The sequence below is a fragment of the bacterium genome (assembly GCA_040755755.1).
Lineage (GTDB): Bacteria > SZUA-182 > SZUA-182 > DTGQ01 > DTGQ01 > DTGQ01.
In genome coordinates this window covers 30,619-81,521 of record JBFLZW010000045.1, presented here as the reverse complement: position 1 = coordinate 81,521, position 50,903 = coordinate 30,619, and the positions used below count along the sequence as shown (strand labels likewise).

Genomic DNA, 50,903 nt, shown 5'->3' with positions numbered 1-50,903 from the left:
CTTAGTCTCCTGAAGGCTTATTATAACAGCACTTACGCTTGATGCTACACCGAGAATCGGCAAAATTGTAAATAACCATTCCATATCAGCTCTCCTGTAAAGCATTTCAGTAGCATGGTATTATTCGGTTGCCTATGATTTTGGTATCCACTCCCAATAGGGTTTTTCGTTTACTACATGGCGATAATACCTTTCTATGCCATGAAATAAAAATATACTGAAAATATCTAATAGACAAAGAAGCTTGCAAAAAGGTACTTGATTATTTTTAATCGCTACTCCAAACATCGAGGCGAATATCATGCCGCTAAAAATAGCGAGACCAAACAAAAGCCTGTTACGCGAAGAAGACCCAATAGATACAGAGTATATTGAAGCACATATCGTCAATGATGTATTGCTTAATTTCTGGGTAAATAATAGCTCAAGCCCAAGAGGAGATAATGGCAGTATCATATGGAAAGCCAGACATAAGATAAATTCTTGCCAATGATCAGGGGGAGCTTGAAATTTCATACGACTCAAGTGTTGAAATTATGGGTGCAGAAAATTTTTGCTTGAGGAAATAGCAGATTGAGCTGTCACCTTCTCTTTACTGCATTCTTTCTATATATTATTTATTATATATTTTTTACTTATTAGATGATAAATAAATTTTTTACTTATCGTCTTTTTTTAACCTTTTATATTATAAACAGGCGAGGGGAATAATGTCAAAGAAAAGTGCAAAAAATTGACAGCAAAACTGAAGATCAAATCGTGTCATAAGCAGGCCGAACAATAATCCGGAGAACATGATAAAATAAGCTTGATCTATTGACGATGGCAGCATATAATTTGATCTCAATTCTATGGTTATGGTAAGGAAACCTACATCCTTGGATGAAAGGATTTATCGATGAAGCCGATGAAGCGGACAACCTTGACGGTTCCCCGTGACCTTATTGATGAGCTGGTCAAGGCAACCGGGGCAAAAAACAAGACTCAGGCAGTCATCCTGGCCATTCAGGATGAGATCAAAAGCCGCAAAAAGGAAAGAATACGGCAAATGGCTGGTCACCTTGAATTCACCCAGGATGCAGATGAAATCCGGCATGGAGATCACCGCCTTGGGTAACCTTGTGCTGGTAGACACGTCTGTTTGGATTGATTATTTCAGGAAGAAAGATCCCTCCCTTTCCCAGGTCGATAATCTCATGGAAGAGGGACGGATTGGGACCTGCCGTCTGGTTATAGCTGAACTGCTTCAGGGTGCAAGAGGCTCAAAAGAGATTGAGATTATTCTGGATATCCCTGATACAATCACAATTTTGTACTTAAATATCCTATTTTGATTGAATCTGTGATTCATTTTCCCAATTATGTACACGGTACATTTTACTTGGAAAATATATTCTTTATCGGCAAAAGTTTTACTCAGTAACCTATTTACCGAAACCTCATACTTTTGATTTCAAAGAGCTATATAATTTTAATCATATTGTTTTAATTTGTCAAACAAATTGATTTCTATTTAAAACTATTGGATTCTATTAAATAAGTTAATGAAAGCTATACCTGGGAAAAAGCCGGTCTCCTGGCCAATCACCTGAGAGGGCAAGGGATCACGATCGGATTGGCGGATTGCTACCTGGCAACTCTGGCCCACCAGAATAAGGTCATGATATTTTCCCGTGATAGCCATTTTCGGGTGATTAAAAGTTTTGCTCAGGTTGATTTGGTAGGCCAGGCATAAGGCACAGTCTGAAGTTGATGAGTGGCAAGGCAATCGGGCTGAATTATAAAGAGAAATAATCAATGGATGAATTGAAGACTTACCTCACGAATCTTCGTAATATCCGGGCTGCAGGTATTCAACGGAGGTTGCGTCCTGGCTTGAATGATGCCTGGGTTTTATAGTCTAGCCAACTGGGAAAAAGGAGATAGACAGCCATTATGAAGGACAGGCAGTGAAGGCAGAATCAGCCGGGAGGCAGCAAATCCGCAAGCTTGCCTTTTTCCTGATACTGGCGCTGCCTGCCATCCTCATCCCTGTCTCCAGCAATCCTGCCCGGAAGATTCCTTCCACTCAACAGCGCCAACCCCTCACCCCAAACCCCCGATCTCCCGTCCATCATCTGGTGGTTCTCCATACCAACGATACTCATGGGCATCCGGTTAAATTCTATCATTATCCTGACCCTGATGTCGGGGGCCTTCCGGCACGGGCTACCCTGGTCAGACGGATCAGGAAAGAGAACAAAAACGTCCTGCTCCTGGACGCGGGCGATTTCAACACCGGCAGGGCCGAGTCAAACTTTTTCAAGGCCAGACCTGACCTGCAAGGGTACAACTTCATCGGCTACGACGCCCTGGTGCTGGGAAACCATGAGTTTGACAATCCTGCCACTGTCTTGCAGGAGCAGATGAAACAGGCCCATTTCCCCTTTCTCTCCGCCAACATCAAGACCAGGAATGGCGGATACCTCGCCCAACCTTATCTTATCAAGGAATTTGCGGGCTTTCGGGTGGCTGTTCTCGGTCTGACCACCAGGGAGGCCAAATTCATCTGCAATCCGGAACATATCAAGGACCTGATCTTTGAGGACGAGGTTCAGGTTGCCAGAAAACTGGTCCCGGAGCTGAGGAAACAGACTGATATCGTTATTGTCCTGGCTCACCTTGGCATCCATGAGTCTTTTCAGAGGGGCTCAAAACGGCTGGCCTCGCAGGTGAGCGGCATCGACCTTATTGTCGATGGCCATTCTCATACCAGGCTGGATGAGCCGATTGTGGTAAAAAATTTTCCCTCAAACCATAACACTCTTATCGTTCAGGCCTGGCAGTGGGGGCTTGTCCTGGGCAGGATTGACCTGTGGATTCGTGACCGGAAGGTTATAGATTACCGATTTGAGGCCATACCGGTAGTTGCCAAAAAAGCGGGTTTCAAAGCAGCCGGAAAAGTGCCCGATGCAACTGCCGCTTCTCTGGTCACCAATAAGGGGGTGGAAGAGGACAAAGAGCTTCTGTCATTACTGCAGCCCTACGTTAAACAACTGGGCTCACTCCTGTCAGAAATCATCGGCCAGGCTGAAGGGGTGTTTCTCAACCGGACCGGGATAGATGAGGAAACCGCCCTGGGGGACCTGGTTGCCGATTCCATGCTGTGGTATACCAAAAAGCTGGGGGCTGATTTTGCCATTCAGAACGGGGGAGGCATCCGGGCTGCCCTTCCTGCAGGCCGGATTGTCAGAGGGACGATCCATGAAATACTCCCCTTTGATAATTCGGTGGTTGTTGTAACCCTGCGGGGTCGCGATGTGCACTCCCTGTTGAGCCATATGGCCACCGAAATCGGACGGGGCGGATTCCCGCAGGTATCCGAGGGAGTAAATCTGATCGTCAATCATCCGGCTGGCACGATGGAACGTGCCCTCCTCAACGGAAAACCGATCGATTCAGGCAAAATATACAAGGTGGCGACCAATTCATATCTGGCTGCTGGCGGGGATGGCTACAGGGTGCTGCGCAAGGCCATTGACAGGTATGATACTTCGGTATTCCAGCGAGATGTCCTGATTGAATACATCAGGCATCTTGGCGGCAGGATCAGGCCAAGGACAGGGAGGCGGATCAGGATTATCAGGGGGAAAGTTCGCCAGGGGAAAGTTCAGCCCCCATCGAAGCTCACCGGGAAGTTGAAATTCCCGGTATCTGCTTCAGAGCCACGTTCAGGGATGCTCCTTCCCGGTGCACCTCCACATACCCTCCGTTGCCCAGCATCCCGGGGTTGACAATCTTTGTCCGTCCGATGCGGTCCTGCGCCCTGGCCTCATGGATATGCCCGGTGAGGCATACCTGCGGCTGATACTTTTCGATGAATTCCCTTACCGCACTGCTTCCCGCGTGCTGGCCGCCGGAAACCCTGTCAACCGCCGTGTTTCGCGGAGGTGCATGGGAGACCAGGATTTTCAGGATGACATCTTCGACCTCCCGGTACCCCTGAAGAATAATGGACAATATCTCTTCCTCATCAAGCTCATTCGGGGTATTGAAGGGAGTCGGGCTCGATCCTCCCACGCCGAATATGCCGATATCCTCTGCAACCATGTACCCCCGGCCGTGAAGGCTTATTCCCTGCTCGACGAGGTAACTTTCCACCTCTTTCCGGTCCATGTTGCCTGCCTGGGCATAGATCCTGGAATTATAGCGCCTTACCTGCTCGATAACTCCCCTGGCCTGGTCAATCCCCCCGCGGTTGGTCAAGTCTCCGGTAATAATTACCAGAGAAGCTCCATCGATACCCTCAATTTTGCCGATATTGGCAGTACGTTCATGAATATCGCCAAAAGCCACAATTCTCATAAATAGTCTCTCTTCTGACTGATATCCCGGATAATCTCTCTCATGACTGATACCCCGGCCATCTTTATCCCTCCTGATTTATGGTAATCTTGCCGGTAATCTGTACGGTCATCTAAGCAGGCTCCTCACAGAAGAGTAAAAAACAGTCAACACACTGGTGATCGCACTTTTTTTGCTTGGCAGTATGCTGACTATTTCCTCCATCAGGGGCAGCCTTTTCTCCGGCAGGGTTTTTAGGCCGGATATCCAGTGCTTCCAAAACGGAGTACAATTTACTTTCCATGCTTGTCTTTTTCACTTGCTTTTCTCACCTCATAAAATTTGAGAGGGATGGACCAATTGATGTAATCGGTATCTTCGTAATTCTCTTGCTAGACGGTGGCCTGGCAGGATTATTACGCTGAATCGGCAGCTCATATCTTCATCTTGCAACGGAAGCCAGGATTCAGTAGAATATGTTCGATTGCTCAAGGAGATGTCTTGTCCTGGCAGAGAGATCTTTGAGAAGAAATTCAATAAGCAATTCGAGGAGAGATTCATGGATATTGTCCTGACTTCGGTTGAAGCCCGGGTGCTCGGCGCATTGATTGAAAAGGAAATGAGCACTCCGGAATATTATCCGCTCACGCTGAATGCCCTTATCAGTGCCTGCAATCAGAAATCAAATCGAGAGCCGGTCATGAACCTCGAAGAAAAAAGCGTTGTCCGGGCCATTGAAGGTTTGCAGCAGAAGCATCTTGTCTGGCAGAGGAATACGGCCGAGGGGCGGGTGCCAAAATATGCCCACGGGATCGGCAGCCGGTTTGAATTTTCTCCCCCGCAGGTGGCGGTGCTCTGTGTTCTTCTGTTGCGGGGGCCGCAGACCCCAGGTGAAATACGGGGACGCACTGCCCGGCTTCACGAGTTCGGGGATCTTTCCGAGGTGGAGGAAACTTTGCAGCAGCTTGCGGAGCACGAAGGCGGGCCATTCGTGGTGAAGCTTCCCCGGCAGGCGGGATGCAGGGAAAGCCGCTATGCTCATCTGCTGTGCGGTGAGGTCAAAGGAGAGCAGGGGGAATGCGGCCAGGGCCTCCCTCCCCCTCAAAGAGCAACCCTTGAGGTCCGCGCCGAAAATGAACGGATCGCCGAACTTGAGCAGCAGGTCGCAGACCTTCGCGCAGAAGTGGATGAGCTTCGAAGACTTTTTAGCGAGTTTACCCGCCAGTTTGAATGAGCAGCAGGTAATCATTCAAGCGCCTTCCTCAATCTGGAGGGTAAAAAACACCGAACGGGAGTGAGAGCACCCGGAGGGTGGAAATACTGAGAGGCAGTAATAAATACGTGATTAAGGGGAGAGACGGATATGTCGAAAAAGGTATTGGTGCCGGTTGCCGACGGCACTGAAGAACTGGAGGCAGTAAGCATCATCGATGTTTTGAGGCGGGCGGGCGCTCTGGTGACCGTGGCCTCGGTTGACGGGCCGCAGATCACTGCCTCACGGGGAGTGAAGCTGGTAGCGGACAAGCTCATCGCAGACTGCCTGGATGAAACGTATGATCTTGTTGTCCTGCCGGGCGGGATGCCGGGAGCGGAGCATCTTCGGGACTCGAATGAATTGGCCGTGATTTTACATCGGCAGCAGCAGCGGGGTGAGCTGTATGCAGCCATTTGTGCCGCTCCGGCAGTCGTTTTGCAGCATCATGGCCTCCTGGATCAGCGGCGGGCGACCTGTCACCCTGACTTTGTCCAATACCTGAAAGACACCAGCGCAGTGGAGTCAAGGGTTGTCGTGGATGGCACGTGTATTACCAGCCGAGGGCCGGGAACCGCCCTTGAATTTGCTTTGAAACTGGTTGAGCAGCTTTTCGGCAGGCAAAAGGCCGGGGAGATTGCCCAGGCAATGGTTGTGATTTGAGAACAAATAAAATAATTTCAGAATTTATTGCCCTTCCATACCGACAAGAAAGGTATGGAAATTTTATCCCAACAACCGGAACAAAGGTTAAGCCGAACAGAATTCGATCAGATTGAGAATTCGCACCGGGAATGCAGCAGATCTTCCATTTACACCTGCCCGGTCTGTAAACAGGAAACTCCATTAGCCCTTACCGATTTTACCAAAAATTGTCTGGCCTCCTCTGCCTCGTCATATTGTGCGGAAGGATCATTCTACCGGCTGCTCTTTGACCGAACAGCCCAGCCGGAGAAAGAAGATTCCCCGGCGGAGAAGCCTGAAAAGCTCAGTCCCCAAAAGGGGAATTCAAAAAAAGAGAAGGGAATTCTTCATAAGGAAGCTTTCCACCTGGATTTTCAGTGCTCCGGATGCCATCAGCCAGTCAGAATAGAATATGTTATTTACCCTTCCGCCCCCTGTCCCGGCTTCCCATACCCTGATTTCCCTCATTCCGGTTCCCCCGCCAGCCCATTTCTCCGGGTGATCCGGGTTCTGGAAATTGTCCTGCCCCTCTTCCCCCCGCATGAGGAATTACTGGACAGACTGAACAGGGTCGTGGATTTTTTCTATTCGCTCTCCATAGGCCAGCCTGCCGAGAGCTTACCCTATCTGTGGCTGGTTGCCGTGACTCTTTTTCCCTATCATCCCCCTTATGATGATCCGGCGGAGGCAGCCAACATATTTTTTCTGGAAAAGCAAAAGCTTGAGTCCATCATTGGCTGGAGTTTTGCCTGGGAATGGATTGATGAAAGCCAGGCTGCCCTGGTACGGGACCAGTTTTCCCTCTGGCTGGCTATGATTATCAAATTTAACCAGCCCACAGAGGAAGCTGTAGTCAGAATGTTAAGGATCGCTGATCTGCTGCAAAACCTGGGACTGGAAAAAAGATATGAGACCCTTGCCCTGGCTTTAGCCCTGACCCTGGAGAACTGCCCGGATGAACAGATACGGTCCCGCGTTCAGGTAATAGCACGGTTGAAAAAAAATTCGAATTGTCCACCGAAAGCCGACCCTTCCTGGGATTCCCTGCTCATGCTGGTTTTGGGTGATGAATCCCGCCGGCATCACCTCTGGCCAATCAATAAAATCCTGAAGGAAAAAAATTACCTCCTGGCAGAGAGAGACCGCAGACTGGCATCTGTGCTTCTTTCCCTGCAGGGGCAAAACCCGCAGGGGTGCGTAGACCGGTTCACGAAAGTAGCTGAAGCATTCAACCAGGCTTTGGCCAGCCGGGAGGAATCGCTGGTCGATCCCGCTTTCTTTCCTGTCAGCGAGCACCCGTTTCAGAAGGTTGTTCTTTCCTTCCTCAATGAATTTTCCCCCGCATTCCCCTTCGATTCCCGCTGCTCTTTGCCAATAGCCCTTCTTTCTGCCCTGCCCTGGGAGGCCGGCGACCTGGCCAGAGAAAGCATCGGGCTGTATACCTATCTTCGCAGTTACCGGAAATTTATCAATCCGACCCTGTCGTTCTGGTTATCCACAAATCTTGTCTTTTCCGCCTGGGAGGGGGGAAACTGTCCATATCTCCTGCTCTTCTGGTTCCTGGCCAGTGTCACCGCCGCCCCCGGGTTCCAATATCAGGAAGAATCAGCCAGCACTGTGCGTCTCCATCGCGTTTGATAGGAGTTGGTCAATGGTATTACCGTAGGGATTACCCCGTCAGCAAAGAGCCTCACCCCAACCTTCTCTCCCTAAAAAAATCAGGCCGGGTAGCTGGATATCGACTAAGAATACGATCTTGAGTAATATAATGAGGAATTCAGGCGAGTCAGAATTCAGGAATCAAGATTAAAAATCATAGAACATGAGGAAATAACCGGAAAATAATATGGCTAAATTCATAAGGAGAGATGTATGAGGAAATATAAATCTTTTACCATGATACTTTTCTCTTTGGTTTTGTGTATCGGCCTCTTGACCGCTACCGCTTGTACCAAGAAGAATGAGACGATCGAACAGCAGGAAGGCAATATGCCATCTGAAGGCAACAGGCCGGTAGGAGTAATCGAACAGGATGCCAATACAATTGGAGAGAAAATCGAATCCACCCTGGCTCAGAAAAAGCAGGAGTATGAGACGGCGATGGAAGCAAGATTAACTGAATATGATAATAAGATGGCTGAGTTAAAAAACAAGGCTGCAAACGCGGCCCAAGATACTAAAGCTGAAATGGATCAGCTCATTGCTGAATTGGCAGTAAAACGGGAAGAAGCGCAAAAGAAATTGGATGAACTGAAAGCGGCAGGCGAGGATTCCTGGGAAAATTTCAAGGCCGGGCTCGATACGGCTGTGGATGACTTACAAAAGTCCTGCGACCAGGCAATCTCCCGGTTTCAGGAGAAATAAAGAGGAAGAGTTTCCATAACCCAATATTATCGCCATTTACCTGATTGTGGTCGGGGTCGGTATCATGGGTCTTGTGCCGGCAAGATAGATTTGGAACGGGGAACGGGGGCTTCTGTGGCCGATTCCCCTTCTCTTATTCCACCCTGATATCAAAATCCTTCTTCAGCAGATCAAGCAGTTCCCACATGTCATGAATGAGATAATCGGGTTCTGTTTTTCCTTTTACTTCGAGATACTTGCCGCTGCGCCGGTTTAAAACGGTAATCATGCCCAGGTTCTTGGGAGGGTCGATGTCCGTAATCGGATTATCGCCGACATACATACACTCCTCAGCTTTTAATCCCAGGCTCTTGTGGGCATTCTTGTAAAGTTTTATATTGGGCTTCCCGATCCCGATCTGATCGGTGATAAAGATCGCATTCGGCGTCAGGTATTTTAAAATCTTCAGCCGTACGAGTTTTTCTGCCTGCTTATGCATTAAACCGGCCGTAATAACTCCCAGCACCAGGTCGGTTGTGGAGAGAATCCGCAGCACCTCGGAAACATCTTCGTAGGGTTTTAAATTTTTATATTTCGTTTCATGGTAAGCAACCACCCCCGCGGCCACGATAATAGCCGGATTCACATCACCATATTTTTCTTTCGGGATCCGCAGGAGAAGCCGGTCATAATGATGGCCAAAATTTGAACCGAATTCCTCGATCACCTCACGCAGCTCCTCAATGCACTCGCTGATGCTCATCTTGAGGCCTGTTTCAATCATGGCATAAACGCTATTCAGGCGAGCCATCTTGGCAAATTCGGAAGTTGAATAAAAGGTGTCATCAATATCAAAAAATATCGCTTTCAGAGTCACTGGTGATCCTTTCCTTGTCTGCGCATGTTTTCTTGTCTGCGAATGATGAACCAGTTTATCAAAAGAGCTCCCCAGGCGCCAAGGGTGGCCCCAAGGCCGTCTGCCAGGAGATCAAACATATCTGACTGTCTGAGGGGGACAAAAACCTGGTGAATCTCATCGGTCAATCCAAATAAAACGGCAATCACGATAGCCAGCAGCAGGGATGCATTTTGGGGAATCCGGGAGTAACCTCCATGAATCAGGGCACGCATCAGAAGATAACCCAAAACAGCAAATTCCAGGCAGTGACATAACTTGTCTCCATAGGGTATACGAGGGGCGGGTATAGGGAGCCTCGATTGGGATGACAGGAAGAAAATCAGAGACATATAAACTGCAACCGGAAACCAGTAAACCCAAAACGACCCCTTTTTTTTGCCAGCGTAGTCAGCTTCGCCTTTCAACAGGTATGACCCTTACAGCTCATACTTGCCATACTCGGTTACATCTCATAATTGCCAAAATCCTCCGGTTTCAACTTATCGAGCCATTCTTTCAGTTTTTCTTTGTCTTCAATATCTTTTTCCTGGGTCATATCGATAGTCTTTGCCTTTTTGATGACCTCTTCCGAAACAAGAATCGGTGCATTGGCACGCAGGGCGAGAGCAATGGCATCACTCGGACGGGAATCAATGGCTACACCCGTGCCATTTCTTTCCAGCTCAATAGTAGCAAAAAAAGTATTGTTCCTCAAGTCCGTCACGATGACTCGTTTAACTTTTGACTTCAACCCGTCAATCAGATTTTTCAGCAGGTCATGGGTCATGGGACGGGGAGGAGATAACTTTTCCATTTCCGAGGCTATAGCATTGGCTTCAAAAATCCCAATCCAAATTGGCAAGGATTTCTTATTTTCAAGATCCCGTAAGATAATGATCGGCATGTTGGTCACTGGATCCAGGGTTATTCCACGAACTTTCATCTCCACAAGCAGCATTCCATCGACCTCCTCTTCTCATATACTTAATAAAATATAATACCCCGTAATTCCCTATCTCAACTTTCCTTTTTTTCTAGTTGATAATAATTATATGTTATCACTCCGGGTAACGATAAATCAAGCTCTTTATGGAACAATTACCCCTTCCAGGTTAAATCTGTTCGCCCTGGTGATTGCAATCTTCCGGAGCGTCCCGATCTGATCGCGGCGGCCGGTAAACTCTACGATCTTATTCATCCGGGTCCTGCCGCGCAGGAGACCTTCTTCCCCCGATTGTGAGTCCCGTGCGGTGATCCCCTCTTCAACCAGTACCTCCTGCTGCGTCCCCACAAGACTTTCATTCCGTTCGGAGCTGATCCGGTTTTGGATTTCCAGCAGGATTTCAAACCGCTTTTGCTTTATATTATTCGGTATTTGCCGGGGAAAATTTCCAGCAGCAGTCTGAGGCCGCCTGGAATAGAGAAAAGTGAAAAGCCCTTCAAACTGAACCGACTCGATCAAGTGCAAAGTCTGCTGAAAATCCTCCTCCTCCTCTCCAGGGAAACCCACAATAACATCGCTGGTAATGCCAGCCTTGGGGATTCTGGCCCGCAGCAGGTTCACTTTATCCAGATATTCGGCCACCGTATATTTTCGATTCATGCTCTTTAAAATTTTATCCGACCCGGATTGGAAAGGCAAATGAATATGCTCACAAACTTTCGGACAATCCGCCAGGGCCTCTATCAGCCGTTCGGAAAAGTCCTTGGGATGAGAAGTGGTAAAGCGGATCCTTTCAATTCCCGGTATCCTGTCAATAGCCCGGATGAGCCTGGGGAAATCAAATTCCTGCCCCGCTCCCCTCCAGCCGTAGGAGTTGACGTTATGGCCGAGCAAAGTCACCTCTTTATAACCACGGGCAGCCAGCCCGGTGATCTCGGCCAGGATATCTTCCGCAGGCCTGCTCCATTCGCCTCCCCGCACATAGGGCACAACGCAATAGGTGCAATAGTTATTGCACCCCTGCATAATAGTGACCCAGGCACTGACCCGATTGTCCCGCTCGATCTCGCAGCCAAATTGCTGCCAGCGCTCACGGTCATCGGAAATTTCAACCACCCGGAACCGCGTGGCCAGCATTTTCTCAATCAGTTGAGGGAGCCGGTGGATATTTTTCGTACCGAATATCAGGTCTACGTGAGGAGCCCGGCGGATGATGCGACTGCCTTCCCGCTGGGCAATGCAGCCGCAGATGCCGATCCGCAGGTCGGGCCTCCGGGATTTGATCAATTTCAGCCGCCCCAGGTGACTGAAGGCTTTCTGCTCCGCCTTTTCCCGGATGCTACAGGTATTGATCAGAATAAAGTCAGCCTCCTCCTCGTCAGAGGCCATCGTATATCCCATCTTGAGCAGCAGCCCGCGCATCCTTTCGGAATCATGCTCGTTCATCTGGCAGCCGAATGTCTTTATGTATGCTTTCAAATTATCCTACCTCTTTGCTTTGCTATCCAGCCCTTCGGAACATGCTAACAGATCCGGGGAAGCTGCTCCGTGGCCAGCATATCCAGGATTCTGGTTCCGCCAATGGATGTGCGCAGGGTTACCACCCCTTTGGGCTCAGCCATGACTTCTCCGATGATTCGGGCATCCCGGCCATAGCGGGTTTTTCTCATTGCCGAGAGGACTTCGCCGGCTTTTTCCCTGTCCACAAAAGCCACCAGTTTGCCCTCATTGGCCAGGTACAAGGGATCAAAGCCCATGATTTCACAGGCTCCCCTGACTTCATCCCGGACAGGGACAAGGTCTTCCTCGATCAGAATGCCAACCTGCGACTGATCGGCGATTTCATTCAGGACCGTGGCCAGCCCGCCCCTGGTGGGATCTCTCATGGCATGCAGGTACTGACCCAGCCCCTGCTGGACAAGTGGCCCGACCACCAGATTCAGCGGGCTTGAGTCACTCAGCACATGGGTAATGAATTCCAGATTCTTTCGCCGCGAAAGAACGGCGATTTCATGGTCTCCCAAAAAGCCGCTCACCAGCACCTTGTCCCCTGTCTGCGCCCTGTGACCGCAGATGTGAAGCCCGTCGGCAAGGGCCCCCACGCCGGAAGTATTGATGAAAATCTTATCCATGCCGCCCCGGTTCACCACCTTGGTATCGCCGGTGACAACCTGTACTTTCGCCTCCTCGCAGGCCTCTTTCATGGAGCAGAGAATTCGCTCCAGATCGGAAAACAAAAACCCCTCCTCGATGATCAGGGAGCAACTGAGATAAAGGGGTACAGCCCCTGACATGGCCAGATCATTTACCGTTCCGCACACCGCCAGCCTGCCGATATCCCCGCCGGGGAAAAAAATCGGATCGATGACATAGGAATCAGTGGTAAAGGCCAGGCGGGTGGAGGGTGAGGGGAAAACAGCCTGATCATTCATGAGGCTCAACATCGGATTTTCAAACCGATTGACCAGGTATCGCTCGATAAGCTCGCGGCTCATAAGGCCGCCGCTTCCATGAGATAGCAGGATTCTTTTTTCGTCCATACATATTCCTTGACTGATCAAGAGAACCAGTTCATTGTTATTTAATAGTCCGTATTTTCATGGACTTAACTTTGCCAGTATTGGCGTCTATGGTAAATATCTTATAGGCACGTTTTGGTGCGGTACCGAACAACTGAGGCGGATCCATAGCTGGCATCAAGTAACTCAGGGTGATAAGCCAAAAATTCTGGTCGTCAGTTAATTCGACCTCTTCAAGGAGAACCGCACTAAAGTCCTTATCAGCATACAGATCACGAAAATATTCGTAAGCCTTGTTTGCAGCCGTCTTTACATCAATCATTATTATACCCACATATATCCACCAGTTTATAGCTTATTATACGTCGCGCTAAATCTGCGGCCAGTTAGGCTCGACCAACAGATCGCGTGCGGTATTTGGTGGGGTAAAAAAGCAGCCCCACCCTACCTACATGTGGTCTTTTTCCTTTTCCCTCACATAGGAGGAAGGGAGTCGCCTTCTAAACTCCTCCCCTTTGGGAGGGAGCCTCCATGTTCCTCCCCTTTGAGGGGGGAGGCTGGGTGGGGGTGATGTATTATGACCATTCCTCTATCACCACAGAAAAGTCTCGTTGTAATACTATACTGCGAACGGGTGAATATTGAACTTTTTGCTCAGCAGTCAGCAGTCAGCAGTCAGCAGTCAGGAGTCAGCAGTCAGGAGAAGGTAAAAGAACTCCTTATTTAAGATGGCCCATACCTTCTTCTGAATTCTGACTCCTGACTCCTCTGGAAAAGTTCAGTTCCAAGCCGTTTATAGTATAGCAGCAACATTGCATAGTTTAACTTCTCCCATACTTATACGCTGCGGCGCAACTGCCTTCGGTCGAAACCATGCAGGGACCCACGGGATGCCGGGGGTGGCAGGCACGGCCAAACAGGGGGCAGTCTGCGGGTTTCTTCAATCCCTTGAGAATAAGACCGCATTCGCAGCCGGGAGGGTCGGGTTTCTCTTCGACCGAAAGGTCAAACTGCCGCATGGCGTCGTAGCGGACAAATTGCTCCCGGAGCACTAACCCGCTCTCCGGAATCACTCCCAGGCCGCGCCACTGTGCATCGGCGGGCTGAAAGACCTCCTGGAGCTTCCGGACCGCCAGAGGGTTTCCTTCCGGCTTTACGACCCGTGAATACGGGACCTCCACCGCCGGACGGTTTTCCCTGATCTGCACCATCATCAGGTAGAGGGCCTGGAGGATATCCACGGGTTCAAATCCGGTTATCACCGCCGGCAGATGATACTCCGTGGAGATAAATTCGTAGGGCTTCGAGCCGATAATGGCGCTCACATGACCGGGGCAGATGAAGCCGTCGATCAGCACTTCCTCCCCTGCCAGAAGCGCTTTCATGGCCGGAGGGATCACCTTATGATATGAGAGCACGGAAAAATTCCCGCAATTCTCCCTCGCTGCCTGTAAAACCGTGGCTGCAATGGCCGGTGCGGTCGTTTCAAAGCCAACGGCCAGAAAAACCACCCTTTTGGCAGGGTTCTCGCGGGCGACCCGCAGGGCATCGAGGGGGGAATAGACAATCCTGACGTCAGCCCCCTGGGATATCTTTTTCTGCAGGCTGGAGATCGAGCCCGGAACCCGGATCATGTCACCAAAGGTGGTCACAATGGTATCCGGCATCCCGGCCAGCTTGACAGCCCGGTCGATATCCCGGGTACTGGTGACGCAGACCGGACAGCCGGGACCGGAAATAAGATCAATATCAGGGAAAAAGCCCCTGATTCCAGCTTTATAAATGGCAACGGTATGGCTGCCGCAGACCTCCATAAACCGCAGCTTCCGATTGACACCGGCACTCAGGTGCCTGATTTTTTCAATGAGCTGCCCGGCAATGACAGAATCACGAAATTCGTCAAGATATTTCATTGGTCATTTTCCTCAGCGTTGGCCAATTCTCTCAGAAGGCGGAGGGTTTCCTCGGCATCCTCGGCATCCAGTTTCTGGATAGCGTATCCGGCATGAATAATAACATAATCTCCGACCTGCGCTTCACTCAACAGGTCCAGCCATGCCTCTTTGCGAATGCCGCCAATTTCGACAATGGCCGTCGAATCGTGAATCGCTACAATCTGACAGGGAACGGCGATACACATGGTATCTTACTCCTTGTTTCCGGGGTTTTGGGGGAATCGAGTTTCAACCTGCACTTTTGCTTGCATTTCTCCTTAGATTATAATAGGATATCTTTTCAAGTCAAGCTATAATTTCACAGATGTTCCCCGCGTTGCATTGAAGCATCCAATAAACTCCTCCCCCTTGAGGGGGGATGTTGGGTGGGGGTGAAGGTCCATGCTTCTCAACTATCTGGCAAAGAGGATTCTCTGGCTGTTTCCCAGCATTCTTGGGGTAGTTACGCTGGTTTTCTTTCTCATTCACTGTATTCCCGGAGATCCGGTAGATATCATGCTGGGAGAAAATGCCCAGGCCGTGGATAAACAACTGCTGCGCCATGAGCTTGGCCTGGATAAACCGATCATCCGGCAATACTTCGATTTTCTCACAAGGGTGGGGAAAGGAGACCTTGGCAGGTCACTGCACTCACAGCAGCCGGTCTTGTCTCTGATCATGAAAAAGTATCCGGCGACCCTGGAGCTGATGCTGGCAGCTATCCTGACCGCCCTGCTGATTTCCCTTCCCCTCGGAATTATCTGTGCTCTGAAGCACTATTCCCTTTTCGACCATGCAGCCTTACTGTTCTCATTGATCGGGGTTTCCATGCCAAACTTCTGGCTCGGCCCTCTCCTGATCATTCTCTTCTCTCTGAAACTTGGCTGGCTGCCGATCTCCGGCAGGGACGGAATATGGCACCTTGTCCTTCCGGCCATTACCCTTGGCACATCCATGTCCGCTATCCTGACCCGGATGGTCCGCTCCAGTATGCTGGACGTTTTGGAGGAGGATTACATTGTTACCGCCAGGGCCAAGGGGCTGCCATACTGGAAGGTTATTCTGAAGCATGCCCTGAAAAATGCCCTTATTCCGGTCATCACTATTGTCGGGCTGCAAATCGGTGCCCTGCTGACCGGATCGATCATCACCGAAATGATTTTTGCCTGGCCAGGGCTCGGCAGGCTGACCATTCAGGCCATTTACACCAGGGACTATCCCCTGATCCAGGGGTGTGTTCTGGTCGTAGCCATGAGCTATGTCCTGGTAAATCTCCTCACGGACCTGTCGTATACTCTCATCGATCCCCGAATTCATTATGATTATCAAAAGTGATTCGCTCATATGGGATACGTGGCACACATCCGATGGCCCGTATTCAAGGATGGAAGAATGATCTCCCGCAGAGACGCAAAGGCGCAGAGAATAACCGAAAATGATACCCTCTGCGTCTCAGCGTCTCTGCGGGAGAAATACAACACTGCCGTGTCGTCTTTCCCATAAGAGCGAAGTGATTCATCTCGCTCCTTGAGTCTGGCGGGCGGGCTTCCACTTCAGCAACCGGATGGAATTGAGCATAATTCCAAGACCCCGCGCAAGGTGCAGGAGATTGCCCGTCAGGGGAGTGAGGCAATCTCCAAATTCAAGGGCAAGCTCGGCAATATTGGCAGCAACTGCCAGCCAATGATTCTGCTCCATGATACAGAGAGTCTTATGGCTCAGTTGCCGGATGAACAGCAGTTGTTCGAAGCTGGCATCCACCAGGGTTATGTCAGCCAGCTCGATGGCCTCCTGGGGCCACTGCGCTTTTGCAATCATCTGCACCCCCTCCTTCCGGAGGCAGCGCAGAACCTCTTCACTCACCTGATGCGAGCCCGAAACGGGAGTCTGGACAAAGCACAGGCTGTCAGCCTCCCCAAATCTCTCAAGAGCAAGGCCGCTCTCGATAAGAATGCCGCTGCGGGCTGCACCAGCCTGAGCACAGGTAAATGCAGCCGAGGATGCAAGGACTGTGGCGTAGGGGCAGGCAACTGCCAGCGCGACCGAAAAAGCCCTGGAGGAATCCTGCGAAGTCAGAAAGGTTCCCGCTATGGCCAGAGTACCCAGCCCCACCAGTTGTTGCCTCAGTTCATCGGCTCGTCTTATGGGCGGATACCGGGTAAACGAGAACATGCTCACGGGTGCATTAACCTCCGGTGTAAGATTGGCCTGACTGGCGGAAATTTCACTCCCGCCCTTTGCTCCTCGTTCAACCATGATAAGCATATTTGCGGCATTCCCCTTGAGGGCTTCCTGCCGGGCTTTCCAAAGCTTCCGGGACGCATGGCTTTCAAGGAGCATGCTGAATCCGAGAATACCCACAATTTCGAGGGCAGCCAGAAAATCACCACATGACAGGGCAAGGATACAAGCTCCGGCCATGAAAGGGGAAAAGCTTATCTTTTCTTGCCGGCTGCTTTCCCGATGCCCGCCCTTGTGCTGCACGAGTATCTGATCCCTGGAGGTCATCGCTTGTGAAGAAGAGTCCGGGGAACACTGAATATGAGGGATATCATGTGGATTTGAAGTCGTCATGCTTTACCACATTAGACTGAATTAGACTGAGAAAGGTTTAGTTTCTCTTCCTGACTATTCCTAGATCGGCTCAACAGGCAGAAAACGACCACCGGGAATTCCTCCCGAAACTGAATCCCTGCACTTGTAGGCCCTTACTGCCCGTACAATAGAAATTTTGTTCAAACTTTGGTGCAAGAAGAGCCAGGAATCAAGAGTTGGAAGCCGGAAGAAGATTAAATGGTTAGATTGGCATTTAGTTTTATTAATTTTTATATTCGCTACCGGACACTTTTTTTTCAATTCCTGTAATCAACCGCGAATGCACACGAATAGACGCTGATAAATTCTTTTGATTTGCCTTCATTATCGAGTCCTCGTTGTTCAGTTCGCGTTCATTCGCGGTTGTTACCTCAAAAGTGTCCGGTAGAGAGATTCCAATTAAAAATGTCAATGGAAATGGTTGATACTTCCAAGGTAGTAAATCCACGGCAACCTTGTGGCACAATCATTTGGCCTGCCCCTCAAGTTTTTCCCTGACCAGAGAGGGCAGGTCCTGGCCGCAATCAGCGGGAAAGTAGTGAAAGCCAAGGTCCGGACCGGCGGTATCCGGCTGTAAATCAACGCGGGTAGTGTGTCCGGCCAGGTACGGGGCCGCGGTAGTGCTGGCAAGGCCTGCGTTCACACAGGGGCTGTTCTGCGACTGTCCGGCATCGGTCTGGCTGAGGAAATATTGCTCCCAAGGCTGCCTGCCCTGGGCTGCAAAGATGGGGTCCTGCGAGATATCTCCATCTCCGGTCAGGCATCCGGAGTAATTCTCGGTATTGTTCCACAGGTTATTGCGGGCAAGGGCGACCTTTGCTCCTCCCAGCCGTGCAGGTTCTTTCGTTTCTCCCTGGGCTGCCTGGACCGCATCACCTGTTCCACGCAGGTCTTGCGGGCCAGGGTAATTCAGTATGCCTGCTCCCGTGTTATTGGTGATGACGTTATTTTGGATTACAGCTTCAAATGTGGCTGGCCAGGGCCACCCCAGGATAATGCCGCCTGCCCGGCGGCTCGGTTTTTCCCGGCCATTGGAATCGATCGTATTGTTGATTATCATCACCCGGGAGAGATTAAATGAAGTAACCGACAGACCGATCTCCCGATTCTGGAAGATCAGGTTATTATAGATCAGGATATCCTCTCCTTTGGAAGCCTTGACTGTAGATACCGGGCTTAAGGTTATGCCGCGCTTGTTATGATAAATTAAGTTTCCGACAATTTGGGGTGAGGAAACCTCTCGCATACCGACGCCGATATCGTTTTCGAAGATGTGGTTATGCTCGATCCGGGGAGCGGAGAATCCCCGGCAGCCGATGCCGAAGACCGAATTACGGAACACATAGTTGTGGTGAATATGGGCGCAGCCGCCCCGTCCATTACCGATGCCCCCTTTGTTCCCATAGACGATATTGCCATAGACTTGCGCCTTTTCGGACAGCAGCCTGCGGCCGTGCAGCCCGATGCCGTTATTGAGATTTCCGGTAAACTGATTATTGCAGATCGTGGGGGAAGAGTCCCAGGAGCTCAGTCCATGTGCCAGCGGGCCTGAGCCTCCGCCGGTGATTACAAACCCTTCGATCCGTCCGGCCTGCTCACCCAGAGAGTCAATTTTTACCGTGTCCACATTTCCCGGCTTACCCCCTCCATCGATCACCGGCCAGTTGACACCTTTCAGGTTGAGCAGTTTGTCGATATAGACATTTTCCCGGTAAGTTCCAGCCTGGACCAGGACAGTATCTCCCGGTTGAGCTGCATCGACGGCACTCTGGATGGTGGGGTACTGGGCCGGTACGTGCCGGATCTTGTCGGGCGACGCATAGACGGTGTTGATCACGATTTCATCCGGCTGGCTGTCTGTCTGGCCATCGTTTACCATAAGCTGCAGGAGGTAGCAGCCGGGCTGATCAACCGTAAACGAGGGGGAGGCGGATGATGGATCGGAAAGCCGGGCCTGGCTCTTCTGGGGCCGGGCCGCAAACTGCCACCGGTAGGTAAGGGGGTCCCCATCGTCATCACTGCTGACATCACCGGACAGTTTGATCGTATCTCCCATACTGACCGATTCAAGATCCTCACCCGCATAGGCGGTGGGAGGATGGTTCTTCTGGACTTTGGCCACCAGGGTGGTTTCTCCGCTGGCTCCCCATCGATCCACGAGCTTCAGGCTGATCCGGTATTCCCCCGCACGGTCCGCCTGAAAGGTGGTTTTCGGCCTGTCGGACCGGAAAATTTTGGCCGTGCTCCCCGAAGGTGCCGAGAGCAGAGCCCACTCATATTTCAGCATATCACCGTCAGGGTCCTGACTTGCGGATGCATCCAGCCGGACGGTATCTCCGGCAAAGAGCGGGGAGGAGATTTCAGCCTTGGGCAGGGGGGCGCGATTCGTTTTGTTCCGCTCCTCTGCGACGGTGTAAGGCCCGCCATAGGCACCCATATCGTTTCGCTCGGAACCCAGGGAGGGGGGGAAATTTTTGTCCGCATAGATGGGGTTGCTGTCTCCCGCGTCGATGGCCGGGGAGCCGGGCAAAAGGTGATAATCGTGGCTGTTGGGATCCACGAACCGGGGATTGGCGATGATCTGTCCGATCTTCCGGTAACTCTCTTCATCCTCATATCCTGCATGCTGACTGCGGATGCAGGGCAGAAGGTTGGGGTCGCAGTATTCCTCTCCCGTATTGGCAAATAAAAGGTTATGGCTGTAGCCTCGCTGAGCGGATGAGATCCCTGACTCGGCGTTGAAAACTAAGATATTATTTTTTATGGTAATCTCCCTGCTCTGGTCATCCATGGATACTCCGGCCTGCCCATTCCTGACAACCGTGTTGTTGATCACCTCCAGGGGAGAGATGCAGCCCCGGATACCAGCCTCCTTATTTTCATAAACAATATTGTTGTAAACTTTCCCGGTAGCATTCTGGCAGTCGATGCCGCCCCGGCCATTGCGGAAAACCCGGTTCCCGAAGACCTCGATCCGGTTAGGGACCTTACTTAATGAGGAAATCCCCGCCTCCTTATTGCCCTCGATAATATTTGATTGAACGACCAGGGTCGATCCTTTCTCCAGATGTATCCCGGCCTTGACATTGTTCAGAATGTGGTTTCCGATGATGGTTACCTGGCTGTCGCCCGCATATATCCCGCTGGGCTCATTCTGCCGAAAGGTATTGTTCCGGATGATTACCTGCTGCGCTGAAAGGCAGTAAATGCCGCTGCCGTACTCCTCTTTTTCCGTCTTCACCTGGGTCGCGTTCTGAACGATAAAGCCATCTAAAACCGTATCGCTGGCGGCAAAGATCGCCCATCCATTCTTCCCCTTGACATCGATGACGGTCGGGTATTTTTTCCAGTCCCTCTGGGTAAACTGCTTGTTCCAGCCCCCTTCCAGAGTAATTCCCGCTTTCAGCCGGACCTGCTCCGGGTAGTTTCCCTCAGCTACCATAATCCGGTCTCCCGGAGAAGATGCATCAATTGCCTCCTGGATGCGGGGATAGTCCCGAGGAATGCGCAAATCGCGGCCAAAGGCACAAGGCATTTGCCCGGCAAAACCCGGGCCGAGCAATACAAGACAGACTAAAACACTGACAGCGAGCTCTCTTTTCCTGCCCATATATAATCTCCCTGCTTACGGTGATAAGGTAAAAAATATTCAGTTTTGAATATCATAAATTATAAACAATTTGAATCAGGTTTGGAAAGTGAAATAATGCTTCTTCCCTGTGGTCAGGAGGCAATATCCATACCAGCCTCTGAACAGGCCCTGACCGCTATCCGTCTGCTTTCAGTCTGAGAGATTGTTCAGATACTGAGCATGGCTTCTCTTTTTTGAACACATTTCGAGAAAAAGAGCCGGCCTTCCGTGCATTCAATTCATCGTTATCCCTCGGCTGGGCCTTGAAAAAACTGTCTGATCAGCCACTGTGTCCGATTCTTCCTGTTTTGGCATGGCTATTGCATAAAAATACCCGCAATATGCCTTGAGTAATCTATCCTGCGCCCGCTGGCTGGCCAGGCATTTCTCGCAAGCGGTTTTTCAACTATTCATTGGTTCCAGGTTATCAATACCATGTCGAAGATACTGCTGTACATAATAACTATTACCCTTGCCCTGAGTTTCTTAACTGCACCGGCTTCTTTTGGCCAGGGCATGGACAGCTCAAGGCTGGCCTATCGGAGTTTTCTTTCCTCCAAGTCGCCGGAAAGATCTCTTCCGATCCAGGCTACCAGAAGGATATTGAAAGAGCGGGAGCGATTCCTCGGCCTGACTTCCTGTACTTATCAGGTCGGAGGAAACCGCCTTACTCCGTATGAGGGAAGAATTGAGGCTGCAGGTCCGGGGTACGCACTGATTGTGGTAGGGTACCATTACCTGGAAAAACCCTGGGGCCAGATTTTTAAGGCTGAATTTGAAAAGCATGTTGCTGATCCCGGGGGGCGGGTACTCTTTCTGGAGATTACCAACAATGATATTCTTACCGGCGATAATTCCCCTGCTTCGAGCAGGGAGATACGCAGGTTCATCACCCGGTTTCCCGGTCGGATAAAATTAGTCATAGAGGTCCATGAGCACCTGTCCGATGAAAACCAGTTCTCCGGAAACGAGTGGCCCCCTTACTGGTATCAGCTCGATGATCGAACCGGGGGAGATTCCAGCATAAAATATACGATTCTCGATCCCTATGTCCCCTGGTTCTGTATCCGCGACTACTTCGAATATAATCAGCGGATCCGCATTGCGGAAATGCAGAAAGCCGTTAACGAAACACTTCGGTATACGGTCACTATCATCAACGATGTTTTGGGTCGGTGACGCTTTGTTTGCTGGTCAAAATCCGCTTTTCGGCTCTAGGGGGCTGTGGTAGTAGTGGCAGTAGTGGCAGTAGTGGTTGCCGTCGTGGTTGCAGTCGTCGAGGTGGCTGGCAGGGGAGAGCTCAGGGTCGGCCATTGGGCAAATTCGAAAGCCGGATAGCTATAGGTAGATGGATAAGAATAGCCAGAGGTGAGCAGGGAGTAAGCAGGGGAGGCAAAGGTGTAAGGATAACTTATTGAATAATAAGGGGAGAAGGTAGAGGAAGTCAGCCAGGGGTTGGTGAATACCGGTGAATTATAGCCGAACATCGGTGACATCGAGTACATCTGTGTCCACGGGTTCATGGCTCCGGCACCGAGAAGCCCGCCGGTTGCACAGTTGCTCAGCCCCCAGGCGCTGGCATAATCGGTGAAGGCATAGGCCCCCTGAGCGCGGGCGGTCATATTGCCGATGCTCCCGGCAATGAAATTACCCGGCCCCCAGGAAGAGTAGATGCTCGGAAGCCCCCAGTAAATTGTTCCCGCATGGCCGAGTGAGCAAACCGAAAGCGAAACCAGAAAACACAAGACTGCTGCATATAATTTTGTATTGCCTGTACTCATAATTCAACGCTCCTTTCTTGATAATGCCTGTTCTTTAAAATAAAATGCCTGTGGTAAGGAAAAGAATGTCAGGTGATAATCGGATCAGAAAGTTGAAATATCGTATGAAGTTCAGTCTAGTAATATTATATCAAAAAGTGATAATTAAAGCCAAATTTATCTCTGTGTCTTTGTCCCTTTGTGTCTTTATGCCTCAGTAGTTACCTTTTATCGAGAGATGATACAAAAAATGTTATTGACATAGATCGAGATATTCTATAGAATGAGTAAATGCAGGCACGTAGCTCAGGGGGAGAGCGCTACCTTGACGCGGTAGAGGCCGGCGGTTCGAGACCGCCCGTGCCTACTGGCAGAATGATGAGGGACGGCCAGAGAGTGGCCGTCCCGGTAGTAAAAACTGAAGAAGCCTTGCTGAAGTAGCTTCATGGTTGATATTTTTCTCTCTACGTAAAATCCCTAAGAGCTTATGAAAACAATCACTATTAGATTGCATGACGGCCAGATGCGGCAGGTGCCGGAAGGCACGTCGATCCGGGAATTCCTGAAATCCGTGGATGGTTTTTCACCCCGCCAGGTCATTGCTGGAAAAATCGACGGGCAGGCGGTGGATCTAGGGTTTCTCCTTTCCTCGGATGCCAGGCTTGAGGTCATTACCTTAGATTCTGTTGACGGGAAGGAAATCCTCCGTCACAGCACCTCGCATGTCATGGCCCAGGCGGTGAAGGAGCTGTTTCCCAATGCCCGGCTGGCCATCGGTCCGGCCATTGAGGAGGGTTTCTACTATGATTTTGACCTGGATACACCTCTGGGGCCGGAAGACCTTGCAAAAATCGAACAGCGCATGCAGGAGATTGTGGACCGTGATCTTTCTTTCGAGCGAAAGGAGGTGCCGAAGCTTTCGGCCATCGAGTTATTCCGAAGCAGGAACGAGCCGTATAAGATCGAATTGATCGAGGATATCCCCGATCAGAGTGTCAGTCTGTATCAACAGGGGGATTTTATCGATTTATGCCGGGGTCCTCATGTTCCGGCTACGGGGAAGATCAAGGCTTTCAAGCTGCTGAGCATAGCGGGTGCCTACTGGCGGGGCGACGAGAAAAACAAGATGCTGCAGCGGATCTATGGAACTGCCTTCGATACAGCCAAGGAGTTGAAGGCTTACCTTGATCGTCTTGAGGAAGCTAAAAAGCGGGATCACCGCAAGCTGGGCAAGGAGCTTGACCTTTTCAGCATTCATGAGGAAGCGGGTGCAGGGCTGGTGATCTATCATCCGCACGGCGGAATGCTGCGGAGCATCCTGGAGGAATTCGAGAAAAAAGAGCATATAAAGCGGGGATATAACATTGTTTATGGTCCTCAGCTGTTAAAGCTCGATTTATGGAAAAACTCCGGGCATTATGACCACTACCGGCAAAATATGTATTTTACCGAGATAGATAACCAGGCGTATGGAATCAAGCCGATGAATTGCCTGGCCCATATGCTGATTTACCGCTCCCAGATCCGAAGCTATCGGGATCTTCCCATCCGTTACTTCGAATTGGGCACGGTTTATCGCCATGAGAAATCGGGCGTGCTGCACGGACTTCTCCGGGTCCGGGGATTCACTCAGGATGACGCTCATATTCTGTGCATGCCTGAGCAGGTGAATGAAGAGATTCAGAACGTTCTGAACTTTGTCATCGAGGTCATGGGCATTTTCGGCTTTGAGTATTCTCTGGAACTCAGTACCAGGCCGCAGGAGTCCATCGGCACCGATGAAGACTGGGAACGGGCCACCCGGGCGCTTGAGATGGCCATGCAGAACAAGGGCATCGAGTATCAGATCAACGAAGGGGATGGCGCCTTTTATGGACCCAAGATCGATGTCAAGCTGAAAGACGAGCTGGGCAGGACATGGCAGTGTGCAACCATTCAATGTGATTTTACCCTGCCTGAGCGGTTCGATCTTACCTATATCGATGCTCAGGGGCAGAAACAGCGGCCGGTTATGCTGCACCGGGTCATTCTGGGGTCCCTGGAAAGGTTCATCGGCGTTTTGATCGAGCATTTTGCCGGTGCTTTTCCGTTATGGCTGTCACCTGTTCAGGTAAAAATCATGACCATTACCGAACGGCAGAATGAATACGCCGAAAATATACAACAGGAGCTCCTGAAACGGGATATCCGGGTTGAGACCGATTTACGGAACGAAAAAATCGGCTTCAAGATTCGGGAAGCCCAGATGCAGAAGATCCCGTACATGGTTATCATCGGCGAGCAGGAAAGAGCTGAAGGGAAAATCAATGTCCGGCGAAGAGGCGGCCAGCAGATGGGGGCGTTAGACCTTCAGGATTTTATTCAACAGTTACAGAAAGAGATTCAGGAAAAACAGCGATAACGCGGAGGTGATAGGATATAGAAAAAGATACCAAAGTAATGGTAAACAGAAGGATTCGGGCCAAAGAGGTTCGGTTGATCAGTGAAAGCGGTGAGCAACTCGGAATCCTGTCTCTGGATAAGGCCATGGAAATGGCCGAAGGACGCGGGCTGGATCTGGTGGAAGTAGCTCCGACAGCCGCCCCTCCCGTCTGCAAGATCATGGACTATGGCAAGTACAAATACCAGCAGCATAAGAGGGCCCAGGAATCCAAAAAGCATCAAAAGGTCATCCATATCAAGGAGATTAAATTACGGCCCAAAACCGAAGAGCACGATTTCCAGTTCAAGAAGGAGCATGTCAGAAAGTTTCTCCTGGGCGGTAACAAAGTAAAGATCACTGTTGTTTTTCGCGGACGGGAAATGACGCATTTTGAGATTGGAGAAGAGCTTCTCAACCGGATGGCCAAAGAGGTTGAAGAGGAAGGGGCGATTGAGCAGGCACCGAAAAAGGAGGGTCGGAACATGACCTTGCTTCTGGTAGCCAAGAATCATAGTCAGAGGAAGGAAAAACCGAAAAAGGAAGGTTTAGCAGATGCCAAAGATCAAAACGAATAGAGCGGCGGCCAAACGGTTTACGGTTACCGCAGGTGGCAAGATCCGGGCCAAAAAATCACATGCCCGTCATATATTGACAAAAAAATCAAGGAAACGGAAACGAAAATTGAGGGAAGCCAGTTACCTGTCTGCCTCTGATATCAGAGCGGTCAAAAGGATGATTCCCTTCAAGTAGCAACCTGGGGATTCCTTTCTAAAGACTTACCATCAAAACATCAGCATAATCCCTGAAAGAGAAGGAGACTATTCGAATGCCAAGGGTTAAGAGAGGTGTCGTTGCCAGGCGACGGCACAATAAAATCCTGAAAATGGCCAAGGGCTACCGGGGCGCAAAGAGCAAACTGTTCCGGACCGCCAATGAGGCGGTAAACAAGGCACTGGCTTATGCTTTTCGAGACCGGAAGGCCCGGAAAAGAGAATTTCGAAAATTATGGATTGTCAGAATCAATGCGGCCAGCAGGCTGTATGGGCTTTCCTACAGCCGGATGATGGATGGCCTCACCAAGGCAGGCGTGGGGTTGAACCGCAAGGTTCTGGCAGATCTGGCGGTCAGCGATCCATCCGCCTTTTCGGAGCTTGCCAGGGTAGCTAAAGAAGCCCTGTAAAAGCCGAACACATTCATGATTGAACAACTGAAAAAAATACAAACCGATGCAAAAAACGAGATTCTGGCGGTCCAAGACCTCGCCTCACTGGAGGATGTGCGGGTAAAATATCTGGGACGCAACGGGCTTCTTTCTCGGATAATCAAGCAGATCGGTTCCTTACCGGCAGATGAAAAACCTGCAATCGGGAAACTGACCAATGAGGCCAAGGGACTGCTTGAAGGAATATGGCAGGAAAAACTTGCCCAATTGAAGCAAAAGGCTGCCGGGCGGGAGGAAGAGCTGATCGATCTGACCCTGCCGGCGATTCCCTTCTTTGTCGGCCACAAGCACCCCATAACCCAGATCATGGAAGAAGCCTGCACTATATTTACCCGCCTTGGATTTGGTATTGCAGAAGGCCCTGAAATCGAGAGCGATTATTATAACTTCGGCGCTTTGAACTTTCCCAAGGAACATCCTGCCAGGGATATGCATGATTCATTTTATATCTCTGATGACGTTCTCTTACGGACTCACACCTCTCCGGTTCAGGTCCGTATCATGGAGAAGACCAGACCGCCGATCCGCATTATTGCTCCCGGCAAGGTCTACCGAAGAGATGCGGATGTAACCCATAGCCCCATGTTTCATCAGATCGAAGGGCTTTTGGTAGATACATCCTCTTCGTTCAGCGACCTGAAAGGGATTCTTACCGCTTTTGTCCATCAGATGTTCGATCCTCAGACAAAACTGCGGTTCCGGACAAGTTTTTTCCCCTTCACCGAGCCAAGTGCCGAGATCGATATCAGTTGCGTCATGTGCCGGGGAAAAGGATGCCGGGTTTGCTCCAATTCAGGATGGCTCGAAATCCTGGGGGCAGGCATGGTCGATCCGGAGGTTTTCAAGGCGGTTGGTTACGATCCGGAAACCTACATGGGTTTTGCTTTCGGGATGGGAGTGGAAAGAATCACCATGCTGAAGTATGGAATCAATGACATCCGCCTGTTCTACGAAAACGACTTGCGTTTTTTGACGCAATTTTAGAAAGGCAAAAGAAACCACAGAGACACTTAAGGCACAGAGAAAAAGAAGGGTTATGTCCTTGGGTGTTTCGTGGTTCAAAATAAAACGACCGGGAAATCATGAAAATCAGTTATAAACTCATTCAGCGCTATATCGACTGTCCCCTCAATCCCGAAGAGCTTGCTGAAAAGCTCACGATGGCTGGTCTGGAAGTGGGTTCTCTTGAGAAAAAAGGATCGGGGCTTTCCTGTTGTGTCATTGGCCAGATTCTCACCATCGATCCGCATCCCCAGGCGGACCGGCTGACGGTCTGCCAGGTTAATATCGGAGCCGGGATTTCGACTATTGTCTGCGGCGCACACAATATGAAGGCGGGTGATAAGGTTCCTGTGGCCCTCCCCAATTGCCGGTTGCCCGCAGGACTGGTTATCAAAAGATCGAAACTGCGGGGAGTGGTTTCAGAGGGCATGATGTGCTCTGAAAAAGAGCTTGGTCTCAGCGAGGAATCGGCAGGGTTGATGATCCTGCCCGCTGATGCGCCAATCGGTGAGGAAGTTGTCTCCTACCTGGGGCTTGACGATACGATTCTCGAGATTGAATTGACCCCCAATCGCGGTGACTGCCTGTCGGTTCGGGGAATCGTCCGGGAAATCGCTGCCCTGACCGGAGTGAAACCCAAAGAAAGTAAAATCGATTTTCCCGAACAGGAAGGACCGGTTCAGGACCTCGTGTCGATCGAAATCAGGGATCCAGACCTGTGTCCACGCTATACGGCCCGGATAATTTCGGACGTCACCATTGGCCCCTCTCCCCGGTGGCTCGCCGAGCAGGTACAATCCTTCGGCCTTCGCTCCATCAACAATGTGGTGGATATCACCAATCTGGTAATGATGGAATGGGGACAGCCGCTGCATGCCTTTGATTACGACCTGATCGAAGGAAAGCAGGTCATCATCCGCCGGGCTCGGGAAGGAGAGAGAATCGTCACCCTTGATACTGTCGAGCGGCAGTTGACTCCCCAAAACCTGGTGATTGCCGATGCCAACCGGCCCATTGCTCTGGCCGGAGTAATGGGTGGGGCCAATACCGAAGTTTCCGGCCAGACGAAAACTATCCTTCTGGAAAGTGCTTTCTTCAATCCGGTGCAGATCCGCCGGACAGCGAGTCAATTCGGACTTCACAGCGAGGCTTCGCACCGCTTCGAGCGGGGAATCGATCCTGACGGGGTGGTTTGTGCCCTGAACCGGGCAACGCAATTGATTCTCGCTGTGGCAGGAGGATCTGCGGCCAGAGGAGTTGTGGACATTTACCCACGGGTCTTTAGTCCCCGAACTATCGTCCTTCGGCTCCCGGCGGTCAGAAAGATTCTGGGAATTGACGTTCCTCCGGAGAAAGTCTTTCGGATTCTGCACAGCCTTGATTTTTCAATCTCTCAGAAAGATGAGCATACCCTGCAAGTTCTGGTTCCTCCATTCCGCTGGGACATTGAGCGGGAAATTGACCTGATCGAGGAAATAGCCAGGATTTATGGCTATGAGAATATCCCGGTGAGCCTGCCATGCGGCGCTATTCCTTCTGATCAGAAAGTACAATTTGAAGATACCGGGGCCAGAATCAGAAACATTCTCACAGGGCTGGGATTTTGCGAGTCGATTAATTTCAGCTTTATCTCCAGCCAGATTCTCGATCACTTTCCGGCTTTATGCCCCTCATCCGGAGGGAGAATCAATCTTCGAAACCCGCTGATCGAGGGCTATAATGCCATGAGGACATCCCTCATACCCGGCCTGCTCGAAAATGTGGCTTACAACCTGAACCGGCAGATGGATAATATCCGGTTGTTTGAATTAGGCCGATGTTTTTTCCCTGGCAACGATGGATCCTCGCCGGAGGAAAAAATGATGCTGGCTCTGGTTATGCAGGGAACACGGGAGCCCCGATCGTGGAAGGGAAAATCCGATTCCCTGACATTCTTTGATCTGAAAGGGCTGGTCGAAGCCCTGCTGGCCGGGCTGAAAGTTGAAAATTACACCATTTCGCCCAGGCAGACTCCCTGGCTCGGTTCTCCTCTGTCAGCCTGCCTGATGGTCGGATCGCTGGTGGCCGGATCGCTTGGCAAAATCAGCGGGGACATTCTGGAGCGTTTCGACATCGGCAAAGAAGTATTTGCCATCGAAGCTCAGGTAGATCTTCTGAGGCCATCGGGACAGGTCATGGCAAAGCCCATTCCGAGGTATCCCTCGATTTCGCGGGATATGGCTCTGATTATCTCCGAGGATGTGCCCTATCAGGAGGTCGAACACAGCATCCGACAGATGCGGATCGACATTTTACAGGGAATTCAGCTTTTTGACCTGTATCAGGGAGAGCAGATTCCGGCTGGGAAAAAGAGTCTTGGATTATCATTGACCTATCAATCACTGACCAGAACCCTGACCGATCAGGAGGTCAATGCTGTTCATGAAAAGATTATCGATCGTCTCAGTCAAAAATTCAGTGCTTCTCTGCGGGGGTAACATTATCCTATTGTATGCCTGCTGATAAGATCGCTCAGATAAAGCTTCGAATCCGGAAGATTTCAGAATCAGTCAGAAGGTTGCAGGAAGAGAACCTGTGGTTAAAGGGAAAAATAACCGAATATGAGCTGATCATAAAGCAGAAGGAAGTCGAGCTGCAGGAAACCCAAAAAAAGCTCCAGATCATTTCATCTCTCGAACGTGAGAACAAGCAGTTTCACCTGGATCGGGAAGCCCTGCAAAAAACGATCGACCAGATGATTGAAGAGTTGAAAGGTTTTTAAGAAATACAGCAGGTAATCAGCCATGCCAGAGCTCAGTCAGAAAACGACCATCGAGATTCTGGGGGAGGAATACACCATTAAAAGTGATATTTCACCTCATGAAGTGCGCAGACTGGCCGAATTTATCAATGCCAAGATCGAAGGAATCAGGCATAAAGCTAAGAACATGCCACTTTTGAGCGTTGCTGTTTTAGCCTGTTTAAATATAACTGAAGAATTATTCAAGGTAAGAAGGCAGCTTGAAGAAACCCAAAATTTGATGGAGGAAGAAAGCACTAACATCCTTAAACTGCTGGATGAATCTTTATTATCTGCAAATGAATACTAAATCGCCAAGGCTGTAATGATGGGTGTGGTCTTGTATGGGTAGAATAATATTTGAGATCAGTCAATTAAGGGCACTGGAAATGCCTTTATGCTCCTCTACTAAAATACATAGATATTTTTACTCGGTAGGATTTTTTTCTTATCTTGAAAACATATCTTGAAAATGATATAGTATGTTTTGGAACCCCTGCTATACAGGTGATGGATTTGAAGGTTTTGAGCCAACAGTAAAAAAAACGGGAGTCCGACTTTGAGCGTGGAAAGCAGGCCCTTCATATAAAAGGGATACTTGAAACACTCAAGAGGGCACCCACCTGGTAACCCAGGTTCAAACTCTCAATCTACACGGTAGGAGCGGGGGGACTGATTGACAGCCAATATAAATATCCCATACCTCACAAGACCTCGCTGCGGTATTATTATTCCTTCCCCGGGTATTCTATTGCTGATGACCACAACTCAGCAGTCTGTTTGAGAAAATCAGTTTCAGTGACCAGTGGCCAAAAGCCATATTTTTCAGTCTTATGAATCATCGTTCAGGGAACCCATTCTATTTACCTATGGATAGGGAAAAAGAGATCATCCGCAAGAGATTACTTGCTCAAAGAAACAAAATCCCCCCATCGGAGCGGGAGGAGAAGAGTCAGCTCATCATGGGGCAGCTTATCCAAACCCCTGATTTCTCCAGGGCTCTGTCAATAATGATCTACGTTTCTTTCACCAGTGAAGTTATGACCAGGGAAATGATTATCTACTCCCTGAAGGTAAACAAAAAGGTAATTGTCCCGGTGGTGGATGTGGGTCATCACCGGCTGATACTATCAGAGATCGAAAGCTTTGATGAACTGGTTCCCTCTACTTATGGTATTATGGAGCCTCAACACCTGCGGCCAGTACAGGCCGAGCAGGTTGATCTCTTCATTTTACCGGGAGTCGCTTTTGATGACAGAGGAGTAAGATTAGGTTATGGAGGAGGATATTTCGACCGTTTGTTCGGCAGTGTGGAGCAGCACCAAAAGTTGATCGGCCTTGCCTTTGAATTGCAGATGCAAAAGGAACTCCCTTGTGCGCCTCACGATATTCTCATGAATATGGTAATCACGGAAGAAAAGGTAAGGTTTTTTGGCTCTCTATAGGATATGAGAGCTTTCATAAGTTAAAAGGGGGTGAGTAAGATTAGTGGTGGAGGAATGATCTCTGTTATTTTGATGATTGCAATCGCCGCTGTCTGCCTCTTGGCTGGATATGTTATCCGCAAAAAATTTTCTGAAAGCAAACTGGTGAACGCTGAGGCCATGGCCAAGAAAATTATTGCTGAGGCTGAAAAAGAGGCAAATAACAAAAAGCGAGAAGCAATTTTAGAAGCTAAGGACCGGTTATACCAATCAAAGGCGGAATTTGAGCGGGAAACCAAAGAGAAAAAGGCAGAATTACAGAAACTTGAAAAGCGGCTTTCCCAAAAGGAGGAAAACCTTGACCGAAAAGTTGAACTGCTGGATAAAAAAGAGCAGGAGTTGAACACCAGATCCAAGGCCGTGGCCGGGAAAGAGAAGGAGCTCAGTCAGAAAGTCAGTGAATATGAGACGATCATTCAGGAACAAAAGAGCATTTTGGAAAAAATCTCCAACATGAGCTCTGAAGAAGCCAAGAGCATGCTTATCGCCAAGATGGAAAACGAGGCCCGGCATGAAGCCATGCGGTTCATCAAGAAGATCGAAGAAGAGGCCAAGGAGACGGCAAATAAGCGGTCCAAGGAGATTATCAGTCTGGCCATTCAGCGGTATGCAGCCGATGAGGTGGTGGAAGCTACGGTGTCTATGGTCGATTTGCCCAACAACGAGATGAAAGGACGGATTATCGGCCGTGAAGGGCGCAATATCCGGGCCCTTGAGATGGCTACCGGAGTGGACCTGATCATTGATGATACTCCGGAAGCCGTGATTATTTCCGGCTATGATCCCATCAGGCGGCAGGTGGCCAAAAATGCCCTGGAAAAGCTGATCGTCGATGGCCGGATACACCCGGCCCGAATCGAAGAAGTAGTTGGCAAGTGTCAGAAAGAGATTGAAAACTCCATCCGGGAAGAGGGAGAAAAGACAACCTTCGAGTTGGGTGTCCATAACCTGCACCCGGAAGAGGTAAAGCTGATCGGGCGCTTGCGCTACCGGACCAGCTATGGCCAGAATGTCTTGCAGCATTCCAAGGAGGTTGCCTACCTGGCAGGCATTATGGCCGCAGAGCTGGGAGTGGATGTACCCTTAGCCAAGAGGGCTGGTTTGCTGCACGATATCGGCAAAGCCGTGGACCACGAGGTGGAAGGTTCTCATCCCAAGATCGGTGCGGAATTGGCCAAAAAGTTTAATGAGCCTCCCGAGGTCATTAATGCCATTGCCTCCCACCATGAGGATGAAGAGCCAAAAGGGGTAATCGCCGTTTTGATTCAGGCGGCTGATACCCTGTCTGCGGCTCGTCCCGGGGCGCGCAAAGAGAGCCTGGAAACCTATATCAAACGACTGGGGAACCTGGAAAAAATCGGCACCTCATTCAAAGGGGTCGAGAGCGCCTATGCCATTCAGGCAGGAAGGGAGATACGGGTTATTATCGAACCGGAAAAGATTTCCGATAACCATCTGGGAACCCTGGCCAAGGATATTGCCAAAAAAATTGAAGAGGAACTGGAATATCCAGGCCAGATCAAAGTCACTTTGATCAGGGAGTCCCGGGCTGTAGAATACGCTAAATAACACGCTCATCTGTGGGAGCAGGAGGAGCACGTTTTCCTGCTCCCATTTTTTTATTTTCTTCCCCCAAAATCATTCAACCAGGAACGGGTCGCTGCCTCTATGAAAATACTCTTTATCGGTGATATTATCGGACAGGGTGGACGGACAGTAGTCCGCAGGTTACTCCCTGAAATAATACGGGATTATAAGATCGACTTTTGCATTGCCAATGGTGAGAATGCAGCCGGCGGCCTGGGGATAACCCCTCAGATCGCGCAGCAGCTCCTGGAGGAAAAAATCGATGTTCTTACCTCAGGGAACCATATCTGGGATAAAAAGGATATCCTCGATTTTATTTCCACCGAAAGGCGGCTGCTTCGGCCTGCCAATTATCCGAAAGCACCGGGGCACTCTGCCGAAGTCTATACAACCGGGGATGGAGAGAAGGTCGGGGTACTGAACCTTTCCGGACGGGTTTACATGGCTCCTCTGGATTGCCCTTTCCGGACAGCCGTGTCCAAAACTTCAGAGTTACAGCGGGAGTGCACTACTATCATTGTGGATTTTCACGCTGAGGCCACCTCGGAAAAACAGGCTATGGGCTGGTACCTGGACGGGGAAGTCAGCGCGGTAATCGGCACCCACACCCATGTCCAGACTGCCGATGCCACGATCCTTCCCAAAGGTACCGCTTATATAACCGATGCGGGCATGACCGGCCCCTTTGACTCGGTGATCGGAGTTGAAAAAGATATCGCCATCCAAAAGTTCCTGACCCAGATGCCGTATAAGTTTCAGGTTGCCAAAACTGACCTGCGGCTGAATGGCGTGGTGATTGATGTCGAGTCGAATACCGGCCTGGCCAGAAATATCCAAAGGCTGCAAATCAGCATGTGAGAATCTTGCGGGGGCGGAGCTGCCGTGTTCGCCTGAGTGTCACTGCCAGGTTGTCATTTTTGCAGCCATTTCCCCAGATGCTCCCCATTTACCTTTTCTCGAGAGAAAAGTTGGTAATAACCATTATTCCCCACCCAGCCTCTCCCCTTCAGGGGCGAGGGGGAAAAGTGCTGCCCTGAACTCCGGGCATGAACTCCGCTACCTCTTAATAGCATTGAACCTTAGGGGGGAGGAGTATATGGGATGCTCCTCAGCAAGATGGGGGACATCTGAGAAGTTCATCTTTCACTTGAGATTTTCGAGGAAGACAGGCTATAATGGAGGAATGATGCTGTCTTTTCAGAACCATACGAATCATGGCACAAAGCGGAGTATAGGAGCCCTGTTTTTTCTTGTGCTCCTCCTAACACCGCTTTCTGCCGGGGCGATGCAGCAGGGCAGAGGGGCCTTCCCTGACGGCCAGGTCCTGGACACGATCTGGGCTCTGCTGACGGCTTTTCTCATTTTCCTCATGCAGGCCGGCCTCATGCTTGTTGAGGCTGGTTCCGTCCAAGCCAAGAATGCCGGCCATGTGGTGATGAAGAATATATCCACCTTGAGCATCGGATCGATGGTGTTTCTGCTGATCGGCTATGGCCTGATGTTTGGAAAGACCCGCTTTGGCCTGTTCGGAGCATCCGGTTTTTTTCTTCGCAGTATGCAGACCGGCGGGGATGGAATCGACAATCGGCTGTTTGCCGGTCTGATCTTTCAGGTTGTCCTTGCCGGAACAGCCGCTACCATTGCCTCCGGGGCCCTGGCGGAGCGGACGAAATTTATCGGCTCGATACTCTACAGTCTGATGATCGGCGGCCTCATTTATCCGGTGGCCGGGCATTGGATGCGGGGTGGCGGGTGGCTTTCCCGGCTGGGCATGACCGATTTTGCCGGGGCCACGCTCGTTCATTCCCTGGCAGGGTGGGTCTCCCTGGCCGGAGTCATCGTTCTTGGCCCCCGGATCGGCAGATACGATCACGACAGAGCCCCCGTTCCCCTGCCAGGGCATAATCTTCCCCTGGTTGCCCTTGGAACATTCATCATGTGGCTCGGCTGGTTCGGGCTTACGGGCGGCGGTATCCTTTCGGCACATAATCCGGCGGCTATCGGCCTGATCAGCGGGAATACCCTGCTTGCGGCTATGGGGGGGGTGGCTTCCATCATGTCCGCAACCTGGCTGTTTACGGGAAAACCGGATATAAGCCTGACGTTGAACGGGATTCTGGCAGGTCTTGTCACCAGTTCGGCTACCGCGGCCCTGGTCAGCCCTGGCATCTCGCTTCTGGTCGGTGCTGTCGGAGGCCTGATTCTTGGCCTGTCGGTTGAGTTTTTTGAAAAGATCCGGCTGGATGATCCGGTCAGCGCTCTGTCCATTCACGGGATCAACGGCCTGTGGGGTACCCTGGCTGTCGGTCTTTTTGCCAGGGCGCAATTCAGCATGAACAGCCTGGGCATACCCTTAAACGGCCTTTTCTTCGGCGGAGGATGGAAACTTCTCGCTGTTCAGGCCGTTGGAGCGGCGGCAGTTTTTGCCTGGGGATTTGGGGTGTCCCTGGCAATGTTTTTGATCGTCGATAAAACCATCGGACTTCGGGTCCCGGCTGAAGAGGAAACCAGGGGGCTGGATTACAGTGCGTACCGGATATGTTCGTATCCTCTGTGCGATGAATTTCACAAGAAGCAGGACCTTATTTTTACCGAATTAAAAAGAGTGAGGGAACTGTCCATCCTTCACGAAATCAGTCAGTCCATGCACAGCCTGAACCTGGAGGAGATTTTGCATCTCATCCTGCAAGGGGTCACGCACAGCATCGGTTTTGACCGGGTGCGCCTGTACCTGATCAACGAGAAAGAGAATATCCTTGAATGCAGGATGGCGGTAGGCATTGAGCAGGAGAAAATCAAAACCATAGCCCTGCCTCTGGATAGCAAGGGAAGCGTTCTGGCCAAGGTAGTTTCGGAAAGAAAAGCCTACATCATCCAGGATGCCCGGAATGATCCCAGAGTAAACCGTGAGCTTAAGACGCTGTTTAACCTGCGGTCCTTTGTGGCTGTTCCCCTCCAGGGGCGGGACCGGGTGATGGGAGCCATTACTGCTGATTATATCCTGAGCGACAAGATGATCACCAAGGAGAAGGTTGACTCTTTGATCACTTTTGCCAATCAGGCGGGCCTGGCTATCGAGAATGCCAAGCTCTATCAGGAACTGCGGCTGTTCAATGAGGAATTGGAGGAGAGGGTCAGAAAAGCGACCGAGGACCTCAAAAAAACCCAGGAGCAGCTGATTCAATCGAGCCGGCTTTCCGCCCTGGGCCAGCTTTCGGCAGGCGTGGCCCATGAAATCAGGAATCCCCTGACCAGTATCAGGATTCTGATCCATTCCCTGATGGAGCGGCTTTCACCGGAAGATATCCGCAGAGATGATATTGAGGTCATTGAAAATGAAATCGAGCGGATTAACCAGATTATCAAGCAGTTTCTCGATTTTGCCCGGCCAAGCAAACCGAAAATGGAACGGGTCGATCTCAACCGGCTTATTGCCGATACACTCCTTCTGCTCTCCCATGAGCTTATGGAACAGGAGGTGGAGGTGGACCAGAACCTTGTGCCCCTGCCCTGCACTCTGGCTGACCGGGAGCAGATGCGCCAGATTTTTCTGAATTTGATTCTCAATGCCATGCAGGCCATGCCGGGTGGAGGCAGACTCAAAGTTTCCACTGCCTTTGAAGAGAGCCAGGTGCGGATTTCGTTCCAGGACGATGGGCAGGGGATCCCGGAGTCTATCCGGGCGAAACTCTTCGAGCCATTTTTCACTACCAAAGAGGAAGGAATCGGGCTTGGCCTGTCCATTACCAAAAGGATCATCGAAGATCACCAGGGGAAGATAGAAGTCGAGAGCGCCGAAGGAAAAGGGGCTACCTTTTCCGTTATCCTGCCCCTGGCTTCATACTGCCTGATGGGTCCTCACCCGGCTGATGCAGCTTCGACTGTTTGATTGAGGAAACAATAACGTATTGAAGGAAACACTACCATGCCTGAGACCATACTCATTGTGGATGATGACCGGGGAATCCGGTATTCCCTGAAACGAATATTCGAGGAGAAAGGATTCGAGGCCGTGACAGCCCGCAATGGCCGGGAGGCTTTAGACCTTCTGGAACAGGGGCTGTCACCTGACCTGACCCTGATTGACATTGTCATGCCCGGACTGTCGGGCCTGGACCTTTTGGAAGCGATCAAACAGAAGAACCCGAAGTTTCTGGCCATCATGGTCACGGCCCACGGCACCACCGAGCGGGCTATCCGGGCGATGAAACTGGGGGCCTATGATTATATTCAAAAGCCCTTTGACATGGCCAGGATGTGGGAAACCATCCAAAAAGCCCTTGAAGTGGCCAGGTCCGCCAAGAGCCCGGTTTCCTGTCCGCCCTTCAATGACAAGAACTGGGCTGGAGAAAGCATTATCGGAGACTCCGCCCGGATGCAGGATGTCTATAAAACAATCGGCCAGATCGCCGGACGGGACGTCAATGTTTTACTGATCGGAGAGAGCGGCACAGGGAAGGAACTGGTAGCCAGGGCCATTTACCATCATGGCCGCCGGAGTAACTACCCCTTTATCTCCATCAACTGTGCCGCTATCCCGGAAAACCTCCTCGAAAGCGAGCTGTTCGGTCATGAACGGGGCGCTTTCACCGGCGCGGAATATAAAAGGATCGGCCGGTTTGAGCAGGCCCACCGGGGGACGATCTTCCTTGACGAAATCGGTGATATGCCGATCCATATCCAGGCCAAGATCCTGCGGGTAATTCAGGAAGGAGAAATCCAGCGGCTGGGCAGCTCCGAAAACATCACCGTGGATGTCCGGCTGATCGCGGCCACGAATAAGCATATCGAAAAGGGTGTCCGGGAAGGGTGGTTCCGGGAGGACCTCTACTACCGGCTGAATGTTCTCACCCTGTACCTTCCTCCCCTGCGGGAGAGAAAAGGGGATGTCCCCCTTCTGGCTCACTATTTTCTCTCCCGCTTCACCAAAGAGCTGCACAAGGATATCGTCGGCATCAGGCCCGAGTGCATGGAATTGCTGCTGGCCTACCACTGGCCGGGAAATGTCAGAGAGCTGGAAAATGTCCTGAAAAGGGCCATCGTAATCTGCAAGGGAAACGAGATCCTGATCGAGGACCTTCCCGACCAGATCAGGTCAGCCAGAGAGAGCGATTTCCCGGTCAGGGCAGACCTGACCCAGAGTCTTGACCCCCTGCTGGACCAGGTATTCGATCTGATTACCACCACCGTGAAAGACAGGCCCGACATCGATGCCATATCCCTCCTGGAAAAGGAAATGATCGACCGGGCTATCCGCAAAACCTCCGGCAATAAAGTCCAGGCCGCATCCCTCCTCGGCATCAACCGCAATACCCTGCGAAACAAGATGGAACGATACGGGATCTCAGGAAGCGGGGAGTAAAGAAGACTCACACGGACAGGCTTGGGTGATGCATTGCAAAGGATATCCTGTCCCTCTTTTTCCCGGGGCAGGATATCCTCACGTATTCAATTCACAGATCGTCGAAAGTCGAAACCGTCTAAGGGCAACCTATTACAACTGAAACCAAATCACTACAGCCGAAACCACTGGCGAAGATATTCTCCAACCATTTCCTGGTCGGCCCCTATGATTCCTTTTCCAGTCACGCTGATTCGCAGGGAGATTGTAGCCCCGTCTTCCCATGGCCAATATAAGGCGAAAAGAAACGCTTCTTGATTGGTATCCGTGGCAAACACCCTTTGCCCGACTCGGATACCAAAGGATTTATCCAATAATTTTCGAATGACCGGCGGTGCCGTTTTGATGGAATTGAGGTCCCACTGATTAGGAAAGTTGCGATGAATTACTGCACCGATTTCTTCCTCCATATCTCTGGGAAAGACCAAAAGGGGTATATCAAACCGGTCATCCCACTCCCAAAGCAATCCTGAAGGCAGTTCAGCCAGGATTCGTTGACTGGAGGACTGGAGGTCCTTCCTTACTTCCTCTTTCATGATCAACTTTTCTATCGCAGTCACAAAATTGTTTCTTTCGTTTCTGATCATTCTCCAAACTCTCTTTATGGGATTATCCAAAACATCTCCAAAGTATCGACTCCCAGCCAGAAGACGGCGGCTCCTGGATGAGACATGAAATCCAGGGTAGAGATTCCCTGCCCCTAAGAGGTCCTCATCGTCGGTCTGCACGAGCGAATCTGAAAGCCGGAAAGGGATACTCTTTCCTCCCTGCTTCCAAGACTCCTTTAGGATAATTTTTCCAAGAAACTCTGTAACGCCTGGTATCCTCCTTGTTCAAAGGTACGAAGAATAGCGCTGCCGATGACAGCAATGTCCACCTTGCCGCGCAGGTAGTCGAGATCTTCCCGCCGGGAGATGCCAAGGCCCATGGCCAGAGGTAAATCCGTCACCTTCCGGCAGCGACGGATGAACTCATCGGTCTCCTGTGACAGATGAGTTTGTGCCCCGGTCACTCCTTTGCGGGCTACGCAATAGAAAAACCCATCACCAGCTTCGGCGATCAGACTCAGCCGCTGCGGACTGGTGGTGGGAGTCATAAGCAGAATAGGGGAGATATAATTATTATGACAGGCATTGAAATATTCTTCGCCCTCTTCAGGCGGAATATCCGGAATAATGAACCCCACTCCCCCGGCTTGTCGCGTTTCCTGAACAAAGGCATCCACACCGCGGCTGAAAAGTATGTTATAGTAAGTCATAAAGAGAAAGGGAATGGGATATTGGCTTGATACCTCCCTCATCAGGGAAAGACAATCCCTGACCCGGGTTCCCCGCTGGAGGGAAAGCTGATTTGCTTTTAAAATCATAGGGCCGTCAGCGGTGGGCTCGCTGAAGGGTATCTGAAGCTCGATCAGATCGACACCCATCTCGACCATGATCCGGATGACTTCCTTATTGGCTGCAAAATCCGGATACCCGCACACCAGATGGGCCATGCACAGAATGTCTTTGGTTTTTCTTTTTTCCCGAATATATTCAGTGAGATTCATACCCCCTGGCCTTTTTGATGATAAACTCCTTCCACTTGGCATCCCCCAGAGCATCGGCTATGGTGAAAATGTCTTTATCCCCCCGCCCGGACTGATTGATGACCAGAATTGTATCTTTACTCAAGGTTGGGGCCTCACGATAAGCGTAGGCAAAGGCATGCGCAGATTCAAGGGCAGGAATGATACCCTCTTTTTTCATCGTCAGTCTCACCGCTTCAATTACTTCATTATCCGTAGCTGCGTGGAACTGGATCCGGCCGGTTTCTCGCAAGTTGGCCAATATCGGGGACACTCCTATATAATCCAGTCCGGCAGCTACGGAATAAGTTTCCTTCATCTGTCCTTCCTCATCCTGTAAAAAGAAAGTCTTATACCCCTGAGCAATTCCCACGCGCGCGTCCGTGGAAGCGAGGCGGCTGGCATGATGTCCGCTTGCCAATCCCTTCCCCCCGGCTTCGACACCATGCAGTTCCACCTGCCTGTCTTCAAGAAATGCAGTAAATATGCCAACTGCATTGGACCCCCCGCCGACACAGGCGTATATCCGGTCCGGCAGCCGTCCTTCCCGCTGGAGCATCTGCTGCTTTACTTCCTGGCCAATAATGGATTGAAAATAGGCGACCATCTCCGGAAAGGGATGGGGACCGCAGACCGTGCCCAGTACATAGTGGGTCGTCTCCATACTGGCGCTCCAGTCCCGCATGGCTTCGTTCATGGCATCCTTCAGGGTGCGGGAGCCGTCCTTCACCGACACCACCGTTGCTCCCAACTGCTCCATCCAGAAGACATTAGGCCGCTGCCGCTCGACATCGACTTCTCCCATATACACCGTGCAGTCCAGCCCGAACCGGGCGGCCATGGTGGCGGTGGCCACTCCATGCTGACCGGCACCGGTCTCGGCAATGACCCGCTTTTTCCCCATCCGTTTGACCAAAAGACCCTGCCCCATGACATTATTGGCTTTATGCGCTCCCGTATGGTTCAGGTCTTCCCGCTTGATATAGATCCTGGCCCCTCCGAAGTAGCGCGTCAGATTTTCAGCCAGAGTCAGAGGCGTAGGGCGGCAGGAATACGATGACATCAGGGAGGTATATTCAGACCAGAAGCCGGGATCGCTTTTGGCCGCATAAAAATCCTTCTCCAGTTGAGACAGCGTCGCTATCAGAATTTCCGGCATGAAAGCCCCGCCGAAACAACCGTAATACCCACGTTTCGTGGTCATGAGATATCCTTTTGCCTGTATTACATCACGAGTACATTAATGCATACGGTAATGCATTTTCGGGTTTTAAGCACAGAGCGTTGATTCACGTGCTTTATACCCCTCATACTATAAAAATATTTAAAGAAATTTGTCAAGTACGATTTTTAACTATTTCCGGTATGATAGCCTCTGTAGTTGATTTATCGTCAGGAATCGGACTATACTTCATACTCTCTTTCTGCTATACTCTCTTTCTGCTATAGTAAGTATGGGAAAATTCAGGAGTCAGAATTCAGAAGTATCGATGGTTCTCTATTCGTCACCGACTCCTTTCTTCTGACGAAAAGACACAGTATTGGCTTATGGATCGGTTTCTGATTTGTCATCGCGGGGCACTTGGTGATTTTATTCTAACCTGGCCTGCACTTTATGCCCTCAGACAGAGTTTGCCGGATGTGCAATTTGTCGGCCTTGGCCGCACTGAATATATGCGGTTGGCTATCGGACTGGGCCTCCTTGACACCTGCTGCCATGCCGAATCATCCGGCATGAGCGGTCTTTTTGATGGCCGCAGCATCCCCGCCGTGCTCGGCTCGCCAATAGGGGCTGTGCTCTGGCTTGCCGAGGGGCAGGCAGTGCGTGACCTGCTGAGAAAATCCGCACGCCTTCCCGTGGCCCTCATTCCCCCCTTCCCTCAAAAACGGGTGCATGTGGCTGTCTATCATTGTCTGGCTGTCCGGGAATATTTTCCTGTCGAGGTCTCCACCTCGTTTCCTTCTGATGAGAGCAGGCTTTTCGTTAATGAGATTCAATGCTCTTTTTGCCTTCCCTTGAATATCAGGAGGGGTGAGTATGCTCTGATTCATCCGGGCAGCGGCAGCCCGGCCAAGAACTATCTTCCGCGATTTTACCGTGACCTGGCTGATGAATTGCGGCAGCAGGGTTTTCCCGAAGTGCGATTTATTCTGGGACCGGCAGAAGGTGAGGATATGGCACGGTATCTGTCCGGAGAGAGGGTCGAGCGGCCGCATGATGTGGAGGAATTGGGCCGGTTGCAGGCCGGTGCATCGCTTTATATCGGAAATGACTCAGGAGCAAGCCACCTGGCCGCAGTTCTGGGCACACCAACCATAGCCCTGTATAAAGTCACTGATCCCGATATGTGGGGCGTTATCGGCCCTCATGCCGTAAACTTGCGGGCACAGACTGAGGACCTGGCTTTTCGTGCAATACAGGATACACTGGCCCAATTCTCCTTCGCCCCCCAAAGGAAAACGAGGGAGTGGAGGATGGCTATCCCCCATGAGAAAGGGAGCGAGAACATGTAGGGTGGGGCTGCTTTTTTGCCCCACCAAATACCGCACGCGATCTCTTGGTCGAGCCTGACTGGCCATGGATTTATCGCCACGTGTACTCGGTTAATATTACTGCTTGAAAAACGCGATTCCAATCGCAGGACCAACAGGACCGGTTAGCAGGAATGGAGGATGTAATCTATGTCTTCGTATCACTTTGTCGGGGTGGGAGGAAGCGGTATGAGTGCCCTGGCGCAGGTTTTGATCGGCAGGGGAAACAAAGTCAGCGGCTCGGACCGCAGCTACGATCTTGGAGTGAATTTACCCCTGTTCGATTGGCTTTCATCGCTCTCATCATTCTCACCATTCTCACCATTCTCATCAGGCGGCATTCACTCATCAGGCGGCATTCAGCTTTTTCCCCAGGATGGCAGCGGAGTGAACCAGGATCTTGAGGCCGTGGTGGTATCAACAGCCGTGGAAGAGAGCATCCCGGATGTAGCCAGGGCGCGGCAGCTCAACATCCCTGTCCGGAAGCGGGCTGAGATCCTGGCAGAGCTGCTGAACAACAGCTACGGAATCGCCGTTGCCGGAACGAGCGGCAAAAGTACGGTCACCGGCATGCTCGGCCATGTTTTGACCCAGGCAGGCCGGGACCCGACCATCATCAATGGCGGAGCCATGAAGAACTTCCCGCGTGGAGGGCGGCCAAACAATATGCGCTCCGGCTCCTCGAATACGCTCGTTGCCGAAAGCGACGAAAGTGACGGCTCGATCGTCAATTATTGTCCCGCCCTGGCCATTATCACCAATATCTCCAAAGACCATAAAGACATTCCTGAGCTCAAGAAGCTTTTCCAGACCTTTGCCAGCCAGACCAGAGAAAAGATCGTGGTCAATGGAGACTGCCCGAACATCGCCTCATTAACCCTGGATCAGGACCGAACCATTACCTTCTCCCTGAAGGGTGCGCCGACCGGCATGCTATCTGCTGCGTCGAACGTATCCGCTGCATCGGGCGATGCGGCATATCAGGCCGATCTGATCAACCTGGAACCCTTCGGCAGTACCTTCAAGTGCCAGGGACAACCCTTTCGCCTGCGGGTGCCTGGGCTCCACAATATCGCCAATGCCCTGGCCACCATAGCCGCGGCCAGCTATCTGGGCGTGCCAATGGCCGATATTGCAGCGGGACTGGCTGATTTTCAGGGGATCAGCCGCAGATTCGACCTGATCGGCGAGGTCCGGGGAATCCGGGTGATTGATGATTTTGCCCATAATCCCGATAAGATTGCCGCTACCCTTAAGGCCGCCAGCCTGCTGAAATCAAGGCTGATCGTCCTCTTCCAGCCCCACGGCTTTGGCCCGACCCGGTTTTTCCGGGAAGAGCTGATTGACTCACTGGCTTCGGGGACCTCGGATCAGGACGTAATCTTTCTGCCCGAAATCTTCTATGCCGGGGGCACCACTACCCGCGATATTTCCTCGCAGGACCTTGCCCAGGCCATTCAGGCAAGAGGGAGAGATGCACGATACGGCGAAAACCGGCAATCCCTGCTGAAACCCCTGGTCGAGGAAACCAGGCCCGGTGATACGGTGCTGGTCATGGGTGCCCGTGATGATACTCTAACTTCGTTTTGCCGGGAGGTGCTGAGGTTACTGGAGGAAAAATTATTGAAGAAGGTGAAATAAAATGAATCCGTTTAGAGATTTATTCCTGATATTAAGTTACAGGGTTCTCAGCTTCGAGCACTATAAAGTTCGCATACCTTTTCGGCAATGAGCATGCCAATGAGCATTGCTTCTTCTTCTGTTGCTGGGAGGTTGTGTATACCGCAATGGGAAGGATCGTTATCTAGTGGCTCCTGAAAAACTTTTAACAAACGACCGTTCTCATTGCTTACATGAGTAATCGTTTCACCTACATTCAAAACAGCCAATTTGGCATTGGCACTGACTCCTCCAGTAAATTTTTTAGTAAAAATTTGTCGAAGCTTTTCTATTGCAGTGTCTCTGTTGTTAGGATCAAGAAATTCTAACCAATTTACTGAGAGTGATAATTCACCTGACCGAAGGCAGAAGGAAGACCACGTAGGTAGCTTGTCTTCAGTTAATGATGTTGGCTTACAATATCGAGCTATATGCTCTGAATGAGATAGCTCACGACTATCGACCATTTGTAATCCACTGTTCAACATTATATGGTCTCAAAGTATCCCACAACATGCTAATCGGAATAGTTCCAGTAATACGCAAAGTTCGAAGGGGATTAGGAATGAAAACAACAAATCTAATGGATTGTCCACAGAGGAATTCAATACAAAGGCTTCGATTCGCATCTATCCGCCAACACGTTGAAACGTTACCTGATGGAGATAAAATGATATCAGGATATTTTAACCTCTCTTTTGATCTCATGAATTCCAAAAATAAATTCACAGAGTCAGGATTAAGGTAATTTTCTGCTTCAGGTTCATCCAAGGTAGCATCTAATAGCCACTTAAGTCGATTCAATATACGATCTTTGTATGGAAGCACCCTAATGCATCTTGCATATTCAATTTTAATTATTCTTTTAACCTTATCTGTTGGAGGTAATTGAGCATCAAGCACTTCAAAAGGGTCTTTTCTCTCTTCTATTTCGTATTCTGTATTAGTACTCGTCCATGTTTCTTCTTCTTGCGACCGTCGTGCTTTGTGTCTTAACTTTGACTTTAACTTTAAATTCTCTAAGGGTCGGGTCCATTCTTTATTGAAATATGAATACTCTCTGGAACTGATACACTCAAAAGGAGGTTGGTAAGCAAACGTATGGACAGCATTTTCAATGCTTGCAGTCGCCATGCTTTATTTTCTCCTTTTAGTTTTTGATTGCCGAAGCCAACATTTTTTTTGCATATCATCGCTCGTTATGTCCGCAAAGGCATTTACTATCCATTCGTGTGCTAAATCGAACCATTCAGATATTCTCTCTGGAGTACGATCCCCACCTAATCCCTTAGCCGAAATTTCAAGTATAAAAAGTGGATAATCATCTGATATTCGCTTTCCATGCTTTAGTGATATTTTCAACTCTCCAAAATCATCTGGCAAAGAGAATATTGAAAACCACTGGATACTTTTCGGTTCAGGTAGGAAACGATTCTCATTTTTTGTCCATATTATATCTCGCATAATCTGGTTAATGTCTGCTGGAGAATTCCAAATATTATCTTTGGGAATATGATTTACATATGTAAGTTCACATTGCTTATAACTGATCTTTCCCATGTTATTTTCATGGAGAAATTCTATAAATAGATTATGATACCGTTCAAAAGCTTTTTTGACAGTAGAATACCGTGGGTATTTTTCAGCAAAAGGGATTTTTCTCCAATTAAAAAAAAAGCAGTTTGTTTGATATTGGATGAGATTTGTTTCATGCTCATTAATGAACCAAACACGTGGCAGTGGTAGCTTCGTTATATCATCCTCTAAAATACCTAATGGATCTGCATGAGTAACTCGAGGAAATTCCTTTCGAATTTTCTGCCAAAAAACTCCAGAATGTGGTAACTTCATACTCTTAATATCTTCAAAAAATACACCAAGAGCAACTTCTACCACAGGAGGATTTCTATATTTTGGCAAATCATCCTTATATTCGTTCATGATCTCTCTTTCATTAATTATCCTAAAATTATCCTAAATTCAATAATTGTTATTTCTTACTTTTTTAAGCCTCGATGTTGAATTTAGGATAATTAATTAAGACTTGCAATATTCTTTTCAAGCATATACAATACATTGTTAGATATATTATAGTCTTATATTAGACGTCTTGCATAGCCATTATAACTCTAATTTTAGAGTATATCTAAAGGCTATTGGGATTGTCAAGGTAAATATCTATCGAAAAATTTAATAATACTTTTTCACACTAGAGTATGCAAATAATATCTGATTCCCTGCAATCACCAGAAGGACAGCCCCCATGATCATATCAACTCATCAACTAATCTTTTCCCCCTGGCTGGGGTTTTTCTTTAAAGCCCTGCACTGCGACCTTCTGGTCCTTCTGGATGATGTGCAGTTTCCCCGGGGCACCACCTGGGTCAGCAGAAACCGGTTCAAGTTTCATCAGGGGACCTTGTGGCTCACCATTCCGGTATGGAGAAAGGGAAAGGGGCTGCAAAAAATCAATGAGGTGCAGATCTGCTACGACGAGGATTGGCCGAGGAAACACCTGGCCAGCCTGAGCACAGCTTATGCCCACGCTCCTTACTGGGAGGACCACCGGCCTTTTTGGGAAGAGACCTATCGGCGGAAAATCTCTGGACTGGCTGATTTTAACCTGAGGATCATCAACTATCTGAAGACTTCCCTCTCAGTCCCCACTGAAATGCAGCTCAGCTCATCCCTGGCAGTGGAGGCCACCGGGAACGAGCGGCTGATTGAAATCTGCCACAGGCTCAAGGCATCTACCTACCTCGCCCAATACGAAGCCCGGAAATTTATCCAGGAGGAGGCTTTTGCCAAGGCAGGAATTGGCGTTCAGTATTTCCGGTTTCATCATCCGGTCTATCCCCAGTTGTGGGGTGAATTTATCGATAATCTTTCAGCGTGGGACCTCTTGCTTACCTGTGGCCCCCGCAGTTATAATATTCTGGCTGGATCACCTTTCAGGATGATCCCGCCGGAGGCATCATCATCGTCACCATGAGCATCATCACCATCGGCATCATCACGCCATCAGGCGTGATGCCGGAGAGGGAAGAAGGGTTATGAAGGAAGTGCAAATTTATACTGACGGGGCCTGCACCGGCAATCCGGGGCCAGGGGGATACGGGGTTATCCTGCGCTACGGGGAGCACCGCAAGGAGCTATCCGGAGGATTCCGGAGAACAACCAACAACCGGATGGAAATCCTGGCAGCCATCACCGGACTTGAGGCTCTCAAGGAAAAGTGCCGGGTCATTCTCACCAGCGATTCCCGGTATCTGGTGGACAGCATAACCAAGGGATGGGTCTACCGCTGGAAAGCCACTGGCTGGGTGCGGGACAAGAAAGAGCGGGTGCCGAATGCCGACCTCTGGGAGCGGCTGTTGAAACTGCTTCAGCTCCATTCGGTGGAATTTCGCTGGATTCGGGGGCATAATGGTCAGGCGGAAAATGAGCGCTGCGATGAGTTAGCCACTACGGCTGCCGCACGGGCCAATCTGCCTGAAGACAGCGGATATCAAGCCGCCCTGGCCGGACGGAACGACACGTAAAATCCATCCTAAAGCCTCTTGACTATACCTACCCGGAGAGAAAAATGAAGTTACCCACCGAGTGCCTGCCGGGCGAAAACGGTTTAACCCCGGAGTGCATCAGCAGGTTTCAAAGGGTCATTTACAGCTATTATCAAGAGCATGCCCGCTCGTTCCCCTGGCGGATGACCCACGATCCATACCACATTCTGGTTTCGGAAATCATGCTTCAGCAGACGCAGACAGAGAGAGTCGCGCAAAAGTATGAACAGTTTATCGCTACCTTTCCCGATTTCGCCTCACTTGCCAGCGCGCCTCTTCACCAGGTACTGAGCCTGTGGCAGGGCTTGGGGTATAACCGCCGGGCAATGTCCCTGAAGTCAGCCGCCCGGATGGTCATGGAAGAGTTTGGCGGAAATCTTCCCTCAGATGTGGAATTATTGGTAACCTTGCCGGGAATCGGCCGTCCGACAGCTTCGGCAATCGCTGCTTTTGCCTTCAACAAGCCCGCAGTTTTTATTGAAACCAACATCCGCCGGGTATTTATCCATTTCTTTTTCACCCATCGGGACAAGGTCAAAGATGCTGAGATTCTTCCCCTGGTCGCGCAAACCCTGGATCCGTCCAATCCCCGGCAATGGTATTATGCACTGATGGATTATGGAGTTAAGCTGAAAAAAGAACTCCGGAATCCGAACAGGAAAAGCGCTCACTATCAGCTCCAGTCACCTTTTGCGGGCTCCAACCGGCAGGTGCGGGGAAAAATCCTGAAGATTTTACTTGCCAGGCCAAACCTTTCCGAAAGTGAGATCATGCAGGAGGTGAATATGAATCCCCGGAAGGTAAAAACAAGCCTGGACCAGTTGCAGCAAGAGGGTTTCATTTGCCAGGAGAACGGCCGGTTCAGCATAAGATAATGAAGTAATGAACCATGCTGGTCGCCGTTTTCGCCTTATCCGAAAAACCCCTATTCGATAACTTTCACTGTTTCCCGCCAATCTCGTCTCGTTCGCGGACCGGGCTTTTCATCAGGGTAGCCGATGGGCAGGATGGCCACAGGCTGCAGATGGTGAGGCATATCCAGAGCCGCCTTTACATCTTCCTCCCGGAATGCCCCTACCCAGCAGCCTCCCAGTCCGAGGCTGAATGTCTCAAGCAGCATGTTCTGGACCATCGAGGCAGTATCCTGGATACAATATAAGGTTTCTCCTCGTATCCCATAGCTTGATTGGGCCCGGCTTTTATCAGCACAGACCACAATGACCAGAGGAGCTTTTCCGACAAACCGCTGCTCTAAAGCCGCCTGAGCGAGCCTTTGTTTTAGCTCACGGTTAAAAATAAGATAGAGATACCACGGCTGGACATTACCCGCCGAAGGTGCCCAGGTGCCCGCTTCCATGATCTTGTCAATCAACTCCCGGGGCACAGACTGAGGTTTGAACTTCCTGATAGATCTTCTCCCTTTCAGGTAAGGGAGCAGGTCAGGCGCTGGTTGTTCATCAATCAGATATGATCTTGCATCCTCCATTATATTCTCTCCCTTAAAGGTTATACTTTTTCAGGATCAGGTTATACTTTTCTCCAAGCCGAAGCAATAACCTGCTCGGTAGCAGTCTATCCCAAATTTCAGTTAAAAGCAACAACCGGAGAGGGCCATGCAGTCTTCACGCCCGGCCTCTTACTCTTTGTCGGAAAAAACAAAGACATTGGTTGATCTCTCTATTTTGAGGAGAAATGGCCGTTTCTTTTAAAGAAAAAAACCGATAGAATGATGAACTTGGAAAGCGGGGTGATTACACCAAAGGGAGCATCTGGCTTATATCCAAAAACTGGCTGGGGAAGGGAGGTGAAGACTATGTGCTATACGTGCGGGTGTGGTAAACTATCTGACAATATGGGAGATTCAAGGAATATCACTGCCAAAGATTTTGAAAATGCAGCCCAGGCTGCCAAAGAATCTGTAGAACAGGCCAAGAGAAACACCCTCGAATCCCTCAAGAAAGAGCTTGGGGAGAAGTAGCGGGAATTTTAACTCATGGGAGGTGAGAAAGGGGCAGACACCCCAGAGTGTTTGCCTCTTGAGTTTTTACGCTGTAACCAACTATGCTTATCACAAGCATAAGCAGTTATCAGGTCCTGTAATCCTTGTTGTCACATACCCGATAGCCTGCTTTATGTATTTCAGTATCGGTCCGGTGGGCAGCGAGGTCAGCAGCTACCGCATCAATTTTCTTTCCTAATTCTTCTTTTACCGCCTTGATCTCTTGTTCCAGATCAGCCTGCCGTTGCTCAAGACTGGCCTGTCGCTGTTCCAGTTTTGCCTGTCGCTGTTCCAGTCTGAGGCTTATCAATTCCAGTTTATCAACCCTGGCGGAAAGCTCCATCTGGCCTTTTTCCAGGCGATCGATTTTTTCATTCAATATCTGATGGCCTTCAATCACAATATCCAGCTTATGCTGGAAATCCTCCGCCAGGATACTGGTCCAGCGATGGAAATCAGCGGCCAGGCCATCAATCTTGCATTGAAAGCTCTCGTTGAGAGTATCCACCTTTTTTTGAAAGTTGTCATTGAGAGCATCAATCTTTTTTTGAAAGTTGTCATTGAGAGCATCCACCTTTTTTTGAAAGCTCTCATCGAGAGTATCCACCCTGTTTTGAAAGTTGTCATTGAGAGCATCAATCTTTTTTTGAAAGTTGTCATTGAGAGCATCCACCCTGTTTTGAAAGCTCTCATCGAGAGTATCCACCCTGTTTTGAAAGTTGTCATTGAGAGTATCCACCCTGTTTTGAAAGCTCTCATCGAGAGTATCCACCCTGTTTTGAAAGTTGTCATTGAGAGTATCCA

50 protein-coding genes, 1 tRNA gene and 1 other RNA gene are annotated in these 50,903 nt (G+C 50.2%); 30 read left to right on the top strand and 22 right to left on the bottom strand.

Annotated elements, in window-relative coordinates:
• Positions 1–132: 132 nt before the first annotated feature.
• Positions 133–516 carry a hypothetical protein gene (locus tag AB1611_14505; GenBank protein ID MEW6380802.1) on the bottom strand — a complete coding sequence of 128 codons (384 nt, stop codon included), beginning with the start codon at positions 514–516 and terminating at the stop codon, positions 133–135.
• Between the two features lie 382 nt (positions 517–898).
• On the opposite strand from AB1611_14505, the gene AB1611_14500 reads away from it, so the two are divergent.
• The 3 genes from AB1611_14500 (at position 899) to AB1611_14490 (ending at position 3,773) form a co-directional block, all read left to right on the top strand.
• Entirely contained in the window at positions 899–1,117 is a 219-nt protein-coding gene (locus tag AB1611_14500) for a DUF2191 domain-containing protein (GenBank protein ID MEW6380801.1), read from the top strand.
• A complete protein-coding gene (locus tag AB1611_14495) occupies positions 1,095–1,334 on the top strand; it encodes a PIN domain-containing protein (GenBank protein ID MEW6380800.1) in 240 nt (79 codons plus the stop codon). The genes AB1611_14500 and AB1611_14495 overlap by 23 nt, the downstream gene beginning before the upstream one ends.
• Before the next feature lie 615 nt (positions 1,335–1,949).
• On the top strand, positions 1,950–3,773 hold the full coding sequence (locus AB1611_14490; GenBank protein ID MEW6380799.1) for a 5'-nucleotidase C-terminal domain-containing protein: 1,824 nt from the start codon (positions 1,950–1,952) through the stop codon (positions 3,771–3,773).
• Here the strand turns inward: AB1611_14490 and AB1611_14485 are convergent.
• Positions 3,667–4,344 (bottom strand): metallophosphoesterase, encoded by a 678-nt coding sequence (locus tag AB1611_14485; GenBank protein MEW6380798.1) that lies wholly within the window; start codon positions 4,342–4,344, stop codon positions 3,667–3,669. The genes AB1611_14490 and AB1611_14485 overlap by 107 nt on opposite strands.
• Before the next feature lie 112 nt (positions 4,345–4,456).
• Positions 4,457–4,627 carry a hypothetical protein gene (locus AB1611_14480; GenBank protein ID MEW6380797.1) on the bottom strand — a complete coding sequence of 57 codons (171 nt, stop codon included), beginning with the start codon at positions 4,625–4,627 and terminating at the stop codon, positions 4,457–4,459.
• 255 nt (positions 4,628–4,882) lie between these two features.
• Between AB1611_14480 and AB1611_14475 the strand changes: the two genes are divergently transcribed.
• The 4 genes from AB1611_14475 to AB1611_14460 all read left to right on the top strand — a co-directional run bounded on the left by AB1611_14475 (position 4,883) and on the right by AB1611_14460 (position 8,623).
• The gene (locus AB1611_14475; protein MEW6380796.1) at positions 4,883–5,557 is read left to right on the top strand and encodes a YceH family protein; all 675 of its coding nucleotides are present in this window, start codon (positions 4,883–4,885) and stop codon (positions 5,555–5,557) included.
• 129 nt (positions 5,558–5,686) lie between these two features.
• Positions 5,687–6,238, top strand: coding sequence for a DJ-1 family glyoxalase III (locus AB1611_14470; protein ID MEW6380795.1), 552 nt, complete (start codon positions 5,687–5,689; stop codon positions 6,236–6,238).
• A gap of 54 nt (positions 6,239–6,292) precedes the next feature.
• Positions 6,293–7,897 carry a hypothetical protein gene (locus AB1611_14465; protein MEW6380794.1) on the top strand — a complete coding sequence of 535 codons (1,605 nt, stop codon included), beginning with the start codon at positions 6,293–6,295 and terminating at the stop codon, positions 7,895–7,897.
• 234 nt (positions 7,898–8,131) lie between these two features.
• The gene (locus AB1611_14460; GenBank protein ID MEW6380793.1) at positions 8,132–8,623 is read left to right on the top strand and encodes a hypothetical protein; all 492 of its coding nucleotides are present in this window, start codon (positions 8,132–8,134) and stop codon (positions 8,621–8,623) included.
• A 133-nt stretch (positions 8,624–8,756) separates the two neighbouring features.
• Here the strand turns inward: AB1611_14460 and AB1611_14455 are convergent, their stop codons facing one another.
• The 8 genes from AB1611_14455 to AB1611_14420 all read right to left on the bottom strand — a co-directional run bounded on the left by AB1611_14455 (position 8,757) and on the right by AB1611_14420 (position 15,102).
• The gene (locus AB1611_14455) at positions 8,757–9,479 is read right to left on the bottom strand and encodes a TIGR02253 family HAD-type hydrolase (GenBank protein ID MEW6380792.1); all 723 of its coding nucleotides are present in this window, start codon (positions 9,477–9,479) and stop codon (positions 8,757–8,759) included.
• Positions 9,476–9,850 carry a VanZ family protein gene (locus AB1611_14450; protein MEW6380791.1) on the bottom strand — a complete coding sequence of 125 codons (375 nt, stop codon included), beginning with the start codon at positions 9,848–9,850 and terminating at the stop codon, positions 9,476–9,478. Before AB1611_14450 ends, AB1611_14455 begins: the two co-directional genes overlap by 4 nt.
• A 113-nt stretch (positions 9,851–9,963) precedes the next feature.
• Positions 9,964–10,455, bottom strand: a complete 492-nt coding sequence (locus AB1611_14445; protein MEW6380790.1) for a bifunctional nuclease family protein — start codon at positions 10,453–10,455, stop codon at positions 9,964–9,966.
• 132 nt (positions 10,456–10,587) lie between these two features.
• Positions 10,588–11,922 carry a tRNA (N6-isopentenyl adenosine(37)-C2)-methylthiotransferase MiaB gene (gene miaB, locus AB1611_14440; GenBank protein ID MEW6380789.1) on the bottom strand — a complete coding sequence of 445 codons (1,335 nt, stop codon included), beginning with the start codon at positions 11,920–11,922 and terminating at the stop codon, positions 10,588–10,590.
• A gap of 44 nt (positions 11,923–11,966) precedes the next feature.
• Positions 11,967–12,983, bottom strand: coding sequence for a hydrogenase expression/formation protein HypE (hypE, locus tag AB1611_14435; protein MEW6380788.1), 1,017 nt, complete (start codon positions 12,981–12,983; stop codon positions 11,967–11,969).
• A gap of 37 nt (positions 12,984–13,020) precedes the next feature.
• Positions 13,021–13,284 (bottom strand): hypothetical protein, encoded by a 264-nt coding sequence (locus tag AB1611_14430; protein ID MEW6380787.1) that lies wholly within the window; start codon positions 13,282–13,284, stop codon positions 13,021–13,023.
• Positions 13,285–13,783: 499 nt separating this feature from the next.
• Entirely contained in the window at positions 13,784–14,875 is a 1,092-nt protein-coding gene (gene hypD, locus AB1611_14425; GenBank protein ID MEW6380786.1) for a hydrogenase formation protein HypD, read from the bottom strand.
• Complete coding sequence (locus tag AB1611_14420; GenBank protein MEW6380785.1) at positions 14,872–15,102, bottom strand: HypC/HybG/HupF family hydrogenase formation chaperone; 231 nt, start codon at positions 15,100–15,102, stop codon at positions 14,872–14,874. Before AB1611_14420 ends, hypD begins: the two co-directional genes overlap by 4 nt.
• 196 nt (positions 15,103–15,298) lie before the next feature.
• Here AB1611_14420 and nikB point away from each other — a divergent pair, with 196 nt between their 5' ends.
• Positions 15,299–16,231, top strand: coding sequence for a nickel ABC transporter permease (gene nikB, locus AB1611_14415; GenBank protein MEW6380784.1), 933 nt, complete (start codon positions 15,299–15,301; stop codon positions 16,229–16,231).
• A gap of 180 nt (positions 16,232–16,411) precedes the next feature.
• On the opposite strand, the gene AB1611_14410 is transcribed toward nikB, so the two are convergent.
• Both AB1611_14410 and AB1611_14405 read right to left on the bottom strand, forming a co-directional pair.
• Positions 16,412–17,404, bottom strand: coding sequence for a hypothetical protein (locus AB1611_14410; GenBank protein ID MEW6380783.1), 993 nt, complete (start codon positions 17,402–17,404; stop codon positions 16,412–16,414).
• Between the two features lie 553 nt (positions 17,405–17,957).
• A complete protein-coding gene (locus AB1611_14405; GenBank protein ID MEW6380782.1) occupies positions 17,958–21,101 on the bottom strand; it encodes a right-handed parallel beta-helix repeat-containing protein in 3,144 nt (1,047 codons plus the stop codon).
• A gap of 456 nt (positions 21,102–21,557) precedes the next feature.
• Between AB1611_14405 and AB1611_14400 the strand changes: the two genes are divergently transcribed.
• Entirely contained in the window at positions 21,558–22,301 is a 744-nt protein-coding gene (locus AB1611_14400) for a hypothetical protein (protein ID MEW6380781.1), read from the top strand.
• Between the two features lie 35 nt (positions 22,302–22,336).
• Here AB1611_14400 and AB1611_14395 read toward each other — a convergent pair whose 3' ends face one another.
• Positions 22,337–22,903, bottom strand: a complete 567-nt coding sequence (locus AB1611_14395; GenBank protein ID MEW6380780.1) for a hypothetical protein — start codon at positions 22,901–22,903, stop codon at positions 22,337–22,339.
• Between the two features lie 274 nt (positions 22,904–23,177).
• Here AB1611_14395 and AB1611_14390 point away from each other — a divergent pair.
• The 15 genes from AB1611_14390 (at position 23,178) to AB1611_14320 (ending at position 38,740) form a co-directional block, all read left to right on the top strand.
• A tRNA-Val gene (locus AB1611_14390) sits at positions 23,178–23,249 on the top strand.
• Positions 23,250–23,369: 120 nt separating this feature from the next.
• Complete coding sequence (gene thrS, locus AB1611_14385; protein MEW6380779.1) at positions 23,370–25,283, top strand: threonine--tRNA ligase; 1,914 nt, start codon at positions 23,370–23,372, stop codon at positions 25,281–25,283.
• Positions 25,284–25,300: 17 nt separating this feature from the next.
• A complete protein-coding gene (infC, locus tag AB1611_14380) occupies positions 25,301–25,879 on the top strand; it encodes a translation initiation factor IF-3 (GenBank protein MEW6380778.1) in 579 nt (192 codons plus the stop codon).
• A complete protein-coding gene (gene rpmI / locus AB1611_14375; protein ID MEW6380777.1) occupies positions 25,857–26,054 on the top strand; it encodes a 50S ribosomal protein L35 in 198 nt (65 codons plus the stop codon). The genes infC and rpmI overlap by 23 nt, the downstream gene beginning before the upstream one ends.
• 76 nt (positions 26,055–26,130) lie before the next feature.
• Positions 26,131–26,484, top strand: coding sequence for a 50S ribosomal protein L20 (gene rplT / locus AB1611_14370; GenBank protein ID MEW6380776.1), 354 nt, complete (start codon positions 26,131–26,133; stop codon positions 26,482–26,484).
• Positions 26,485–26,499: 15 nt separating this feature from the next.
• On the top strand, positions 26,500–27,510 hold the full coding sequence (gene pheS, locus AB1611_14365) for a phenylalanine--tRNA ligase subunit alpha (protein MEW6380775.1): 1,011 nt from the start codon (positions 26,500–26,502) through the stop codon (positions 27,508–27,510).
• A gap of 98 nt (positions 27,511–27,608) precedes the next feature.
• Positions 27,609–30,005: a phenylalanine--tRNA ligase subunit beta gene (gene pheT / locus AB1611_14360; protein ID MEW6380774.1), complete on the top strand. Its 2,397-nt coding sequence runs from the start codon at positions 27,609–27,611 to the stop codon at positions 30,003–30,005.
• 14 nt (positions 30,006–30,019) lie between these two features.
• Positions 30,020–30,289 (top strand): hypothetical protein, encoded by a 270-nt coding sequence (locus AB1611_14355; protein ID MEW6380773.1) that lies wholly within the window; start codon positions 30,020–30,022, stop codon positions 30,287–30,289.
• 22 nt (positions 30,290–30,311) lie between these two features.
• A complete protein-coding gene (locus tag AB1611_14350) occupies positions 30,312–30,617 on the top strand; it encodes a cell division protein ZapA (protein MEW6380772.1) in 306 nt (101 codons plus the stop codon).
• Positions 30,618–30,797: 180 nt separating this feature from the next.
• Positions 30,798–30,981: non-coding RNA, 6S RNA (gene ssrS, locus AB1611_14345), on the top strand.
• A gap of 195 nt (positions 30,982–31,176) precedes the next feature.
• Positions 31,177–31,752 (top strand): 5-formyltetrahydrofolate cyclo-ligase, encoded by a 576-nt coding sequence (locus tag AB1611_14340; protein ID MEW6380771.1) that lies wholly within the window; start codon positions 31,177–31,179, stop codon positions 31,750–31,752.
• Between the two features lie 54 nt (positions 31,753–31,806).
• Positions 31,807–33,360 (top strand): ribonuclease Y, encoded by a 1,554-nt coding sequence (gene rny, locus AB1611_14335; GenBank protein MEW6380770.1) that lies wholly within the window; start codon positions 31,807–31,809, stop codon positions 33,358–33,360.
• A 99-nt stretch (positions 33,361–33,459) separates the two neighbouring features.
• A complete protein-coding gene (locus AB1611_14330; GenBank protein ID MEW6380769.1) occupies positions 33,460–34,236 on the top strand; it encodes a TIGR00282 family metallophosphoesterase in 777 nt (258 codons plus the stop codon).
• A gap of 394 nt (positions 34,237–34,630) precedes the next feature.
• Positions 34,631–37,267, top strand: coding sequence for an ammonium transporter (amt, locus tag AB1611_14325; GenBank protein ID MEW6380768.1), 2,637 nt, complete (start codon positions 34,631–34,633; stop codon positions 37,265–37,267).
• A 36-nt stretch (positions 37,268–37,303) separates the two neighbouring features.
• On the top strand, positions 37,304–38,740 hold the full coding sequence (locus AB1611_14320) for a sigma-54 dependent transcriptional regulator (protein MEW6380767.1): 1,437 nt from the start codon (positions 37,304–37,306) through the stop codon (positions 38,738–38,740).
• Positions 38,741–38,892: 152 nt separating this feature from the next.
• On the opposite strand, the gene AB1611_14315 is transcribed toward AB1611_14320, so the two are convergent.
• The 3 genes from AB1611_14315 to trpB form a co-directional block, all read right to left on the bottom strand.
• Positions 38,893–39,366, bottom strand: coding sequence for a hypothetical protein (locus AB1611_14315; GenBank protein ID MEW6380766.1), 474 nt, complete (start codon positions 39,364–39,366; stop codon positions 38,893–38,895).
• 197 nt (positions 39,367–39,563) lie between these two features.
• A complete protein-coding gene (gene trpA, locus AB1611_14310) occupies positions 39,564–40,328 on the bottom strand; it encodes a tryptophan synthase subunit alpha (protein MEW6380765.1) in 765 nt (254 codons plus the stop codon).
• Entirely contained in the window at positions 40,315–41,550 is a 1,236-nt protein-coding gene (gene trpB, locus AB1611_14305) for a tryptophan synthase subunit beta (protein ID MEW6380764.1), read from the bottom strand. Before trpB ends, trpA begins: the two co-directional genes overlap by 14 nt.
• 344 nt (positions 41,551–41,894) lie before the next feature.
• Between trpB and AB1611_14300 the strand changes: the two genes are divergently transcribed.
• Positions 41,895–42,860: a glycosyltransferase family 9 protein gene (locus AB1611_14300; protein ID MEW6380763.1), complete on the top strand. Its 966-nt coding sequence runs from the start codon at positions 41,895–41,897 to the stop codon at positions 42,858–42,860.
• A gap of 168 nt (positions 42,861–43,028) precedes the next feature.
• Positions 43,029–44,519, top strand: a complete 1,491-nt coding sequence (locus AB1611_14295) for a Mur ligase domain-containing protein (GenBank protein MEW6380762.1) — start codon at positions 43,029–43,031, stop codon at positions 44,517–44,519.
• Positions 44,520–44,566: 47 nt separating this feature from the next.
• Here AB1611_14295 and AB1611_14290 read toward each other — a convergent pair whose 3' ends face one another.
• The 3 genes from AB1611_14290 to AB1611_14280 are packed head-to-tail and all read right to left on the bottom strand — an operon-like array spanning position 44,567 to position 46,478.
• Positions 44,567–45,004 (bottom strand): hypothetical protein, encoded by a 438-nt coding sequence (locus AB1611_14290; protein MEW6380761.1) that lies wholly within the window; start codon positions 45,002–45,004, stop codon positions 44,567–44,569.
• Complete coding sequence (locus tag AB1611_14285; GenBank protein MEW6380760.1) at positions 44,994–45,671, bottom strand: hypothetical protein; 678 nt, start codon at positions 45,669–45,671, stop codon at positions 44,994–44,996. Before AB1611_14285 ends, AB1611_14290 begins: the two co-directional genes overlap by 11 nt.
• 3 nt (positions 45,672–45,674) lie before the next feature.
• Positions 45,675–46,478: a TIGR04255 family protein gene (locus AB1611_14280; protein MEW6380759.1), complete on the bottom strand. Its 804-nt coding sequence runs from the start codon at positions 46,476–46,478 to the stop codon at positions 45,675–45,677.
• A 322-nt stretch (positions 46,479–46,800) separates the two neighbouring features.
• Between AB1611_14280 and AB1611_14275 the strand changes: the two genes are divergently transcribed.
• The 3 genes from AB1611_14275 (at position 46,801) to AB1611_14265 (ending at position 48,975) form a co-directional block, all read left to right on the top strand.
• Positions 46,801–47,529: a WbqC family protein gene (locus AB1611_14275; GenBank protein ID MEW6380758.1), complete on the top strand. Its 729-nt coding sequence runs from the start codon at positions 46,801–46,803 to the stop codon at positions 47,527–47,529.
• Between the two features lie 61 nt (positions 47,530–47,590).
• Positions 47,591–48,079 (top strand): ribonuclease HI, encoded by a 489-nt coding sequence (gene rnhA / locus AB1611_14270; GenBank protein MEW6380757.1) that lies wholly within the window; start codon positions 47,591–47,593, stop codon positions 48,077–48,079.
• A 44-nt stretch (positions 48,080–48,123) separates the two neighbouring features.
• Positions 48,124–48,975, top strand: coding sequence for a winged helix-turn-helix transcriptional regulator (locus tag AB1611_14265; protein MEW6380756.1), 852 nt, complete (start codon positions 48,124–48,126; stop codon positions 48,973–48,975).
• Between the two features lie 50 nt (positions 48,976–49,025).
• On the opposite strand, the gene AB1611_14260 is transcribed toward AB1611_14265, so the two are convergent.
• On the bottom strand, positions 49,026–49,586 hold the full coding sequence (locus tag AB1611_14260) for a nitroreductase family protein (protein ID MEW6380755.1): 561 nt from the start codon (positions 49,584–49,586) through the stop codon (positions 49,026–49,028).
• A 240-nt stretch (positions 49,587–49,826) separates the two neighbouring features.
• On the opposite strand from AB1611_14260, the gene AB1611_14255 reads away from it, so the two are divergent.
• The gene (locus AB1611_14255) at positions 49,827–50,078 is read left to right on the top strand and encodes a hypothetical protein (GenBank protein MEW6380754.1); all 252 of its coding nucleotides are present in this window, start codon (positions 49,827–49,829) and stop codon (positions 50,076–50,078) included.
• A 109-nt stretch (positions 50,079–50,187) separates the two neighbouring features.
• Here the strand turns inward: AB1611_14255 and AB1611_14250 are convergent.
• A partial coding sequence (locus tag AB1611_14250) for a hypothetical protein (protein MEW6380753.1) occupies positions 50,188–50,903 on the bottom strand: 716 nt, incomplete at its 5' end.

Excerpts from the sequence above, each read along its gene's own strand:
- AB1611_14505 (MEW6380802.1), bottom strand. The coding sequence starts at position 516 with ATGAAATTTCAAGCTCCCCCTGATCATTGGCAAGAATTTATCTTATGT.
- AB1611_14500 (MEW6380801.1), top strand. The coding sequence starts at position 899 with ATGAAGCCGATGAAGCGGACAACCTTGACGGTTCCCCGTGACCTTATT.
- AB1611_14495 (MEW6380800.1), top strand. The coding sequence starts at position 1,095 with ATGGAGATCACCGCCTTGGGTAACCTTGTGCTGGTAGACACGTCTGTT.
- AB1611_14485 (MEW6380798.1), bottom strand. The coding sequence starts at position 4,344 with ATGAGAATTGTGGCTTTTGGCGATATTCATGAACGTACTGCCAATATC.
- AB1611_14480 (MEW6380797.1), bottom strand. The coding sequence starts at position 4,627 with ATGGAAAGTAAATTGTACTCCGTTTTGGAAGCACTGGATATCCGGCCT.
- AB1611_14475 (MEW6380796.1), top strand. The coding sequence starts at position 4,883 with ATGGATATTGTCCTGACTTCGGTTGAAGCCCGGGTGCTCGGCGCATTG.
- AB1611_14470 (MEW6380795.1), top strand. The coding sequence starts at position 5,687 with ATGTCGAAAAAGGTATTGGTGCCGGTTGCCGACGGCACTGAAGAACTG.
- AB1611_14465 (MEW6380794.1), top strand. The coding sequence starts at position 6,293 with ATGGAAATTTTATCCCAACAACCGGAACAAAGGTTAAGCCGAACAGAA.
- AB1611_14460 (MEW6380793.1), top strand. The coding sequence starts at position 8,132 with ATGAGGAAATATAAATCTTTTACCATGATACTTTTCTCTTTGGTTTTG.
- AB1611_14450 (MEW6380791.1), bottom strand. The coding sequence starts at position 9,850 with ATGTCTCTGATTTTCTTCCTGTCATCCCAATCGAGGCTCCCTATACCC.
- hypE (MEW6380788.1), bottom strand. The coding sequence starts at position 12,983 with ATGGACGAAAAAAGAATCCTGCTATCTCATGGAAGCGGCGGCCTTATG.
- AB1611_14430 (MEW6380787.1), bottom strand. The coding sequence starts at position 13,284 with ATGATTGATGTAAAGACGGCTGCAAACAAGGCTTACGAATATTTTCGT.
- hypD (MEW6380786.1), bottom strand. The coding sequence starts at position 14,875 with ATGAAATATCTTGACGAATTTCGTGATTCTGTCATTGCCGGGCAGCTC.
- AB1611_14420 (MEW6380785.1), bottom strand. The coding sequence starts at position 15,102 with ATGTGTATCGCCGTTCCCTGTCAGATTGTAGCGATTCACGATTCGACG.
- nikB (MEW6380784.1), top strand. The coding sequence starts at position 15,299 with ATGCTTCTCAACTATCTGGCAAAGAGGATTCTCTGGCTGTTTCCCAGC.
- AB1611_14410 (MEW6380783.1), bottom strand. The coding sequence starts at position 17,404 with ATGACCTCCAGGGATCAGATACTCGTGCAGCACAAGGGCGGGCATCGG.
- AB1611_14405 (MEW6380782.1), bottom strand. The coding sequence starts at position 21,101 with ATGGGCAGGAAAAGAGAGCTCGCTGTCAGTGTTTTAGTCTGTCTTGTA.
- AB1611_14400 (MEW6380781.1), top strand. The coding sequence starts at position 21,558 with ATGTCGAAGATACTGCTGTACATAATAACTATTACCCTTGCCCTGAGT.
- AB1611_14395 (MEW6380780.1), bottom strand. The coding sequence starts at position 22,903 with ATGAGTACAGGCAATACAAAATTATATGCAGCAGTCTTGTGTTTTCTG.
- thrS (MEW6380779.1), top strand. The coding sequence starts at position 23,370 with ATGAAAACAATCACTATTAGATTGCATGACGGCCAGATGCGGCAGGTG.
- rpmI (MEW6380777.1), top strand. The coding sequence starts at position 25,857 with ATGCCAAAGATCAAAACGAATAGAGCGGCGGCCAAACGGTTTACGGTT.
- rplT (MEW6380776.1), top strand. The coding sequence starts at position 26,131 with ATGCCAAGGGTTAAGAGAGGTGTCGTTGCCAGGCGACGGCACAATAAA.
- pheS (MEW6380775.1), top strand. The coding sequence starts at position 26,500 with ATGATTGAACAACTGAAAAAAATACAAACCGATGCAAAAAACGAGATT.
- pheT (MEW6380774.1), top strand. The coding sequence starts at position 27,609 with ATGAAAATCAGTTATAAACTCATTCAGCGCTATATCGACTGTCCCCTC.
- AB1611_14355 (MEW6380773.1), top strand. The coding sequence starts at position 30,020 with ATGCCTGCTGATAAGATCGCTCAGATAAAGCTTCGAATCCGGAAGATT.
- AB1611_14350 (MEW6380772.1), top strand. The coding sequence starts at position 30,312 with ATGCCAGAGCTCAGTCAGAAAACGACCATCGAGATTCTGGGGGAGGAA.
- AB1611_14340 (MEW6380771.1), top strand. The coding sequence starts at position 31,177 with ATGGATAGGGAAAAAGAGATCATCCGCAAGAGATTACTTGCTCAAAGA.
- rny (MEW6380770.1), top strand. The coding sequence starts at position 31,807 with ATGATCTCTGTTATTTTGATGATTGCAATCGCCGCTGTCTGCCTCTTG.
- AB1611_14330 (MEW6380769.1), top strand. The coding sequence starts at position 33,460 with ATGAAAATACTCTTTATCGGTGATATTATCGGACAGGGTGGACGGACA.
- AB1611_14320 (MEW6380767.1), top strand. The coding sequence starts at position 37,304 with ATGCCTGAGACCATACTCATTGTGGATGATGACCGGGGAATCCGGTAT.
- AB1611_14315 (MEW6380766.1), bottom strand. The coding sequence starts at position 39,366 with ATGATCAGAAACGAAAGAAACAATTTTGTGACTGCGATAGAAAAGTTG.
- trpA (MEW6380765.1), bottom strand. The coding sequence starts at position 40,328 with ATGAATCTCACTGAATATATTCGGGAAAAAAGAAAAACCAAAGACATT.
- trpB (MEW6380764.1), bottom strand. The coding sequence starts at position 41,550 with ATGACCACGAAACGTGGGTATTACGGTTGTTTCGGCGGGGCTTTCATG.
- AB1611_14300 (MEW6380763.1), top strand. The coding sequence starts at position 41,895 with ATGGATCGGTTTCTGATTTGTCATCGCGGGGCACTTGGTGATTTTATT.
- AB1611_14295 (MEW6380762.1), top strand. The coding sequence starts at position 43,029 with ATGTCTTCGTATCACTTTGTCGGGGTGGGAGGAAGCGGTATGAGTGCC.
- AB1611_14290 (MEW6380761.1), bottom strand. The coding sequence starts at position 45,004 with ATGGTCGATAGTCGTGAGCTATCTCATTCAGAGCATATAGCTCGATAT.
- AB1611_14285 (MEW6380760.1), bottom strand. The coding sequence starts at position 45,671 with ATGGCGACTGCAAGCATTGAAAATGCTGTCCATACGTTTGCTTACCAA.
- AB1611_14280 (MEW6380759.1), bottom strand. The coding sequence starts at position 46,478 with ATGAACGAATATAAGGATGATTTGCCAAAATATAGAAATCCTCCTGTG.
- AB1611_14275 (MEW6380758.1), top strand. The coding sequence starts at position 46,801 with ATGATCATATCAACTCATCAACTAATCTTTTCCCCCTGGCTGGGGTTT.
- rnhA (MEW6380757.1), top strand. The coding sequence starts at position 47,591 with ATGAAGGAAGTGCAAATTTATACTGACGGGGCCTGCACCGGCAATCCG.
- AB1611_14265 (MEW6380756.1), top strand. The coding sequence starts at position 48,124 with ATGAAGTTACCCACCGAGTGCCTGCCGGGCGAAAACGGTTTAACCCCG.
- AB1611_14260 (MEW6380755.1), bottom strand. The coding sequence starts at position 49,586 with ATGGAGGATGCAAGATCATATCTGATTGATGAACAACCAGCGCCTGAC.
- AB1611_14255 (MEW6380754.1), top strand. The coding sequence starts at position 49,827 with ATGATGAACTTGGAAAGCGGGGTGATTACACCAAAGGGAGCATCTGGC.